Genomic DNA, 57,671 nt, shown 5'->3' on the forward strand with positions numbered 1-57,671 from the left:
CCATTTGAATCTTCACCAAGAGGCTCCTTGGTTAAATCCTTACACACCGTCCCGATGAGCGCATGTGCAACAACTAACGGTGGTGAAGCTAAATAATTCGCTTGCACATCAGGGGAAACACGCCCTTCAAAATTACGATTTCCTGAAAGAACCGCAGATGCAATTATACCATTGTCATTAATCGTTTTGGAAATAGCTGGATGCAAAGGACCAGAATTCCCAATACATGTTGTGCACCCAAATCCTACTAAGTTAAATCCCAGTGCATCTAAATCTTTTTGCAGACCCGAATTTTGAAGGTAAGCTTCAACGACTTGTGAACCAGGTGCAAGAGAAGTTTTTACCCATGGTTTACTCTTGAGCCCCTTTGCCACAGCATTTCGTGCCAAAAGACCCGCTGCAATAAGAACACTTGGATTCGATGTATTCGTACACGACGTAATCGCAGCGATCACCACATCACCGTGACCAAGCGTATATTCTTCACCCTCGACCTGATAACGCTTATCTTGTCCAGAAGTCTTCTTATAGTCTTCGACCAATGCCTTCTCAAAACCCTGCCCAACGTTTTCCAATGCAATACGTCCTTCAGGACGTTTAGGACCAGCCATAGAAGAGACAACAGTTCCCATATCTAATTCAATTGTATCACTAAAAATGGGATGAGCTACCATTTCATCATGCCACATCCCTTGTGCTTTGGTGTAAGCCTCCACTAAGGCAATCCGATTTTCATCACGCCCTGTCATATTGAGATAACGCACTGTCTCCTTATCAATTGGGAAAAAACCACACGTTGCTCCATATTCAGGTGCCATATTTCCAATCGTTGCCCGATCAGCAAGTGTCATATGCTCCAAACCAGGACCAAAAAACTCAACAAATTTACCGACAACACCCTTCCGACGTAGCATTTGAGTCACCGTCAATACGAGATCGGTGGCTGTTACACCTTCCTTAAGTTTACCTGTTAGACGAAAACCAATCACTTCAGGTAACAACATAGAAACAGGTTGGCCTAACATTGCTGCTTCTGCTTCAATACCACCAACACCCCAACCTAAAACCCCTAAACCATTTACCATAGTCGTATGCGAATCAGTTCCCACACAGGTGTCAGGATAAATCGTCTCACACCCCTCTTCATTCTTCATCCATACACATTGTGCTAAATATTCTAGGTTAACCTGATGACAAATCCCTGTTCCTGGAGGAACAACACGAAAATTTTGAAAGGCTTGCTGCCCCCATTTAAGGAAACGATAGCGTTCACCATTGCGTTCATATTCATGCTCGACGTTTTCCTTAAAAGCCATGGAAGTGCCAAAAGCATCAACAATAACTGAGTGATCAATGATGAGATCAACGGGAATGAGAGGATTGATTTTTTCAGCGCTACCACCAAGTTTAACCATAGCATCACGCATTGCAGAAAGATCAACAACTGCTGGAACACCTGTAAAATCCTGCATAAGAACACGCGCAGGACGGTAAGCAATTTCTGCCCCGGCACTCCCTTTGTCGTTTAACCACTTAGCAACATTGAGGATATCCTCTTTTTTAACTGTGCGACCATCTTCAAATCGCAATAAATTTTCGAGAATAACTTTCATCGAAAACGGTAAACGAGAAACACCTTCAAGTCCGTTCTTCTCCGCTTCGATCAAACTATAATAAATATATTCTTTGCCACCAACATTTAATACTCTGCGACAATTAAAGCTATCAATTTGAGTCATGACTGTCCACCCTCAATACTATAACCACCCAATTTCCAGGAATGAACAACACAAACTACGAGTCAAGGTCGCAGCTTGAGCGCAGACGCAATTACCTCCGCTATCCATTTCCCCTCCACCCTCTCATAGGCAAATGCGGAAATCAGCGCCAGAAACCATTTTACACCAGATATTGATGTAAGGTATCCTTTATAGAACTATTTCTAGAACTATTCTAGGTACAATTGCATAAAAAATGTGTTTTTTATTCTATAATACAATAAAGAATATGAAAATAAAAACAAAATAGGCAATCACATGGTGTTATCAGGCAAAGATTTAGCCGCTTACAGAAACGAAGAAATTCTGTTTAAAGGTCTTTCTTTTTGTTTATTTTCACAGCAACTTATGACAATCACCGGTCCTAATGGTATCGGAAAGTCTACATTACTCCGAATCATTGTCGGTCTTCTTGAAGCTGCTGAAGGTCATATAATACTTAAAGACCATGATCAAATATACCCTGTTGCAACTGCCTGTCATTATCTTGGTCCTCAAAATGCTATGAAACCTCTTTTATCTGTCATTGATAATTTGCAATTTTGGGCAGATTTTTACGGTCAACATTTACGTTTTGCGCATGAAGCTCTTGCCGATATTGGTCTTTCTAACCTTGAACATTTACCCTTTAACGCTCTGTCAACTGGACAACAAAGACGCGTAGCTATTGCTCGCCTTTTGCTCTCCTATCGTCCTCTTTGGATTTTAGATGAACCAATATCTGGGCTTGATAACCATGCTCAAAAACTCCTTGCTCGTATTTTCCAGCGTCATCTCAATCAAGGTGGTATGATTATCGCTGCAACTCATAATTCCATAGGCATTCCAGAAAACCATAAAATCGCTCTGGAAAAATTTTTACCTCTCTAGGAGAGAATAAAATGAAAGCACTGTTCTGGCGTGATCTTAAACTATTATTAGTGCTACAAGCCTCTTCACTAACAGGATTATTGTTTTTTATCGCTGTTGTTGTCATAACCCCCTTTGCCATTGGGCCAGACCCCAAAATTCTTGCACAAATAGGACCAGGTATATTGTGGTTTGGAGCCCTTCTTGCAGGGCTTCTCAATCTGAACAAACTTTTCCAAATCGATCGCGATGATGGTAATCTCGACCAATTTATCCTTTCAGGACAAAGACAAAGTTTTACTCTAATTGTCTTTACCAAATGTTTTGCCCATTGGGTAGGAACGATGCTTCCTCTTATTTTTGCCACACCTATTTTAGCCCTCATGCTCCATTTAGATGTAACAATAACTTTTACAACAATACTCACCCTTTTATGCGGAACACCAGCTATTATTTTTATTGGTGCTATAGGCGCTGCACTCGCAACCTCATTGTTGCACAGTACTTTGCTTATTTTTATCATTATCTTGCCGTGGATCATTCCAATTATGATTTTTGGTGTTTCGGCTGCTACAGCCCCAATAAACCCAAATACCTCTTTTCTCACTTCCCTAGCTCTTCTCAGTGCTTTTTCACTTCTTTTGAGTCTCTTTAGCTCTTTTGTTGCTGCAATAACGCTTAAACTTTTATCAGAATAATAAAAGATGATTGCCGCATAGCAAAACTCTGCCTATTATGAATTTTATGAATGAACTATCTCGTACATATAAAATCAAGTCACTCCCTGCAAGTTTCACCCTTTTCATGAAAATAAGCAGTATCGTCTTACCTTGGTTGGCCAGCATAACATTGTGTTTCCTTATCTTAGGGCTTATGCTGGTGATGCATTCTCCTGATGACTATCAACAAGGCATTACTGTTAAGATTATGTACCTTCATGTTCCCTTTGCGTGGTTGTCTACATTCTGCTATGTAACGATGAGTGCAGCGGCATTAGGAAATCTGATTTGGAAATATCATCTTGCTGACGTGGCACTTAAATGTGGAGCGCCTATTGGGGCAATTTTTACCGCCTTGGCTCTCATGACAGGAGCGCTTTGGGGGCGACCTACATGGGGAACATGGTGGGTCTGGGATGCACGGTTAACATCAGTTTTAATTCTGCTTTTTATCTATCTCTCCATTATCCTGCTTGGGCGTGCTTTTGACAACCAAGTAAAAGCCGCTCGTGCGACTGCAATTCTTACACTTGTTGGATTTGTTAATATCCCTGTTATTAAATTTTCCGTTAATTGGTGGAATACATTGCATCAACCAGCATCATTATTACGTGCTGGAGGATCAACAATCGACAATGCTATGTTATGGCCCCTTATAACAATGCTCTTTTGTTTTATCTTTATGTTTATTGTGCTTTATTTGATGGCTATGCGAAATGAAATCAATAGTCATTATATCCGAATACTTCAGATTAAAAAATCCCGTCGTGCACAACAACAGGACGCTTCATCATGCTCGACCTAAATGGCATCCACAGCGGACTTTTAGGAAATCTATCTCAGAAAATTGATTTTTTCCTTAGCACCCTTAAACACGAGCAAATTGTTGTTTTAAGCTATGTGCTTTCTGCAATATCCCTCTTATGTCTTATTGGATATATTCTTTGCAAAGCTCTATACCAAAAAAAAATTCTCCAACAACTAAACAAAAAAGAGCTGTCACAAAAAGAAAAGTATAATGAAAAACATCCCTCCAAACTTAAAAAAAATATATCTTTGCCTGTTCTGCTTGTTTTTTTTGGACCATTTGTTCTTTTTCTTCTTCTCATGGTGTTTTTTTTCAACTTTATGGATAAAAAACACCTTCAAGATTCTTCTCTTCTCGCAAACGCATTGGCTGAAAAACCTGCTCCCAATATTCATCTTCCTCTTCTTGATAAAGAAAGTTATCTCAATTCAAAACAGTTTAAAGGACGTGTCACATTGGTCAATTTTTGGGGCTCTTGGTGTCTGCCCTGTCGCGAAGAACATCCTATTCTTATGCAAATTGCACAAGATAAACGTTTTGATCTGATTGGTATTAATTATAAAGATAATAAAACAAATGCCCTGCGTTTTTTAAACAGTTTTGGTAATCCTTTTAAATTTATTGGCTTTGATGTTTCAGGATATACAGCCATTGATTGGGGAATATATGGCCCCCCAGAAACCTTTCTCTTGAATAAAGAGAGCATCATTATTGCCAAACATGTTGGTCCCTTAACGTGGCAAATTTATCAAAAAAAAATTCTACCAAAAATTGAACAAGCGATTATGACAGAAGAAAAATAAAATAATGCAGGTTTGTAAAAACATAACGTTTTATCATGCTATGTATGCTATTTTATTTATACGGACCATCATTCTTCTTAGAAAAATTTTACAAGAGCATTACCATTGTTGATTCAAAAACATGTGTAAAGAAATATCTGTTTGGGAGCTTTATTTTTGATTACTTGGACAAAAACAATATTGCTGTAGAACCATCGTTAGATTAGTGACAGCAACCAACTATTATTTTCAAAGTCATATAGTATTTTGTCTTCGCATTTTTATCTAAAATGCACATTGTTATGAGGGAACTTCACCACTATTCTCATCTTTTTTATAAAATAACAAACCCGTTCCTTCGCAGCGTCATTGTTATATTTATTCCCATTATACTATCTGTTCGTAATAGACTCTATAAAGTCCATATTGAGTCTATACATTCTTATTCTATCGATAATTTCTCTTATGATTATAACTAATGAGCTTTTTTGACTCTTAATAAGATAAATTCGAGTAAGAAATAAACTTTTGAGATGTAAAAAGTATAAAAGAAGCTTTTTCGAGAGGAGAAAATATATTTTACAGAGAACTCTTTTTTAAGCACTCTATAACGTAATTACTGATCTCAACAGAAAAATCACTCGTATACATTAAAAAACTCTAAGACAAAAAATATTCTAGAAGTTCATATGAGCTTATGCGTAAACTTTTATAACGCAAATAAAATAGGCTTTTGTTGCAATCATCATTTTTTATGAAAAATATTTGATTATGTTTTTTCTTCTAAAAATTCTTGCGGTGTAAAACAATATGTTTTTGAGCAAAATTCACATGTGACTGAAATATATTTATTTTTAACCATTTTATTGCGTTCATCAATAGAAAAACCTTCTAGGATTCCTTTAATTTTTTCGTGTGAACAAGAACATTGATCGACAAGAGAAAAAGGATTAAAAACTCTAACACCTTGTTCATGAAAAAGGCGGAACAAGAGCTGTTTACTACCGACTTGGGGATCTGTTAATTCTGAACTTTCAATCGTTTCCATGAGTATTTTAGATTCCTGCCATTGGTTATCCAATTGGGTATGGGTTTTCGTTTCTTCTCGCTTTTGATGAGGGGCATCTATTTTATGATGAGACGATTCTTGGGGTAAAAGTTGGATCAAAATACCTCCAGCTCGCCAGCTTTTCTGCGGTTTTCCTTGTTGGTCACGATTAATTAATATAGCAACAGCCAGACGGATATCGGTAGGAATTTGTTCTGACTGATCAAAATAAATACGAGAAGCTTCTTGTAAATTTGATCCATCTAATGCAACTATCCCTTGATAGGGTTGCATATGGGGACCTTGATCAATGGTGAAGGCTAAAGTGCCTTTTCCTAAAAGTGTTTCTGAAGAAGTTTGACCATTGTCTATGGCTTGTTTTAGCTGTTCCTTATCAAAACGAGCGTATCCACGTAAACTGGAAGGAGGCGAAAAATCGCACACCAACATATTAACAGGTCCATCGGAATGGGTTTGTAGAATAAATTTTCCCGTAAGTTTTAGAGAAGTTCCAAGCAGAACCGTTAAAAGTAAAGCTTCTGCTAGAAGATAAGAAACCGGTTCAGGATATTGATGTCTGTTAAGAATAGAATTTAAAGTTTCCCCAAGTTGTACGGCACGTCCACGGATATCAAGTTCTTCAACTTGAAAGGGAATAACACTATCATCTTCACGCAAGAAGTTGTTGTTGAGAGAGGCTTCATCTTTAGCTTGTTCACTCATAGCTTTGCCTTTTTTATATAATTTGTTGTAGGGAGGCTATTGTGGAGAGAAAAACGCATCTTGTAAACACCAAGAAAGAATTGCTTTTTGAACATGAAGACGATTTTCAGCCTCATCGAAAACAACGGAGTGCGGTCCATCAATCACAGAATCAACAACTTCTTCACCGCGATGAGCAGGAAGACAATGCATAAAAAGAGCATCAGATTTTGCTAATTTCATGAGAGATTCATTGACTTGATAAGGCTGAAAAGTAGAACGACTGCGAGCACGAAATTCTTGTCCCATGGAGACCCATGTATCGGTCATAATACAATCAGCATCTTGAGCTGCTTTTTGGGGATTATGGGTTAGTGTAAGATGTGCTCCTCGTTCACGTGCCCAATGGATAAATTTTTCCTGTGGCTCACTGCCCTTTGGAGTAGCAATACGCAAATGAAAATCAAAAAGAGCTGCAGCTTCAATTAAGGAATGGAGTACATTATTACCATCCCCCATCCACGCAAATATTTTACCAGAAATAGGCCCCCGATGCTCCTCATAGGTTAATATATCTGCTAGAATTTGGCAAGGATGTGTATCATCTGTAAGGGCATTAATGACAGGAATTTGTGCATATTGTGCCAATTCGAGCATACGTTGATGTTTTGTTGTTCGTAATATCACGATATCCACAAAACGAGATAAAACACGAGCCGTATCAGCTATAGTTTCACTGTGACCAAGCTGCATCTCTGAACCCGTGAGCATGATTGTATCTCCGCCAAGCTGGCGCATACTGATATCGAATGAAATACGGGTTCGTGTGGATGGTTTTTCAAAAATCATCGCAAGTGTTTTACCTATAAAAGGTTTTGAACCTTTTCCTGCTTTAAAAGATGCTTTAAGGATCTTCGCATAATCGATCAGTGCGCGTGCTATTGCTGGCGTTAAAATGGATAAGTCCGTGAAATGACGAAGAGCATTTGTCATGTGTGTGATATTTGTCTTTCTTTGTTTACTTGCGAAAGATAAGCTATTGCTTTTTCAATACGATGCAAACTTTCATCTATTTCTTCTTCCCTAATGATAAGAGGAGGCAATAAGCGCACAACATTGTTGTTGGCAGCAACACTTAAGAGATGTTCATTTTCTAAAGCATTAACGACAAGATTTGAAGACACAACACATTGAATACCCAACATTAGCCCCATCCCCGGAACTGCGCGGATAATATCAGGATAGATATTGAGAATATGCAAAAGTCCACTTTTTAGTTTATCCCCCATGCGCTGAACATGGTTGAGAAAACTTGGCTCTAACAAAATATCAAGAACACTATTTCCTACAGCCATTCCAAGAAGATTTCCTCCAAAGGTTGAACCATGTGTCCCAAGTGTCATGCTTTTTGCAACTTTATCCGTTGCAAGGCAAGCGCCTAATGGAAATCCCCCTCCTAATCCTTTTGCGAGGGTAAGAATATCAGGTGTGACATCACTCCATTCATAAGCAAAAAGCTTTCCTGTTCGTCCTATACCCGTTTGGACTTCATCTAAAATCAATAATAGACCATTATCATCGCATATTTTGCGCAAAAATCTTAAATATTCATGAGGGACCGTTCGTATTCCTCCTTCTCCTTGAATAGGTTCAATAAGAATAGCGGCGGTATTTTTATTAATAGCATTACACAAAGCGATTTCATCACAAAAAGGTACTTGAATAAATCCACCAGCTTTAGGTCCAAAGCCTTCAAGATATTTTTCATGCCCAGTCGCAGCAAGTGCTGCAAGTGTACGTCCATGAAATGCCCCTTCAAAAGTAATTATTTCAATGCGTTCTGAATGACCAGCAGCATAGTAATAATGACGTGCCGTTTTGAATGCGCACTCCAATGCTTCAGTACCTGAATTGCAGAAAAAAACCTTATCCGCAAAACTATTTGCACAAAGCCGCGTGGCAAGAGATGCTTGTTCAGGAGATTGAAAAATATTAGAAACATGCCAAAGTTTTTCAGCTTGTATTTTGAGCGTATCAACCAATTTTGGATGTGAATACCCTAATGCATTAACAGCAATGCCAGATGTGAAATCAAGATAATGTTCTCCTTTATCGGAAATAAGCCATACACCATGCCCCTGTTCAAAATGCAAATTTCGTCGTGCGAAGCATTCATAAAGTGGTTGTATAGAGACAGCATCCATCATAATTCCCTTTATATTTTAACCTTTTCAATATATATACAAAGCAACACTACAAATAAAACAGCATGGTACATTTCGTTACGGTGCTTTCAACATTTCATTACGATTAGTGATTACACCTATAGAATAGATCATTACACCAATTGAAAAAAAGTCAATGAAGGTTCTACAAATAAGCATTTTGGGGAAAAGCCTTAAACAAAAGTGAAAGTTTAACCTATGATTGATTTGCAAGTTGGGGAAAACATTCTAAATAAACTCTTCAAGAGGTAAAGACTCTTGTCATAGAGTGAGTGCATATTGTAATTTACAATATAATAAGCAAGATGATGTGTTTTGATTTGTAAGTCCACAGGCTGGATGATTTTCTTATGCTCGTTTAGAGTGTAAAGTTCTTTCATTCAGCGTAATGAAAACATTATTTAAACATTTGAAGATGCAACGGGGGAGAGCATCTTAGTGACGTAATCGGAATGGAGTGCTGGTATGGGTTGGACATGTGAACGCGTTGAGCTTCTTAAAAAGCTTTGGAGTGAAGGGTTAAGTGCAAGTCAAATTGCTGCTCAATTAGGTGGGGTCAGCAGAAATGCAGTCATCGGCAAAGTACATCGATTAAAGTTACCAGGACGTGGTAAGACAGCTCAAGGAAGCACGCGTGCGCAAAAAACTCCCGTGGGAAGCAGCAGCCCATCATCTCCACGTGTGCGTCGCAACACATCCACGGTATCGCCAATAAACACATCATCTGTAAGTATTGAAGAAACAGCTTTAAAGACAGAATTTGTAGTGGAAGATGTAAAAGAAGTTGATATGTCCACAAAATCCAATGTAGTGGTGCCTATATCACGTCAACTTAATCTTCTACAATTGAGTGAAAATACATGTAGATGGCCGGTTGGCGATCCATTATCAGCAGATTTTCATTTTTGTGGTGCAGATTCTGATGAAAGTAGCCCCTATTGTGCCTTTCATGCTAAGCTAGCATTTCAACCAATATCTGAAAGACGTCGGATAAGAGTGTAATATCCTCAATTGAATCTCGTATTTTACGTCTTCTGCGCTTCGTTATTAAATTTTAATTATCGAATTATTATGAGAACGAAATTTGATGGAGCTTTTAATGAATGAAAAAATTTCTTCATGAAATTATTCAACGAAACTGTATCTTTTGATGCTACTGCGCAGCTATGTGTTGTAAAGTTATATTCTTGTTTATTTTCACGATTCTCTTTAATTTAGTTGTACTGCTGTTAACACTATCCATAGCAATGTCTTTTGAATAATACAGTTCTCAATTTCTCATGTTTTTATTCTTCGTGTATTTAATAGAGTAATGCTGTGGTTTATAAAAATAATTTATCGCTTTGCAACCTGAATGAGATCCATCTATATCTCTCTCATTTTAAGTCCTCTTATATTGAATCGATCAAAATCTTTCGTTTGGGCGTCACGCGCGAGATGAGAACTGCGGAGAGTAAAAACACTTACAGAAAAGCATGCCTCTGTATAAACGCTTTAAAATACCAAGGACTTAAAGGGTTGTTGCAACATTGGGAGATGGTAAAGTGTATGATGATGCCAGCTTACTCTTTTACTAAGCATAAAGATAGGGGGGGTGCTTCATGGATTTATCATTATACTCTTCACGGATACTGTCGCAAAATAAGCTTGAGAGCGTTGAAAGATGTTTCTTTAAAACAAGCCTGTGGATATATTCAATTCAATGTCGTTCTGTTTTGTGTGAGGGATGTGCCCCGTTAACGAATGCTATAAACAAAAGCGTGAAGCAATACGTAGAATGTAAAATAATATCTTTATAATTCTTTATAAAAAATTATAACGAAGGGAATATTGTATTCAAGGCTCTTACGAAATATACGAAAACAATAAATTATAAGTATAAATAAATATTAAACCTGAAACGACCATAATGACATCACATTCCTTCTCCCGACATAAAACGGCGCAACCAAACATAAAGCGCACCTTCTCCGCCATGCTGACGTGCTGCTTGCTCAAACGCGTGGACATAATATCGAAAAGCTGGTGTTGATAACCAATACGGAACAAATCTATACAAAGCTCCATCACTCCCAACGGATCGTCCTTTTCCTGTAATCACAAGGACATAACGCAATCCTCTCTGCTGAGAGGATTGTAGAAATTTTTTTAAGAAAAAATAAGCTTCTTCCTGCATATAACCATGAAGATCAAGACGCGCCTCAAGAGGATAACGACCTTGGGAAATTTTACGATATGCAACATGATCAAAGAAATGAATCTTTTGTGCTTGTATAACTGCCCTCTTTTCTCTTTTAATAATTGTCGAGGGTTGTTGATTTTCCTGAGACAATGAGGAGATTTGAGTTACAGGTTGATTTTTATCATTAATATTTGCAATAATTTCTGAAGTAGAAGAGAGCATCTTACCGTGAAGCGGTGTTATCGTACGACACACCATCTCCCATAAAAGGCGATCTTGTGAAGCCAATAAATCTCTTTTTTGTCTCCATTTACTTGAGGACATTTTAATTTCTCATAAATCATTGAATGCTTATGGAAGAAAAACAAAAAGTATTTTAATTTTCATTTTCTGTAGCAAAAAGCTTCCAGTTGGGATCTGACGATAAACTATTGCGAACAAAAGTCCAAATATCTCTGATTTCTACAATAGCGTCAGGATCACCGTCTATACGCTCGCCCTGTTCATTATAAGTAACAGAAATCATCTCACTGACAATACGTATCGTTAAAAGTTCATCCTTTTCTTGTATTGCCGCCGCAATAAATTCGATCTTATTAATTCCAACAAAAGTGAATTCTATTCTTTCTTTATTTTTTTCTCGTTGCTCAATAGCCGTACAAAAACTCTCAAAAACATCCTGACAAAGCAAGCTTTTAAGCTGATTGCGATCACCTTTGGCAAAAGCTGTTACAATCATTTCATAAGCAATTTGCGCACCTTTTATAAAAAGTTGAGGAGAAAAATGAGAATCAATTCTATGCAATTCCCGCAAATTTTTATTCAAAAGACTCCCCTCCGGTGAAATTTTATCAATTTCACTAAAGTCGTCTTTTTGTGAATTTTTCTGATGAGGGAACGAAACAATATTATCAGCCGTTTCTGCTTCAACCTGTTTTTTAGAACGACGTGAATAAGGATCAAAGGGTGGCTTTTCAAACCCAATTCGTTTCCCTAATACATTACGGAGTTGCACAAAAATAACAACCATAACAACAAGAGCTATGACAAGTATAACGTCAAATTCCATAGGCGCTGTCAATCTCCAAAGCTTAAGTCTCTAATAAACATTGCAGTCAATACCATTTATCAATAAATATGTAAAATAAGGAATCTTATCATTCAAATATTTTTATAGATTTTGTATTTAAACGGAGTGCTCTTAAGAATTTCTCCCCCTACTCATCCAGAAGGAAATTTTCATGTGATAAAACTTTATTCTATAAATCCTCGTTTTTTTGTTGTTATCTTTCTTTGCATTCTTTTAATCGAGATTGCTGGTTTTATCTTTGTTGGTCAAGAAATTGGTATTTTGGCAACTTTGAGTTTGGTTATTCTCACAACCATAGTTGGGGTTGTTTTATTGCGAATTCAAGGGATTAGCCTTTTAAAAAATATACAAACTGAACTTGTCCAAGGACGCACATTAGAGAATAATATTATTAATGATGCTTTCATCATCTTTAGTGCAATTTTACTTATTCTTCCCGGCTTTGTAAGTGATTTCTTGGGAATATTACTTCTTATTAAACCAATTCGCTCTGTTGCTTGGCATTTCTTTATATCATTAAAAAACAAAATTAATCCCAATACTAAAAGAAAAAATGACTCTGAAAAAATAATTGATCTTAAAGCAGAAGATTACACAATTCATGATACGACAGAATCTCCATGGCGCAAAAATGATGATAACCATTGAAATGCCTAAAAAATCTGCAACAAACTAAAAAAATATTCAAGATAAAGAGCGCATTTCTTGCAACCTTTTGCAAGGCGTGATAACCAATCTGGTCTTTAGATCTAAAATAAATTATACATATTATAATAAGAGAGGTTCGTCGTATGGCCGAAGGTGAAATGAATAACAGTGGTGGAGAGCCGGTTTTTGCTGTATTAACTCAATATTTAAAAGATTTATCATTCGAAAATCCAGGTGCTCCTCGTTCATTGCGTGCACGTGAAAAATCACCACAAATTGATATCAATATTAACGTCAATGCTAACCCAATTGGTGATGACAATTATGATGTCGTTTTGTCTCTCTCCGTCAAAGCCAATGATGAAACTGAAACCTTATTTCATGTAGAATTGATTTACGGTGGTGTTTTTCACCTTAAAAACATTCCACAAGAACATGTTATGCCTCTGGTCTTTATTGAATGTCCCCGTCTTTTATTTCCATTTGCTCGCCAAATTATATCTGATGCTACTCAAAACGGTGGCTTTCCACCTTTGTGGATTGATCCTATTGATTTTGCAGCACTCTTCCAAAAGCGTCTTTCTGAAGAACAAAAAGACAGTCAAATACAGCCTTCTTAAAAAGTTTATTCTTTTGTTATTAAAAAGCCCCTTGATATATTCTTGGTATAGTAGGGGCTTTTTTCCTTTAGACGACTTTTGCGGCATGATAAGCCGCAAGCATTGCAATATTGACAACATCTGTATCGCTTCCACTAAATGGTACAATTTGGACAGATTTTTCCAATCCAATTAAAATAGGACCAATGATGGTTGCTTCACCAAGTTCTTGTAACATTTTGCTTGCAATGGAAGACGCGTGATATCCAGGCATAACCAAAATGTTAGCGGGCTCCGTTAATCCCATAAATGGATATTGCTGCATCAATTTGGAATTGAGTGCCACATCAGCACTCATTTCTCCATCAAACTCAAAGTCAACTTTGCGTTCATGCAAAATATTAATCGCATCCTGAATTTGCTGCGTCGTCTGCCCTTTCATATAAGCAAATGTAGAAAATGCTAAAAATGCTACCCGTGGTTGATATCCAAATCCTCGCACAAATGAAGCTGCTTGTTCCGCTATATCCGCAAGTTCTTCAGCATTAGGATTTTCATAAACGGCTGTATCCGTAATAAACACAATTCGTCCACGGCAAATAGCCATTGAAATACCAATCAATCGTTCTTTTGGTTTTTCATCAATTGCACGACGTATATCGATTAACGCTGTTTCATAATTGCGTGTCACCCCTGTAACCATTGCATCAGCATCTCCTAGTGCCACCATACACGCAGCAAAATAATTGCGATCATTATTGATACGATGATGACAATCACGCAACAGCCAACCTTGACGCTGCATCTTTTTATAAAGATAATTCGCATAAGCATCTGTACGGCAAGAAAGCTTAGCATTCATAATAGAAATACCTTCACGCTCCAGATCAATTCCAGCGATAACAGCCGCTTCTCTTACTTGCTCTTCACGACCAACCAAAATCGCTTGTCCTAATTTTTGATGGACATAGGAAACGGCTGCCCGCATAACTTGCTCTTCTTCACCTTCTGCAAAGACAATTTGTTTTGGCGCTTGACGAACATGGTTATAAACCCCACGCATCATCGAGGAAGTAGGATCACGTCTCGCATTCAAATCGCGCTCATAGGCCTCTAAATCATCTATGTTCTTTTGCGCAACACCGCTTTCCATTGCTGCTTTTGCTACCGCTATTGAAACAACCGTAAATAAACGCGGATCAAAAGGAACAGGGATGATATAATTAGGACCAAATTTTAATCGCTTTCCATGATAAGCTTCTGCAACGCTGTCAGGCACTTCTTCATGCGCTAAATTAGCAAGAGCCTTTGCCGCAGCAATCTTCATGTCTTCATTAATAACTCTTGCACGCACATCAAGCGCACCACGAAATATATAAGGAAAACAGAGAACATTATTAATCTGATTTGGATAATCGGAACGTCCTGTTGCGACAATGGCATCATGACGCACTTGCATAACCTCTTCCGGCGTAATTTCTGGATCGGGATTAGCCATAGCAAAAATGATCGGCTGGGGTGCCATGGATCTTACCATTTCAGGAGTAAGAGCACCTTTAGCAGAAACCCCAAAAAATATATCTGCACCTTCCATTGCTTCCATAAGCGTACGTTTATCTGTTTGAATAGCATGCGCAGATTTCCACTGATTCATTCCCTCTTTGCGGCCTTCATAGACCACACCCTTTGTATCACATAATATGATATTTTCGGAACGAAAGCCCATCGCTTTAATCAGTTCAATACAAGCAATTCCTGCAGAACCAGCACCATTACAGACTAACCGCGTATTTTGCATATCGCGCCCTGTTAAAGTCAAAGCGTTGAGAACACCAGCAGCAACAATAATTGCTGTACCATGTTGATCGTCGTGAAAAACAGGTATATTCATTACCTCGCGTAGGCGGCTTTCAATCATAAAGCACTCTGGCGCCTTAATGTCTTCAAGATTAATTCCACCAAAAGAAGGTTCTAAATGGCGCACCAAATTGATAAAACTTTCTGTATCGTTTATATCAATTTCTAAATCAATGGAATCAATATCCGCAAAACGCTTAAACAGCACTGCTTTGCCTTCCATGACCGGCTTAGAAGCAAGTGCACCTAAATTGCCTAACCCTAAAATAGCTGTACCATTTGAAATAACAGCAACAAGATTGCCTTTTGCTGTATAATCATAAGCTAGCGCTGGATTTTGAGCAATTGCCTTAACTGGAACGGCAACACCTGGTGAATAAGCAAGTGCTAAATCATGCTGTGTTGCCATAGACTTTGTTGCAACAATCTCAAGCTTTCCTGGTCGACCACGACTATGAAAATCTAGAGCTTCTCTTTCGCTCGCACTGTAAACAGTTTGAGATATTTTCTGATCTTGCTCGCTCTTTTTCATCTCACTTTATTTTCTCCAAAAACAGTGTAAATTTTGCTTGATAATGCGTATAGTCATTAAATCTGATTCATATATTAGAAATCGCTATTCTTGCCTTAGCAAATCTGATGATGCGTTGCAATTTAGAGATAAATAGATATTGAAGTAAATAAAAAAGAGTAAAAACTTCACTTAAAGGAAACAGGCCTCGTACAAATGGATAAAAAAAACAATCATAAAAATAATTTAATTCCACAGCCTGCCTCCTCATCTGCTTCCTCTCAAGAACGTCTTACACCTATGATGGAGCAGTACATAGAAATCAAAGCCGTCCATCATGATTCCCTTCTCTTTTACCGAATGGGGGATTTTTATGAATTATTTTTTAATGATGCGATTGAAGCTGCTCAGGCTTTAGGAATCACACTCACAGCACGCGGAAAACATTTAGGACAAGATATTCCTATGTGCGGTGTTCCCGTTCATGCTGCTGATGATTATTTACAAAAACTGATTGCTTGTGGTTACCGAGTTGCTGTTTGTGAACAAATAGAAGATCCTGCTGAAGCAAAAAAACGTGGCTCAAAATCTGTTGTTCGGCGTGATGTTGTTCGCCTTGTAACACCTGGAACGATAACAGAAGAAAAACTCCTTGATCCAACACGCGCAAATTATTTGATGACACTTTCCCGTATAAAAACTAGCGATGGAGAGGAATTTGCTCTTTCTTGGATTGATATCTCAACAGGCATATTTCGTGTAACAGAAAGCCGCCAAGAAAAACTTTTAGCAGATATTATGCGTGTTGATCCACAAGAAATCATTGTTGCTGATTCATTTTTTCATGATAAATCTCACAAGTCACTTTTTAGTATTCTTGATCGTATCGTTTCACCTCAACCTGCTTGTCTCTTTGATGCACTCACCGCTGAACGCGATATTTGCAATTATTTTAAACTCTCAACTCTTGAAGGCGTTGCCGATTATTCACGTTCCGAACTCTCTGCAATTGTAGCTGCTATTCGTTATATCGAAAAAACACAAATCACGCATCGCCCTCCCCTCATGCAGCCTGAGCGCCAAAATGAAAGTGCGACTCTTTTTATTGATGCCGCAACCAGATTAAGCCTTGAACTTATTCGTACGACATCAGGTCAACGGGATGGAAGTTTATTAAAAGCTATTGATCGCACTGTAACAGGAGGAGGATCACGCCTTCTTATTGACCGCCTTATTGCTCCCCTCACCACTCCTTCGGCTATTGATACGCGTTTGGATTCTATCGATTTTTTTCTACGTAATCCTTCTCTTGCAGAAGCGATAAAGCTTATTTTAAAGGGGGGACCAGATATGCCCCGCGCCGTTTCACGTTTGGCTCTTGGACGAGGAGGTCCCCGTGATATGGCGACAATCCAGCGCGGCTTTGAAATCATTCGTGAATTGCATCAACTTCTTGATAATGAGCTTCTGCCTCAAGAAATAAGTGATGTACAACAGGTGTTCTCAAACTTACCCACAGCGTTATACTTTCATTTAGAACAGGCATTAGCTGATGATCTCCCACTCCTTAAACGTGATGGTGGTTTTATTCGTTCTAATTATCATAAAGAGCTCGATGAAATGCGTGCTTTACGTGATGAATCTCGCCGTGTCATTGCTGAACTTCAAGCGCAATATGCCCACGAAACAGATATTAAGACGCTTAAAATAAAGCATAATAATATTCTAGGTTATTTCATTGAAGTAACCAGCACACAAGCATCTTCCCTTACAAATAATCCACAAGCTAAAGCACGTTTTATTCATCGGCAAACAATGGCAAACGCTATGCGTTTTACGACAACAGAGCTCGCTGACCTTGAAAGCCGTATTGCCCATGCTGCCAATCACGCATTGACACTTGAACTAGAGATTTTTGATATTCTCGTTCAGGAAATTACCGAACAAGTTGATTTTATTCGTAAAGCCTCTGAAGCACTTGCTATTTTAGATGTCTCTGTCGCTTTAGCATATCTTGCTGAAGAACAAGGATATTGCCGCCCTAAAATTGATCTTTCACTTACCTTTCATATTACAGCAGGACGCCATCCTGTCGTCGAGCAAGCACTCCGCAAACAAGCAGCAGAACCTTTTATTGCCAATAATTGTGATCTCTCTGTGCAAGAAAATCAGCAATATGCAGCAATCTGGCTGTTGACAGGGCCTAATATGGGAGGAAAATCAACTTTTTTGCGGCAAAATGCTCTTATTGCTATTATGGCGCAAATGGGGTCCTTCGTTCCAGCAACTTCAGCACATATTGGTGTCGTTGATCGCCTATTTAGTCGCGTTGGGGCTTCCGATGATCTTGCACGGGGGCGCTCAACCTTTATGATGGAAATGGTTGAAACAGCAACGATTCTCAATCATGCTAGCCACCATTCCCTTGTTATTCTTGATGAAATAGGACGTGGAACATCAACCTTTGATGGACTTTCTATTGCTTGGGCTGCTGTTGAATATCTCCATGAAGTTAACCATTGTCGTGCTATTCTTGCTACCCATTTTCATGAAATGACTGCACTTACCGAAAAACTTGACAGACTGCATAACGTAACCATGAAAGTCAAAAATTGGGATGGTGATGTAGTTTTTCTTCATGAGGTCACACCAGGAGCCGCTGACCGTTCCTATGGTGTACAAGTCGCAAAGCTTGCTGGACTTCCCCCAGCCGTTATTACACGAGCAACAGATGTACTCCATCAATTAGAACAAGGCGAAATGGCTGGAAAAGGACATAAACTCATTGATGATTTACCACTCTTTTCTCTTAAAGCAACATCTCCAGTCAATGAAGCAAAAAACAAACATTGTATACTTCACGAAGCTTTAAAAAATATTCATCCCGATGAACTCTCTCCTAAACAAGCTTTAGAAGCAATTTACCACCTCAAACAACTTGAAAAGAGTAACCCTTTATAGAAAACAGATGTTATTTTTTATTAAAAAACCTTCTTAATAGGAGATAACGTAACCATTTTTGATATACCACAGCATAAACAGTTATTTATCGTATTCCCATCGCTTTTCTACATAATATATTTTGTAAGTATAATTGCCTATAGAAGCAAAACCATATGCATTATATTTCATATTCCCTTAGATTAATATTGGCTCTTATACAAAAAATTGGTCAAGATCGACTATTTTTACAAGATAGTCGTTTTTTGTAAAGATTGTCATGAAATCTCCTCCACCTTGCAAATACGCCATATTTAGTGAATTATGCTTTTTCACGATCGATATTATTGTTATCATAGCAACATTTCTAGTTTAAAGCTGTTGGTGTTGGGATACCATCCCATTTTGCATAATAAATTCATGGATAATGGGTCTCGTATTTTCTTCACATTTTAAGCTATAAAGAGCTCTTTTACTGTTTTCATATGGAACATATAATCAGATATATCACAGCAGCATTTTATTTTCCTAAATATCCTTAAACTCCTTCTTACATCTCAAAGGATAAAGATTTTCATTCGAATCAAGTCTGCAAACAATCCAGATTCTAAGGAATTTATCTTGATTTCCTAGTCATGTGATTCACTTAAACTAAAAGCTTTACAAACAAGTCTAAGAATATTCACCACGCACTAAGAAACACTTAATATTTAAGGAGGATGCCGTATATCACAGTCCTAAATGACAGTGTTTTACGGTACAACAAGATAATGCCACCAGTACAATAAATATCTTCCATAAATATGAGAACAGGAAATTGTAATTTCGTATAAGATTGGAATATGATATGAAAAGTAATGATACTGTATCTATCTTTATCTGTCTTACATAGCTGCTAAAATAAGCAATCCGCAGCTGCTTTTAGTTGTATTGATAGCTTTTTAATCATACTCATCCATGACTCGAAATATTCTGATAAGTTCATAAACTCATAAAATAATTAGCTCAGAATATCGTGCAAAAGATGCAAAAAATCAGAGTACTGTCTCTATTCAACTCATCAAATATTACGTACTGCACCTTTTGAAGCAGATGTAGTCATCGCTGCATAAGCTTTGAGAGCCTTTGAAACTTTACGCTGACGCTTCTCAATCGGTTGCCAAGCGCCTTTTCCTTTTGCTTCCATCTTAGCACGGCGCTGCTTCATCTCAACGTCATCCACCAACATATGAATTCTACGATTTGGAATATCAATTTCTATGATATCCCCTTCTTCCACTAACGCAATTTCTCCTCCTTCCGCAGCTTCTGGAGAAATATGTCCTATCGAAAGCCCTGAACTTCCTCCTGAAAAACGTCCATCCGTAACAAGTGCACAAACCTTGCCTAATCCTTTAGATTTGAGATAACTCGTTGGATAAAGCATTTCTTGCATTCCAGGTCCACCACGTGGACCTTCATAACGGATTAAAACAATTTCACCTGTTTTAATCTTATCAGTTAATATAGCTGAAACAGCTGAATCTTGGCTTTCAAAAATTCTTGCCGGACCTTTAAAAGTTAAAATTGATTGATCAACGCCTGCTGTTTTTACAATACAGCCATCTTTTGCAAGATTTCCATAAAGAACTGCCAATCCTCCATCTTGTGAATATGCATGTTCCCTATTGCGAATCACACCTTTTTCACGATCAAGATCAAGGGTCTCATAGCGACAAGATTGGCTAAAAGCTGTTTGTGTCGGAATACCACCTGGAGCAGCACGATAAAATGCACGAACTGTTGGCTCATTAGTTTGCTTTACATCCCAGCGGTAAAGAGCTTCTTTCATTGTTTTTGCATGAACCGTATAAGTTGATGTATCAATGAGTCCCGCCGCATCCAGTTCGCCTAAAAGCCCCATAATACCACCAGCGCGATGAACATCTTCCATATGTACATTTGCAACAGCAGGAGCAACCTTACATAAAACAGGAACACGACGTGAAAGATGATCAATATCCGTCATGGTAAAATCCACCTCACCTTCTTGCGCCGCGGCTAAAAGATGCAGTACTGTATTGGTTGATCCCCCCATGGCAATATCAACGGTCATTGCATTTTCAAAAGCCTTGCGTGAAGCAATAGAGCGTGGCAAAATTGTTTCATCATCATTTTCATAATAACGCTTAACCAATGCAACAATCTGTTTTCCAGCTTCTTCGAAAAGCATCCGCCGATCTGCATGTGTTGCTAACATTGATCCATTTCCAGGAAGAGAAAGCCCCAATGCTTCCGTTAAGCAATTCATGGAGTTGGCCGTAAACATTCCTGAACAAGAACCACATGTAGGACAAGCTGCACGCTCCATTTCAGCAACTTCTTCTTCTGAATTTTGTTCTGAAGCTGCTGCAACCATGGCATCGACCAAATCAACCCTTAGATCTTGATCCTTCCATTTAATCTTACCTGCTTCCATAGGACCGCCAGAAACAAAGATTGTCGGAATATTCAACCGTAAAGCAGCCATTAACATACCAGGCGTAATTTTGTCACAATTAGAAATACAGACAAGTGCATCCGCACAATGTGCATTAACCATATACTCTACAGAATCAGCAATGATTTCACGTGAGGGCAAAGAATAGAGCATTCCATCGTGCCCCATCGCAATTCCATCATCTACAGCAATGGTATTAAATTCTTTCGCAACACCACCGGCAACAGCTATCTGTTGTGCGACTAATTGCCCAAGATCTTTTAAATGGACATGCCCTGGTACAAATTGTGTAAAAGAATTCGCAATCGCAATAATGGGTTTACCAAAATCAGTATCTTTCATCCCTGTTGCACGCCAAAGTCCGCGGGCTCCTGCCATATTACGCCCGTGGGTTGATATTCTTGAACGGTAAGAAGGCATTATTTTTTTCCCCTCAAATAATTCCATTTTGCTTGTTGTGCTGTAACTTCATTATAAAAACAAGAGCTTTAATATTTAAAAGAGCAAAATACCTCGTACTGAGGCATTTGAAGCACAAAATTAAAAGCTCTGCATAAACTTTTTCATAAAGCCTTTGTTTTTTTCTTACCTGTTAATCAACATCTAATCCCTGTGCAAGTCCACGTTTGAGACAAATATCAAAACGCTTCAGTGTGGAACGAACTGTTCCAGATTTTTGTATGCCAGATTTGGTCAGTATATTGCATCTATCTGTTTGCGTAATTTCTGGAACAAGAAGACAGCCTCATTTGGAAAGAATATAAAGGCATCGTGGTAAAAATCTATCATCTCCTTACAATTCAGCTTTACACCTTTCAAACGCATTCATAGAAATATCTTTTAAATAATTATGACGCATTATCTCATGCTTTTGTTTTTACACTCTTCAATAGAGCTACTCCCCTCAGGAAGAACAAAACACACCAAACAAAATACACTTGTATAGCCTTTATGTACTCATTTTAAAGAGACATCTTTCAATGTAACTCGAGCCCATTTCACGATAGCGCCCATGAATGGTATAACAGCCCTCGTGAATAATATAAATCTATAAGGGACATCTTCACACTTATGAAGAAGAAAACTGACACCATCATACATTTTTTCATCCCCATATTGTGAATGTCTTTGGTAATTGAGACAATTAAAAAGAGATATTTTTATTCCTTTCTTCAAGTGTTTTTATCCACATGGCTCTCCCTGCTTATGACATCAAGCAAGTGACTTTGAATTGTTTCAATATAAGAAGATCTCAAATGAGAGAACCTTATGATATTCGGGACTCTCATTCCAGTTGTAAAAAATTAATTATGAATATAAATCAATACTTAATCTCATTATAACCCACATTACACCCTTTACGAAAAAACAGATAGAATTTATAAAAGAGTACAGCTTTTTCTCGTAAGGTAATCTAGTGCAGAGTTACAATTTGTAGTTCATGCTCATTGGCTCCAGCAAGAGCGATAGAACGCTCATCGGATAAAATGATAGGATAACCTGTTTCACCAAAGAGAGCCCATATCGTAATGCCTGGGGTCATCGGTGGAAGATCTGGAAAGTTTTTAGCCAGATCATCTGTACAAACTTTTTTTAAATAGGCAATCTGTCCCGCATCAGAGTAGGATGTGTTCTGAAACGACAAGTTTTGTTTATGTTCTCCCATTTCACTGTTCCTTTACGCCTTAACTTTTATGACTCACCACTACTGACTTTAATTGGAATCTGTTTTATTTCTTTTTTTAATTTTGGTTGATACAGATTAATTGATAAAAGACCATTTTTCAACTCCGCATTTGTAACATGCATCCCTTCCGCGAGAACAAAGGTTCGCTGGAATTGTCGCGCAGCTATACCGCGATATAAATATTGATGATTTTGGTTGTCTGTTTGTTTACCATGAATAACCAATTGATTATCATCAAGCAAAATATTAAGATGGTTAATCTTAAATCCAGCAACAGCCAAAGTTATCCGGATATGATTTGCATCATCATTTTTATGCAAACGTTCAATGTTATAGGCTGGGTAAGCCTCATCAGCTTTACCGATACGTTGCAATATTTTTTCTACGGTTTCAAACCCTAAAAGAAAGGGATTGGAGAAAGGCGTCACATGTGTCATTCATGAGTATCCTCTTTAAAACGGCTTTACTTGACCACACTCTATAAAAGTGTTCGCTGCATTTCTCTCATATGGCGAGCGTGAATGATAACTTCAAGAGAGAAGATTTAAGAGAGTTCAATGCCTCAACGTACCATAAAATTGTCAAAAGTGCGAAATTTATCTGGTATATTATATAATGAAAATGAAATTGCAGAAATATTTCGCCGTTTTTCTGTGCAACGCCCAGCGCCTAAGAGTGATCTTATCTATACAAATATTTTTACGCTTTTGGTTGCCGTTGTGCTTTCGGCTCAAGCGACAGATGTAAGCGTTAATAAAGCGACAAAAGAATTATTTCGCCTTGCTGATCAACCGGAAAAAATGGTTGCATTAGGAGAAGAAGAAATAGCACATCATATCCGTTCAATTGGTCTTTGGCGTGCAAAAGCACGTAATGTTTATGCGCTTTGCAACTATTTAATTGATTATTATGGCGGTCAAGTACCCGATACGCGTGAAGCACTCATGGCCCTTCCTGGAGTAGGGCGCAAAACGGCTAATGTGGTCTTGAATGTTGCTTTTGGTCAACCTACATTGGCAGTAGATACACATATTTTTCGCTTAAGCAATCGTCTTGGTTTAGCGCTTGGCAAAACACCAGAAATTGTTGAGAAAAAATTATTAAAGATTATACCGGTTCATTATATTCGCCATGCACATCATTGGCTGATTTTACATGGTCGCTATATTTGTCAAGCCCGTAAACCACAATGTACGCAATGCATTATTGCCGATTTATGTAAAGCAGCCATCAAAACAAATGCAATTCCAGCACCTTTAGTTGAGCTTCAAGGCAATGGAGCGCCGATTTTTTTGTAATACGGTCTTGCAATTTTGTGTATACTAGCTTATGAAAACGTCTTTAAGAGCCGCCCGGCAGGGCATGCCGTGGCTGTTTAAATGCTTGTTCAAGCGTTGGTCCGCTTGAGTGAATAAAATGTTTGATTGAATAAATTAATGTACGGAGTAGCAAAATGCCCAAGATGAAGACCAAATCATCCGCTAAAAAGCGGTTTAAAATCACTGCGTCAGGCAAAATTAAAGTAGCAGCTGCCGGTAAGCGCCACGGCATGATTAAGCGTTCGAATAAATTTATTCGCGATGCACGTGGAACAATGGTTTTGTGTGAACAAGATGCTAAAAAAGTCATTCAGCATTATTTGCCGAATGGTATTTAAACCTTACGCTTTTGATTTTGAGGAGATTATAATATGGCTCGTGTGAAAAGAGGTGTGACAGCACACGCTAAGCACAAAAAAGTTCTTAAACAGGCTGAAGGTTTTTACGGTCGTCGTAAAAATACCATTCGTGCAGCTAAAGCAGCGGTTGATCGTTCAAAGCAATACGCTTATCGTGATCGCAAAAATAGAAAACGTACTTTCCGTGCTTTGTGGATTCAGAGGATTAATGCGGCTGTTCGTGCAGAAGGTTTAACTTATGGACGTTTTATTGATGGCTTATCAAAAGCTGGTATTGAAGTTGATCGTAAAGTTCTTTCAGATATAGCAATCCACGAGGCGGAAGCATTTTCTGCTTTAGTAGCTTCGGCAAAAAAAGCTTTAGAATATTTAAAAGATACGACACCTAATGCTTTCGAAGGCGCTGTCAAATAAGCCAGTCGTGTTCTCTTAAAGCATTCATTTATTTGAGGTCCCGTGCTGGCTATTGCGAGTGCGGGTTTTTCTTTATTAAAAAATAGGCAAAAATATGAATGATATTGAGCGTCTGGAACAAGAAATTTGTTTAGCCTTAGAGGCCGCAGGTGATGAAAAAGCTCTTGAAGAAGTGCGTATTGCAGCATTGGGTAAAAAAGGTAGTATCTCTGAAAAATTAAAAGAATTAGGAAAAATGGATGCTGGCGAGCGTCATAAAGTTGGACCAGTTCTTAATGGATTAAAAAATCGTATTTTAGAATTATGGGCGCAAAAGCGTGATCTTCTGAAAAGACAGGCAATGGATGCCCGTCTTTCTCGTGAAACAGTTGATGTTACCTTGCCTATTCGCTCTTCACCTATAGAACGGGGACGCATTCATCCTATTTCACAAGTGATTGAGGAAATTATTGCCATTTATACGAAGTTGGGTTTTTCTCTTGCAGAGGGACCTGATATTGAAACAGACTATTATAATTTTACGGCATTGAATTTTCCTGAAGGGCATCCAGCACGCGAAATGCATGATACCTTCTTTTTTGATGTTGATAAAATGGGAGAACGAAAATTATTGCGGACCCATACATCACCTGTACAAATTCGCACACTAGAAAGACAAAAAGCACCGATACGGATCATTATTCCTGGAAAAACTTACCGCATGGATTCGGATGCAACACATTCTCCCATGTTCCATCAGGTAGAAGGTCTTGTCATCGATAAAACCTCCACCATTGCCCATATGATGTGGCTACATGAAACCTTTTGTAAAGAATTTTTTGAAGTTCCCTCTGTAAAAATGCGTTTTCGTCCCTCTTTTTTCCCTTTTACCGAGCCATCTATGGAAGTGGATATTCAATGTGATCGTTCTGGTTCAGACGTAAAGTTCGGAGAAGGGCAGGATTGGTTGGAAATTTTAGGATGCGGAATGGTGCACCCTCATGTGTTGAAAAATGTTGGCTTAGATCCCGATGAATATCAAGGCTTTGCATGGGGAATGGGCATTGATCGTATTGCCATGTTGAAATACGGTATGCCTGATTTGCGGGCTTTTTTTGATGCTGATCTGCGTTGGTTAGACCACTATGGCTTTCGTTTCTTTGATATGCCTGCTTTTTTTCCTAATAGATAATGTGTGATCTTAGTCATCGCTTTCATGTGAGGTTTTAAAATGAAATTTACATTGTCGTGGTTAAAAGATCACTTAGAGACAAATGCATCTTTGGATGAAATTTGTGAGAAACTAACAGCTATCGGTCTTGAAGTTGACTCCGTTGATGATCGATCTTCTTTAAAAGGTTTTGTGATTGCAAAAGTTTTAACAGCAATAAAGCATCCTGATGCAGATAAACTCCAGATTCTGTCCGTCGATACAGGGACTTCCACACCTGTTCAAGTTGTCTGTGGAGCACCAAATGCGCGTGCAGGTCTTATTGGTGTTCTGGCACTACCAGGTACTTATATTCCAGGACTTGATGTAACATTATCTGTAGGAAAAATCCGTGGTGTTGAAAGTTTTGGGATGATGTGTTCACAAGCAGAGCTTGAATTATCGAATGAGCACGATGGGATTATTGAACTTCCAGAAGATAGTCCTATTGGAGGTTCATTTGCAGCTTATGCTGGTTTAGATGATCCGGTCATTGATATTGGTTTGACCCCTAATCGTTCCGATTGCACAGGTGTTCGTGGTATTGCCCGTGATCTTGCCGCTACAGGAATCGGACAATTAAAAGAATTGTCTTTACCAAAATTTGAGCCTTCCTTTGAAACACCTCTCAATGTTTCATTAGATTTTTCGCAAGATTCATCATTATGTTTAGGTTTTGCTTGGCGTGAAGTACGCAATGTTCAAAATGGCGAATCACCACAGTGGATGCAACAGCGTTTGAATGCAATTGGTTTGAGACCGATTAATGCGCTTGTTGATATGACCAATTACATCAGTTTTGACCTTGGTCGTCCACTCCATGTTTTTGATGCAGATAAAATTAAAGGTAATTTGTGTGTACGTTGTGCGCGTGAGGGAGAACAGCTTCAAGCACTGAACGGAAAAATCTATCATTTGGGCGCTAAGAATTGTGTCATTGCAGATGACGAGGGAGTTGTTTCGATTGCCGGTATCATGGGCGGAGAAAGAACGAGTTGTGATGAAACAACACATCGCGTTATTATTGAATCGGCGCTTTGGGATGCGCAAAGCATTGCACAAACAGGAAGAGCATTAGGTCTTATCAGTGATGCACGTTATCGATTTGAACGAGGTGTTGATCCGGTTTTTATAGAAACAGGGCTTGAGATTGCAACAGAATTGGTCTTGCATCTTTGTGGTGGTGAAGTATCTAAGAAGAGGATCGTTGGCTATCAGCAACAAGAAATCAAACAGATCGCTTTTCCTTTTTCTGAAATTAAACGTTTAACAAATTTGGAAATAGAGCCTGAAAAAATCATCTCTATTTTAACAAAACTTGGATTTTTTGTTGAAGGAAAAGGAGATATCGTTACGGTAAAAGTACCATCATGGCGCCCTGATATTATGGGTAAAGCCGATTTGGTGGAAGAGATCATGAGAATTTATGGGTTAGATAAAATTAAACCTATTCCTTTGGAAAACTTCGTAGAAGAAAAAGATCAGATTGTAACATGCGCACAAATTCGTTCACGTGCTACACGTTTGGCTTTAGTGCAACGCGGTATGAAAGAAGCGGTAACATGGTCTTTTATTTCTGAAAATCAAGCTCTTGCTTTTGGAGGAGGTCAAGAAGAGCTTAAATTGGTTAATCCTATTGCTGCTGATATGTCAATGATGCGTCCTTCCCTTTTACCTGGTTTGATTATGGCGGCACAAAGAAATGCTGATCGTGGTTTTTCCGATCTTGCTTTGTTTGAAGTTTCCAGTATTTATGAGGGCGACACCCCTGATAAACAACACCGTGTTGTTAGTGGGATTCGTCGCGGAACAGAGCAATTTAAAGGTGCTGGGCGCTTTTGGAATGGAAATGCAACCGTCGTTGATGTTTTTGATGCCAAAGCAGATGCTTTAGCTATTTTAGAAGCATGTGATATGGATATTGGGAAAGTGCAGATTGAAGTTGGAGCACCAGATTGGTATCATCCTGGTCGTTCAGGTGTCATAAAACTTGGATCAAAGATTATTCTTGGTTTTTTTGGTGTTTTTCATCCTGCTACATTAGAAAAGTTAGATGTCAGTGGCCCTTTATGCGGCTTTGAAATTTTTCTAGACCGAATTCCAGAATCAAAGAAAAAAACGACCAAAAGCCGTCCTCCTTTGAAACTCTCACCTTTTCAAATGGTGCGGCGTGATTTTGCCTTTATAGCGGATAAAACTGTTGCCTCTTCTCTTATTATTCGTGCGGCAAGTGGAGCCGATAAAAAACTTATTCATTCAGTGCAAGTTTTTGATGTTTTTGAAGATTTAAGCTTTGGTGAAGATAAAAAATCTGTTGCAATTGAAGTAACTATTCAGCCCATAGAACGGACTCTAACGGATGAAGATTTAGAAAAGCTTGCCTCAAAGATCGTGGATAATGTTACCAAAATGACAGGTGCATATTTACGCTACTGAGTATTCTCATTTTTTATGAGATATTTTACATGAAGTGGGAGCATCTTTGAGTGCTCCTTTTTTGTTTGGCATTCAAGAGCTATAGAACTTCTTGAAAGGGGACCTCCTTACCAAAACAAGCTGCTTAAATCATCAATTTTTTCAATATGAAAAAACTGTTTTTAAACATTTTGAAAAGTTATTTTTCTCTTAATCCTTCATTGCAAATGTAAAAGATAACTGCTATTGCTAAATGATAATGCAAATTATTTGCAATAAAAAGAAGGCATATAAAGGAAAGAGAAAACCAATGAACGTAAGAACGTTTTTCACCATAGTTTTTGGAAGTGTTATTTTTTTTACACCCAATTTTGCTTTGTGTGCTGGTAAATTTAAAGCTGTTACGACATTCACTATCATTGCTGATATGGCACGCAATGTAGCAGGTGATGCCGCTGATGTTGAATCCATTACAAAACCAGGTGCGGAAATTCATGAATACCAACCCACCCCACGCGATCTTATGCGTGCTCAGGGAGCTAACCTTGTATTGTGGAATGGTTTAGAGTTAGAGCTTTGGTTTGAAAAGTTTTTTCAAAATATCAAGGATGTTCCAAGTGTTGTTGTTTCAAAAGGTATTGTACCCATTAAAATTGGTGAGGGCCCCTTTAGCGGTAAACCTAATCCTCATGCGTGGATGTCACCGACCTCTGCTTTGATTTACGTTGATAATATTCGCGATGCTTTTGTAAAATATGATCCTGAACATTCTGAAATTTATAAACAGAATGCTGAAATTTATAAACAGAAAATTCGTGCAACGATTGATCCAATTAGGGCTGAATTAGAAGCTGTACCGCAAGACAAACGTTGGCTTGTGACAAGTGAGGGGGCTTTTAGCTATTTGGCGCGTGATTTTGATCTAAAAGAACTTTATTTATGGCCCATCAATGCTGACCAACAAGGAACACCACAGCAGGTCAAGCATGTTATTGATATGGTTCGCAAATACAATATTCATGCAGTTTTTTCTGAAAGCACTATTTCCCCTGCGCCTGCTAAGCAGGTTGCCAGAGAAACAGGGGCTAAATACGGTGGTGTTCTTTATGTTGATTCTTTAAGTGAGAAAAATGGTGAGGTACCCACTTATATTGATTTATTACGTGTCACGAGTGGGCGTATTAGCAATGCTTTAGTAGAGGGAGTAAAAAGCCAATGACGGAATGTGGAATATTTGCCCAAGGAGTAACGGTAACATATCGTAATGGACATACAGCTTTACGCGAAGTGAATTTTGAAAGTCCAAAGGGTTCTATTACGGCATTGGTTGGTGTTAATGGATCCGGTAAGTCAACGTTATTTAAAGCGATTATGGGGTTTGTACGCCCCTCAAAGGGAAAAATTCGCATGTTTGATTTACCTGTTGATATAGCTTTGAAAAAAAACCTCATTGCTTATGTTCCTCAAAGTGAAGATGTTGATTGGAATTTTCCTGTCTTGGTCGAAGATGTTGTATTGATGGGGCGGTATGGTCATATGAATTTCTTTCGCTATGCCCGTACACAAGATTATGAAGCCGTTCGTATTGCCTTAGAACGCGTTGATATGTTGGCTTTTGCCAAGCGCCAAATTGGAGAACTTTCTGGTGGACAGAAAAAGCGTGTTTTCCTAGCGCGCGCTCTTGCACAGAAAGCAAAAGCTATTTTATTAGATGAGCCGTTTACAGGGGTTGATGTTACAACAGAAGATAAAATCATTGCTTTGTTACAAGATCTTCGTAAAGAAGGAGCAGTGATCTTGGTTTCAACTCACAATTTGGGTTCTGTTCGCGAATTTTGTGATCATACAGTTTTAATAAAAGGGACCGTTTTAGCTTCTGGGTTAACAGAAAAAATCTTTACAAAGGAAAATCTGGAGAAAACTTTTGGAGGGTCTTTGCACCACCATATTTTTGATCTTCAAACCACAAAAAAAAATGATGTTTTCATGGGAAGAAAGCAGTCTGCTGTTTGTGAAGATATTGAAAGAGTGGAGCACGTTGCATGATTTCTTGGTTGCTTGAGCCACTGAGCTATCAATATATGGTGAATGCAATGTGGGTTTCTGGGTTAGTTGGGTGTGTTTGTGCCTTTCTTTCGGCTTTTTTGATGTTAAAAGGTTGGTCATTGATTGGTGATGCACTTTCCCATTCGATTGTTCCTGGTGTAGCAGGAGCTTATCTTTTAGGGTTACCTTTTTCACTTGGCGCTTTTTTTTCTGGTGGTCTTGCAGCAGCAGCAATGCTCTTTTTTAACCACCGGACAAAGCTTAAAGAAGATACCATTATTGGGCTCATTTTTTCTTCCTTTTTTGCCTTTGGGTTGTTTCTCAAATCATTAAAACCAATGGCTGTTAATATTGATACGATTGTTTTGGGAAATATTTTAGCAGTTAGTTCAACAGATATTCTACAATTGGCTTTTATCGGCTTTGTTTCGTTGCTTATATTGCTTTTGAAATGGAAAGATCTTCTTGTTTCGTTATTTGATGAGACGCATGCGCATGCCATTGGATTAAACGTAAAATTTTTAAAGATTCTCTTTTTCACATTGCTTGCCGCTTGTACCGTTGCTGCGATGCAAACCGTTGGAGCGTTCTTAGTCATTTGTCTTGTTGTGACACCTGGGGCAACGGCCTATCTTTTAAGTGATCGTTTCGTGAACATCTTGGTTATTGCAGTTGTAATTGGAACCTTCACAAGTATCTTGGGTGTTTATGTGAGTTATTTTTTGAATGCACAAACGGGGGGGGTTGTTGTGCTTTTTCAAGCATCTTTATTTGTTTTAGCTTTTATTTTTGCTCCTAAACATGGGTTTATTGCCGCGCGCTTACGCATAAATGCAGCAAAAAAGGGTGTAATATTATCATGATTGATCAATTACTGCTTCCGTTTCAGTTTTCTTTTATGCTTAAGGGTATGCTTATTGTCATGATTCTTTCTATTCCCATGGCGATGCTTTCCTGTTTTCTTATTTTGAAAGGATGGGCGCTGTTAGGCGATGCCATTTCTCATGCAGTTTTTCCAGGTGTTGTTGTTGGTTATATGACAACACCATGGGTAATCGCATTTTTAACTTCTTTGCCATTTGCTTGGTTTCAGCATATGCGTCCAGAGAATATTACAATGACTTTGATTACTTGCGGTGCTTTTGTTGCAGGAATGGTGTGTGCACTATTAACGGGTTTTTTAGGGAGCAATAGCCGTATCAAACAGGATACGGTGATGGGCGTGGTCTTTTCTTCAATGTTTGGTTTAGGGCTTGTTTTAGCCACGTCTATTTATAGTAGCTTAGATTTGAATCATATTCTATTTGGTAATCTCTTGGGTGTTAACTGGCTTGATATAACGCAGACGGCAATCATTTCTGCTGTTGTCACTTTTATTTTAGCAGCAAAATGGCGCGACTTTATGCTGTATATTTTTGACACAGTTCAAGGACGTGCAATGGGGTTACCAATATCTCTACTCCACTATACCCTTCTAACGATGATTTCTCTTACAATTGTTGCAGCTTTGAAAGCTGTCGGTATCGTGCTCGTTATTTCTTTACTGATAGCACCAGGAGCAATTGCCTATCTTGTCACAAAGCGGTTTTCTTTTATGTTAATGATCGCGATACTTGTTGCAGCTTTTTCTGGTTTTTTAGGGATTTATCTCAGCTTATTTATCGGCTCTGATTCTGCTTCCACAATTGTGTTGATCTTGACGTTGATTTTTATGGCTATTTTCATGATGATTTTCTTTCGTCGAAACACAGTTCAAGAAACTTGAAAGTGTTAAAATTCATGCATATCAGCCATGCATTTTTATATATTGTTTCTCATTTTTATTTTAATTAGAGTCTGGGGTGCTAGGTTGTTTTTCCTCCTAATATCTAGCAGATGAGTGCAGTACATTTTCTCCCCCCCCAACACTGCATTCTTAATTAAGAGGCTGCATTGATTTCTTCTGCAGCCTTTTTATTTTTTTGTTTTTCTAAAATCTCTCCTCTTTTCTTGAAATCATTTAAAATGATTATCATATTGTGTAAGCTATTCGGTATTTTCAAGGAACTTATAACAGCAAAGACACTTACGCATGAAGGGGTAGAGCGTAATTGTGCACTCAGACATGTAAACAGAAAAAAACAGATACAATGTTTTTGTATAGGGTTTTGCGTAGAGGAAAATAGTACGAGAGAATGAAAAAAGATTCGAAGATATCGCACCCTTTACGTATCTGCTATTATATAGCAGGGTGGGCGATGGTTATATTAGGTATTATCGGTGTCGTATTACCTATTATGCCAACGGTGCCTTTTTTATTGGTTGCCTCATGGTGTTTTACGCGTTCTTCTCCACGTTTTCATCAATGGTTGAATAATCATCGTATTTTTGGTCCCCCTATTAAGCGATGGGAAGAAAAAAAAGCAATCTCTCCATTCGTTAAAGTTTTTGCAATGATGAGTATGACAGGAGGATTTTTATCCTTTTTCGTAATGCTACACCCTCCTTTATGGATTTCCTTACTTGTTGCGGTTATATTATTGCTGATTGCCATTTATATTGTAACACGTCCATCTTCTTAATGATAAAAAAGGCTTTATGAGATACTCTTTTTAGCTTCGACTTATTTGTAAAAACTATGAGGACTTTTAAGTTTTGAATATAAGCTCTCCATATCCAAAATACATATGAAATAGCAAGCTTTTTGAGCGCAATTAATTAATAATATGTTTGTGAAATAATTTTTATGAACAAAGAAGATTGTTTACGAATACTCAAAATGTTCTCACTTGGTAAACAATGATAAATCACATTCATGGAAGAGAGTCATTATTTTTGTAAAGCATGTTTGTATGAATCTCTATATATACATCATTGAAAAGTCATTGATATGATAGACATTTCGTTTGTTTTCATATCTCTTAATGAGGATATAATACAAAGCTTACTAAATACCCTCATTTTTATACTTATACAGTTAAGAAGCCGGTCTATTATATCAATCTTTAAGGTTACATCTGTTCTTAACTTAAGAATAATTCATAAGAAACAACAGAATTTTTCAAATGGTTTATACATACACGCATTCTTATTATAATATGCGAATAAATAATTTCTCTGTCTTGATATAAAGCTTATTCGAAATAAAAATATTATTGCATTCTCTGTTTTTTAATGAAGTCATGCCCCTCACGTAAAACAAAAGGTCTCCCAAATCATGTTATTTACACATTTATTTTAATGAAACATTTCTCAACGCTTTACTCATTTCATAATAGCAGACCATACATGGATAAAGTAAAATCTCCTGTAAAGTGTATAAAATCTATTTGAGCACCATCATCCTTGCCTTGCAAAATGCATACCGATAGTCACCATGCTATTTATCATCCTCCAATGTTGCCTTAGTAATTTCTAATGTTGCAATTATAGCTTGTCATCTGGTTTTGTATATTTTGACACTAGATTTTGTACCAATTTATTTTTTTCAAAGAGTTTTAAAGGTGTTCTCAAAGAGTTTTGAAAGCCTTTTCTCATTTTTACTATGGAAACGCACTTTTTTCTGATTTTCGGTAATTTTAGGTGTCAAAATCTATTTTGATAAAACGCGCATTTAATGGTAGAAATTGTACATAAAACAACAAATTACCACGTATTCCTACTTAATCCCGCCTCTTTCCACTTAGTATAAAACCTACTGTCAAACTACAACAATAACTCTTAAAACTTGAAAACCTTCATATATGCAAGGGGATTAGTGTGCTTGATTTAACAGGATTGAAATGAGAAAAACTTATGATACTCGCGCACGCTCATTCAACATGCAAAATGATAGTATCTTGTTATGCTGTATAACACTGTTATTTATGACAAATGATATAAGGAAGCCTCCTTGGCTAAACTTCCCTAGCGCGTTAAGTATTTTTTTAATGCGTAGTGAATATTTTTAAGTCTTATCTATCGCGCCTTATGTAAGTGAAGCGTATGCGTTGATAGACTAAGTAGAATCTGCTCAAAAAACAGCCGAACTATTTTAGACCAGCAAAGGTTAAGAATCCTCATCCTTAGGGCAGAACAAAAATCAATCTTATAAACAATATGTTGAGGCAATATACTTGTTTTAAAGAGCCGAAAACTACGTCTTTATAGGTCTAGCAATTCGCTTTGTATTACCAAAAAAATTGATATAACGTTGTACTTCTTTTGAATCACCGATCGTTTTTTCAGGATTATCTGAAAGTTTCACGGCTGGTCGACCATTGGCATAGGTCACCTTACAAACAAGGGAAAGAGCATCAAGAGTTTCGATTTCCTGAGGTGCACAGCCTGTAAAGTCATTGGTAAGATCCGTGCCCCATCCAAAACTCATGCGCACTCTACCATGGAAATGATGATAGGTTTTTTCAATTGTATTGACATCAAGAGCATCAGAAAAAATTAGAAGTTTTTTGCATGGATCTTTTCCTTTTTCTTTCCACCATTGAATAATACGTTCGCCACCTTCAATAGGGGGCGCACTATCGGGTCTGAAACCCGTCCAATCAGCTACCCAATCTGGTGCATTGCGTAAAAATGCTTCTGTACCAAAGGTATCAGGTAAAACAATGAGAAGATTTCCACCATAATAACGGTTCCAATCCTGCAAGACTTGATACGGAGCTCTGCGTAATTCATCATCGTTGTTGCTGAGAGCCGCAATAACCATGGGCAATTCGTGTGCATTGGTTCCAAGAGCTTCTAAATCCGTATCCATGGCAAGAAGAACATTAGAAGTTCCAGTAAAAGAATTACCAATCCCTTCTTTTAATGCTTCCACACACCAGCGCTGCCATAAAAAAGAATGGCGGCGCCTTGTCCCAAAGTCAGATATTTTAATATCAGGCAATTTTTTGAGACGTTCAACTTTACTCCACATTTTTGCTTTAGCACGCGCATAAAGTACATCAAGAGCAAAACGATCTAGTTTTTTGAGAGCAGCACGTGAACGTAATTCACTTATAATAGCAAGGGCTGGAATTTCCCACATAGAGCTATGAGCCCACGAACCATAAAAATGAAGAATATACTGGCCATCTTTACGGGTTAGTTCATATTCTGGGAGTTGAAAATTCTCAAGCCACTGAAGAAAATCCGGTTCAAAAATTTGTTTGCGTCCATAAAATGTATTACCAGCAAGCCAAATCATTTCTTTTTTTGTAAAGTGCAAACTAAGAGCATGATCAAGTTGAGCACGTAATTCACTCTCATCAATATCATCGGCAAGACGTATTGTTTTAGAGCGATTTATGAGGGAAAAAGTAACATCAACATTAGGATATAACCCCCAAATCATCTGCACCATAAGAAGCTTATAAAAATCCGTATCGAGAAGTGAACGAATAATGGGATCAAGTTTCCAAGTATGATTGTAAACACGTCTAGCAATATCCGGATGATTCATAACCTTTTTCTTTCAGTTTCATAAAATCTAAAATATTATGCACCAACACGGCTAATATAGGCGGTGCAATATAACAACTCTACAGTTTTGGGCAAGAATAAAAAAGTCTGCTCTCTTTTTTCATCTTTCATCTTTAATATTTGACAATACGTATAATTTCATGCTGACCTGTTTTTTGTAACTTTATCCCTGTATGAAATTCGGTATATTCTTTGCTATTAACATAGAGCATATTTTTAGGTCCCCATTTTACTTTAATTCTATAAACGGCATCATAAAACTTCATTGTTGCTTCATATTTTGGCCAAATAGAGGGTAAATGTGGCTGCAAAAACAAGAGGTCTCCCTGACGCTGTATTCCAAGAATAGCTTGTGTTGCGGCGCGATAAAACCAACCGGCTGAACCTGTATACCAAGTCCAACCGCCTTGACCACATCGTGGTTCAACAGCATAAATATCTGCGGCCATCACATAAGGTTCAACACGATAAATTTCAGGATCTTGTCCGTGGGTAATTGGGTTTATCATAGAAAATAAAGCATAAGCTTTATCGTTTTGTTCCATTTCAGCCAACGCAAAAATACTCCAAATGGCACCATGCGTGTATTGACCACCATTTTCTCGAATTCCTGGAGGATAACCTTTTATGTAACCAGGCTCGAGCGTACTTTTATCAAAAGGCGGCCAAAAAAGGCGAATGAGTCCACCTTTTTTATCATAGAGATGTTCCAGCATTGATGTCATTGCTTGTTTTTGGCGTTCAAGCGATGCCATTTGAGAAATGACAGCCCAAGATTGAGCAATGGTATCAATTTGACATTCATCATTGACTTTAGAGCCCAGAGGCGTTCCATCATCAAAATAACCACGTCGATACCAAGCACCATCCCAACCATTTTTCTCTAGGGATTTTGTTAAATGTTCAAGGTACGTACTCCATATTTGCATATGGCTATTGTCACCACGTTTTTTGGCTAAAGAGATAAATGCTTGTAATGTGTGCCCAAGAAACCATCCTAACCAAATGCTTTCGCCTTTTCCTTCCACACCGACCAAATTCATGCCATCATTCCAATCCCCACCTAAAATAAGAGGGAGACCATGTGGTCCGCAGCGTTTAATGGCAAGGTCTAAAGCTAAAGCACAATGTTCATAAACTGTTGCAACCTTTGAGGATTGGGTGGGTTGAAAATAAGCATCCTGTTGCCCACTTTTGAGAACATCACCTTCAATAAAAGGAATGAGCGTATCAAGAAAGGCATTATCGCCAGTGGTATTGACATAAAGAGCTGTTGCATATGCAAGCCAAACGATATCATCAGAAATGTATGTACGAACACCAGCATTTGTGTCAGGCAACCACCAATGTTGCACATCACCTTCAAGAAATTGGTGCGCTGCTGCATTTAACAATTGTTCACGTGCTAATTGTGGTTCCAGCAATAACAAAGACAGGCTATCTTGTAACTGGTCACGAAAACCAAATGCACCACTAGCTTGGTAAAAGCCTGCGCGTGCCATGATGCGGCATGAGTAGATTTGATAAGGAAGCCAATGGTTGACCATAAGATTAAAAGAAGCGTCAGGTGTTTTGACTTGGAAAGGAGAAACAAAATCACTCCATTGCTGTTTTTGTTTTGTGAGCTGAATTTCAAAATCACTTGCACGTACTTGATTAAGTAATTTTTCAGCTTCTTGCCTATTTTCAGCACTGCCAAGATAGAAGATGATTTCTTTTGTTTGCCCTGGTTGAAGATCAATATCATAGGCGAATGCTGAACAAGGATCACATCCTGCTTCAATGGTATTCGAAAGAGCACCGGCTTTACGGATCGCATTTGGACGTGTTACGGTTCCCGTTGCACCAATAAATTCAGCGCGATTGGTTGTAGTGCTGGTTGGCATTTCGGATGCTGATAAAAATGTAACTTGTTGAGATTTCTCGATGTGATAGGGATTTTGAATAAAATGTGCACCCCATCTGGCCTCATAAGAGGAAACAATAAAGGGGGCATATTTTGTACGGACATTTCCCAAAACCCATTCAACATAATTATAAAGGCGTAAACTGCGTAGTTTTTTCCCTTCATTCGTAAGGATAAGACGTGAAAAGCGAATAGGTTTTTCGGGATCAAGTGTATGAGTCAGTTCTAATGCGATTTCTGAATGTGTTGATTTAAAAGTTGAGAATCCAAACCCATGACAAGCCTCATAGACAATATTTTCGTCACATTCAACAGTAGAAACGGGTGAGAAACGTTTTAAAGACTGGCGATCAACCAGATAAAGAGCTTCTCCTGGCCGGTTAGACGTTGGATCATTCGCCCAAGGAGTTAGTTGATAATCGCGGCTATTGTTAGCCCAAGTAAAAATTGCACCTTCAGCAGAGACATGAAAACCAAATCTGTGATTAGCAATGACATTAATCCACGGATGTGGTGTGGTGGTACGTCCATGAAGACGTATTACATAATGATTGTGCTGATTAAAACCACCGTAACCATTCCAATATCTTAGATCTTCTCCATTTGGGAGAAAAGAGGATGGTTTTTGTTGGCTAATAAGACCAATGGAAGAAAAAAGATTTTGTTCAGTTTGTGTTGTAAATTGCTGTCCTTCGTTATATCTTGGCAAGTCTAATTGATCATAAGATTCTTGATAATTTTTACGAATTGTGAGATTAAAATCATTCTCATCAAGTCGTTTAAGTTGTTCAGATAAAGAGCCATTTTGGGCATCAAGAACGATGCGTGCTGATGCAAGAAGCGTTTTAAAACTCTGTTCACTCATTTGATCGCGTCGAAGCATGAAAATATGTTGGCGTTCATCTGCTTTTTGCGTGTGGTGATAATAAGATTCACAGACCCACTCGAGAGCGCGTTGTGTACTTTGTATATAAGAAAATGTTTGTTCATTAAGAATGACCAAATCAACAATGAGTCCGCGCATACACCAATATTCGTGTGCTTTAAGGAGCTCGCGCAGTACGGTTATATTTCCCTCGTTATTTAATCTAAGAAGACAGAGTGGATTGTCTCCTGAGATAGACATGGGCCAAAGATCAGACTGTTTTCCTAGCGTTTTTGCTAATATTTCAGAAGGAAGACGCCACGTTCTTTCTGGATAGATAAGCGGTGTTGCATATTTTTGATAGATAATAGCTTCTTTAAGCTGGGTTCCGCTCTGATACAGTGCGACTTGTGAGCGCGTCCATGCCATTGAAAGTTCTTTTTGAAACATATCAGGTTGTCGATAATGTTTAATATGATTATTTAGCGCTTCTTTTGTATGAGCAGCAAAGGTCCAAAAAATAAGTTCTGCTTTTTCATGGGCTGAAATTTTTATACGGCATCGCAATGACATAACAGGATCAAGAACACAACCTTGACTGTTACTGAAACGAGCATTTTGGTCAAATGCAGCGGGCCGATGAATGGATCGCCCCCGACCAATAAACAGAGAGCGATCTGTTTCAGCTTCTGTCTCTTGGAGAATATCTGTTGTACTAGAAACAAAATGGGCAACATAGACTTCAGGATCACTAGGCGAGCGTTTGCGCCTTTTGGCAAAAATTGTTTTACCTTCTTCAGCAATTTCTGTCTCTATAAACATACGGGAAAAAACAGGATGAACTTGGTCTGTATCCATCGTGGCAAGCGCTAATTCACCATAAGAAGTCACTTCAATGAATCGGTCTTTATTTGTCGTATTCATCAATTGAATACGTCTCCCTTCGCCACATCCTTCAGATGTAATAAGACATTCAAGTGTTGATTTAATACCATCAACCATTTTTGTATATTCAGCCTTTTCATCTGTAAAAATGCTGACAGCTTCTTCTTCAATAACACGTGTTGGCTCACCAGTAACAGACCACCACCGTCCACTATGCGTGTCACGCAAGAAGAATAAAGTACCTTGTTGATCTTCTGTTGCATCAGGAATAAAGCGCGTAATCGCATAATCGTGCCAACGGCTGTAACCAGAACCATTCGCTGTTAACATGGTAGAATAAAAGCCATTAGACAAAAGTAAAGTCGCTCGTGGTTTGAGTAACGGGTTTGTAATAATGCGCAAAGGGGCTGCATCAAATGCTTGAGACTTATTGCGCATACGATTAACAGCTTTGGTATGAATAATAGGAATGAGATGAGGCGCTCTTTCCTGTAAGAGCAATTGTGTTGCCTCAATAAAGGGATCACGGTGAAAACGATCACGCATTCGCCCTTGAAAAATAACATTGTTAAGAGCAAGGATAGACATGCCATGATGGTGCGCATAATAATTGCGTACAACGGCGTATTTTTCCCCTGTTTTCACGCGTGAAGGGGTAAAATCAACAGAGTCATAATAACCATATGTTCCTAAAGCTCCAAGATCACGAAGTCGTTTTAAATTAGCGACAGCGCAAGCAGGAGCATATTGTGCCGCTAGAAGGCTGGCATAGGGAGCAATGACAGCATTGCGTGAAAGACCACGTTGGAGTCCGAGGTTTGGAACACCAAAATGAGCGTATTGGTAATTCATTAAATGATCGCGAGCATTAAATGCGGCTTCTGAAATACCCCATGGCAATTCCCGTTTATGGGCATATTGTATTTGACAACGAATAATCAATCGATTTGTTTGATCTAGGAGAGACCCTAAAGGTTCATGCATTATGAGAGATGGCATAAGATATTCGAACATTGATCCAGACCATGATAGGAGTGCACCTTTCCCACCTATGGGTACGAGAAGTCGACCAAGACGAAACCAATGTTTAAGTTTTATATCTCCTTTTGCGATGGCAAAAAAGCTTGCAAGACGTGCTTCTGAAGCAAGCAGGTCATAACAATTTTCATCGAGTTTGTTTTCTTGAACACGATATCCAATGGATAAGAGATGCCGTTTAGGCTGTTCTAAAAAGTCAAATTTCATATCAAAGGCTATTTGCCGTGCCACTATAGCCAGCCTGTTTAGTTTTTTACGTAATTTTTCAGTATCACAATGAGCAGTCGCATCATGATGATAAGCGTTACAGGTATCGATAAGGCATTTAGCCCAAGAAAGTGCACGAGCAGATTCTATCGTTTGAATTTTGTGGTCAAGTTCATCGACTAAGTGCACAATATCGTGGGCTGCAAGTGAAAGATTTATGACGTGAGAAGGGATCGTATTTTCTTGTTCTATAAAAGTGAAGACAGAATCATGAAAACGAGTGATGTTTTCTTCGATTTTTTGGCGTAAAGAGCGTAAACTGGGTTTATGATCTGGAATTTCTCTGACAGTTTCTTCAAGAATAGCAAGAACATCCGATAAGCCTTCTCGATCACTTTGAAAAAAAAGAGGCGGTTTTTCAGCCCATTCACTTAAAGCAGAAGAGAGTGTTACCAAATGACCGGCAAGATTTCCCGAATCAACGGTTGATACATAAGTAGGCAAAAGAGGCCTGAGTGTATCCGTTTCATACCAATTATAGAGATGACCACGGAACTTTTCCATTTTTGTAAGAGAGCGTAATGTACATTCAATACGGGTGATGGTCTCTTCAAAACCAATCCAGCCAAAATCACGTGCTGCAATAATAGAAAGGAGATAAACGCCAATATTCGTAGGCGATGTACGTTGAGCAACAAGAGGTTCAGGATCTTCTTGAAAATTATCGGGAGGCAAATAGTTGTTTTGTTCGTTGACAAAGGTTGCATAATAAAGCCATGTCCGCCGTGCAATAGAGCGGAGTTTTTTTTCATCTTTTGAAGAAAGATAAAGGCTATCTTGAAAGGTTGAAGGTTGACTCACAATCCAAGCAATGAAGGGTGAAAAAAACCATGCTATCCCAAAAGGTAAAGCAACCAAACTTGCAAAACTATCAGAAAAAAGAGGGAGTGCTATAGTAAGAACACCGATAAGCGATGCTGGTGCCATTGTAAAAACATAGAAACGCAAACTATTGGGCATTGATTTTGTTGCGGCAGAAGTTTTCCATTCAAGAAGATGCTGTTTTGAAATCGTCATACGATAGAGTGTACGAATAATCGCATCGGTCATAAAATACGCCGAATGAGCAAGAAACGTCGTTTTAAGAAATATATCAGCGCTTGTAAGAGCAATTTTGTTCCCAATTAATTGAAAATGTCCACGCAAAGAATGATCTATATTAGATGAGACAAGCGTTTTTAATACACATAGAATGGGTGAAATGAAGGAGCTAAACAACAAGAATATTTGCCAGACGATTGCACTCTTTAAAGACAAAAAAGCCCATCCTGCAAATGCTGCGATTAACCACATAAGTGGAGTGAGAGAACGACGTAAATTATCCTGCATTTTCCAACGCGTCACGAAACTTATTTGACGGTGGGAAAAAAGATAAGGCAAAAGCTGCCAATCACCGCGGACCCAACGATGATAACGCATAACATCAATATTGTAAGCGGTTGGATAGTCTTCAATGACTTCTATGCTACTTACCAGAGCAGTACGAGCATAACCTCCCTCTAAGAGATCATGGCTAAGAATAGTATTTTCTTTAATTTTGCCATTAAGCGCTTGTTCAAATGCATCAATATTATAAAGACCTTTACCGATAAAGGTGCCTTCTCCTAAAAGATCTTGATAAGTATCAGAAACAGCAAAAACATAAGGATCAATGCCACGGTTGATAGAAAAAACCCGTTGGAGAATTGATGTTTTTTTTCCTGTTGTAAGAGAAGGAATAATGCGTGGTTGTAAAATGCTATAGCCCTTTACAACCTTTCCACTTTGTGGATCAAAAACGGGATGATTGAGTGGATGGTTAAGCTTTCCAACAAGTTTCGCGACGCTCTCTGGAGTAAGACGTGTATCACAATCCAGCGTCATAACAAAACGGCAATCCATAGGAAGATGTGGATTGGGAGGATAAAAGCTTGTATTTTTATCGCCTCTTAAGAGCCGATTAAGTTCATGAAGTTTTCCTCGCTTTCGTTCCCATCCCATCCAACATTTTTCGCTTGTATTATAAAGGCGTCGGCGATGTAAAAGGAAAAAAAGCGGAAGTTCATCACGATGATAACGACTATTGAGTTTATCAATACTCTTTTGCGCATAGTGCAATAAATCAAGATCATCTTGCGTTTCTCTCAATGGAGCATCCACCCAATCTGTAATGAGCGCAAAATGAATGGCACCTTTAGGATTGGAAAGATAGTGCACTTCAAGATTGCGCACTTGTTCATCAACATTAGCGCGTGATGTCATCAAAGTAGGTACAACAACCATTGTCCGTGCATGTTTTGGAATACCTTCTTTATATTCATAACCAATGAGTTGTTTTGATGGGACAAACCACGAAACAACAGTGTTAAATAAAGCAAAAGAAGCATCAATAGCAGGAAAAAGCGCCAATACAGTAAAGCAAAAAGACATCCATTGTGTCATGCCAGATATTTGTAAAAGGGCGTAAATTACCAGCAAAAGAGCAAGCGTCAAAAAAGAGACAGGAAGGGCGATGACTCTCAATTTTGAGCAACAAGAAGCGCGTGTCCATTTTATGAGAAAGTGCGGAATATATCCACAAGCCTTTTCAAATATGCCACGACCATCATCAACAAGGTACCACCCCACACAAGAATGATGAGGCATATCTTTAGAAGTGGAATTTGCCATTTCTACAACTTTATGTGCAACTTCCAGTTCACTAAGAGGCGAAAAGCGTGAAACTTTTTCAATGACTTGTCGATAAATATTGCGTGAGTGAGCATCAATTTCAGAAAAATCACTATTTTTACGCAAAATAGAATCGACACAACTCACTGTTTCAAACCATGCTATCCAATCAACATCATCTATAGCTTTAAGAGCACGGATAATATTTCCCATGGTCACACCATCTGCTGCTTGTCGGGTATGTTCATCAGCTGTTGCAATCTCTAAGCTACTGCCTTGGCTTTTCAATTGCTTTTCAAGCCAAGTTAATGCTACGGTTGAATCGACAGATGCACTGCGCAGGCGATAGAATAAATGTGCTGAAAAAGTTGGATCAACAGTAAATGGTTTATACTGCGTAAAAAGAGAGTGTAGATTTGTTTTATTTTCTACAAGAGAGATTTTATCAGCTACTTGACTAGCAAGACGGCGCATATGTCGCGCTTTTTCGATACGGACTGAAAGACGACGGATATTTTCAATGAGCAGCATTTGCATAACAGAAGGAAGAGCCCACAATTCACCAATTGTGAGCGCACAAACTTCTTGAAATCCGTTGGTCATAGCAGTGAGTGTTTCTTGTGAAAAGCTGCTATCGGTATGCGCAATATAAAGCCAAGTTAAAGCAAAAATTCGTGGTATTCCCGCTTTGTGTGTAGAAAGAGGAAGTTGCTTTATGAAGGACTTGGGTAGATTACGACGTAGCTTTTGTATGGTTTTATCAATGGTGTAATGATTATCAATGAGCCATTGAGCAGAAGGTGCGATGGTTTCATCATTTCGGGCAGCAAAATCACTGGTGTGAAAGGCATGAAGAATAAGTTTAGCATTTTCATTCAATCTCTTGCGAAAATCTTCTACTCCTTCATATTCAGGGAGTAAAATTTCTTTACCAGAAGCTATATCATGCCCTAAGTTATAAAGATCTTCCTGTACCTTATAAATTGCACGAAGAGGAAAATCCGTATTAATAAAATGGTCTTTTTTCTCTTTTTGAGAAAAAAAGCACTTTATGAAAGGTCTTATGCACGTCATAATGTCCCATTGTTATTCAATTACATCGTTTTTTATTTAAATTTTAAGCATTTTATCTGAATAGTGAACCGTTGTTAGACAAAAAACAAACTTTTTGTTTTTATTTGCAAGCATTTATAATTTTTGTTTCAATAATTTAAAAATAAGCAGACAATTTCTTTAGAAAATAAAAAGGTCACTCCTAAAATGAGTGACCTTAATAATAACACTAACTTTAATGATTGATGATTAATCTTGTTCTTGTTTTTTCAAAGCTGCACCAAGAATATCACCAAGAGAAGCACCTGAATCTGTAGAACCATATTGTGCAACAGCTTCTTTTTCCTCTGCAATCTCTAAAGCTTTAATCGATACTGAAATTTTACGTGTTTTTTTATCAAATGCTGTGATGCGAGCATCAACCTTTTGCCCAATTGCGAAACGCTCAGGACGTTGCTCATCACGATCACGCGCGAGATCAGCACGCCGAATGGTTGTCTCAAGGTTGTGATCAATCAATTTCACACCAATGTCATTGTCGTTAACAGCAATCACTTCGCATGTTACAACAGCACCTTTTCGCAATTCGCCAGAAGCAGCTGCTTCTCCAACTTTATCGCTGGAAAGCTGCTTAATTCCAAGAGAAATGCGCTCTTTTTCAATGTCAACATCAAGGACCACAGCCTTAACGATATCGCCTTTATTATAAGTATCAATAACTTGTTCACCAGGACGGTTCCAATCAAGATCAGACAAATGAACCATACCGTCAACATCGCCTTCAAGCCCAATAAACAGACCAAATTCTGTTTTATTTTTAACCTCTCCTTCAATTTGCGAATTGACAGGAAATTTATTGGCAAAAGCTTCCCATGGATTTTCAAATGTTTGCTTTAAGCCAAGAGAAATACGCCGTTTAGAAGGATCAATCTCAAGAACAACCACTTCTACTTCTTGTGATGTAGACAGAATTTTTCCAGGATGAACATTTTTCTTTGTCCAGCTCATTTCAGAAACATGGATCAGCCCTTCGATTCCTGGTTCAATTTCAACAAAACCACCGTAATCAGTAATGTTGGTAACAGCACCCGTAATTTTTTTACCAATCGGATACCGGACACTGATGCTTTCCCAAGGATCACTTTCAAGCTGTTTCATTCCAAGAGAAATACGGTGCGTGTCTTGATTAATGCGAATAATCTGAACTTTAATCGTTTGGCCAATTGTGAGCACCTCAGATGGGTGATTAACACGCCGCCATGCCATATCTGTAACGTGCAAGAGACCATCAATCCCACCAAGATCAACAAAGGCACCATAATCTGTAATATTTTTCACCACACCTTCAACGATTTGGTTTTCTTCAAGATTTTGTACGATTTCTGAACGTTGCTCAGCGCGACTTTCTTCTAAGACAGTGCGACGTGAAACCACAATATTGCCACGACGACGATCCATCTTCAAAATTTCAAAGGACTGTGAATTATGCATGAGGGGTGAAACATCACGAATGGGACGAATATCAACTTGGCTGCGAGGCAAGAAAGCAACGGCACCATCAAGATCGACTGTAAAACCACCTTTTACTTGGCTAAAGATCACTCCATCAACGCGTGCACCAGCATTGAATTTTTCCTCCAAACGGACCCAACTTTCTTCGCGCCGTGCTTTTTCACGCGATAAAACAGCTTCACCCATCGCATTTTCAATGCGTTCAATGTAAACCTCAACTTCATCGCCAACTTGCAAAGAACCATCTTTTGCTTTAGCTCCAAATTCTTTGAGAGGAATACGTCCTTCGACTTTAAGACCAGCATCAATAATGGCCATGTCTTTTTCGATTGCAATAACACGACCTTTAACAACAGATCCTTCATTAAGATCATTAGTTTGAAAAGATTCTGTTAAAAGGGCTTCAAAATCCGCTGTTGTGGGATTGTATTGTGACATAAGAACTCCTAATATATACCTTGTATTATAAGGTATGAGCGCTGGGTTAGTGTTAACATAAGCAACTTCTTAGCCTTTTTCCTTGAATAAAGGAAAAAAAGTTAGCGCTAGGCTGGAAGTTACCTTAACGAATTTATCCAATTATATGCATTTTTATGATTGGATCAATAAAACTGCATGCAACTTCAAATGTTGCTTCTATACTCAATTCTGACGTATCAAGCAAGTGGGCGTTTTTTGCTGGTTTTAATGGACTTTGTTTGCGCGTTATATCGCGACTGTCGCGCTGTTCAAGTTGAGCTAGGATTTCATGATAATTTGCTTGAACACCTTTTTTTAAAATCTCTTGGTAGCGACGTTTGGCGCGTGTTTGGACATTGGCTAGAATATAAAACTTGATATCGGCATCAGGACAAACAATAGTTCCGATATCACGCCCATCAAGCACACAGCCGGGCAAAACTTTAGCAAAGTTGCGTTGTTTTTCGACAAGAATTTTGCGTACAGCAGGATTAATTGCTATTTTTGAAGCCGCTTCACCAAGTTCATGAGAAGAAAGAAGAGAAGGATTTAAGGTATTAAAATCAAGTTCTTTAGCATAAATAATAGCATTTTTTTCATCATTAAGAGCTAAATTTTGTTGTAAAAGCGTATGAGCAACACTACGATAAGTAAGACCAGTATCGAGATGCCGAAGGCGATAATGTGCAGCAATTTTGCGTGCTAAGGTTCCTTTGCCTGAGGCTGCAGGTCCATCAATGGCGATAACAAAAGGCTTCAAGCGATTTTTCCCCCAAGTTGTTTTATAAAAGGAATAAATTCTGGAAAGCTCGTAGCGATCATTCGTTTATCATCAATGGTAACAGGTTTTTCTGATACAAGCCCAAAAATGAGAAAACACATAGCAATTCGATGATCAAGATGTGTGGAGACATGTCCACCACCCAAACCTTTGGCAGAACCTTTTCCATAAACAATAAGAAAATCTTGACCTTCTTCACAGTCTACGCAATTAATTTCGAGTCCTTGAGCAACAGCAGACAGTCGATCTGATTCTTTTACACGCAACTCTTCAATTCCTAGCATTACTGTTTTGCCTTCTGCAAAGGCTGCTGCTACTGCCAAAGCAGGATATTCATCAATCATCGATGGAGCACGTTCTTTGGGCACCGTAACGCCTCTAAGGACCGATGATTTTATTCGTAGATCAGCAACATCCTCTCCACCTGTTTGACGTCGGTTCAAAAATTCAATTTGAGCACCCATTTCCCACAATGTTTCGATAAGTCCTATTCGAGAGTTATTTATCAAAACATTTTCAATGGTGATATCAGAGTCTTCTACAAGAAGGGCTGCGATAATTGGAAAAGCAGCAGAAGAAGGATCCCCCGGAATATGAATCGTTTGCCCAGTAAGATGGGGTTGACCATTAAGGTGAATCAAACGCGCACCTTCGTTATCTTTTTCTATTTCAAGTTGCGCACCGAATGCTTTTAACATTTTTTCCGTATGATCTCGTGTCAGAACTGGTTCAATAACAGTTGTAATGCCGGCGGTATTGAGTCCAGCAAGCAGGATTGCTGATTTAATTTGGGAGGAAGCTATTGGAACACGGTAACGAATCGGATTAGCCATTTTCGGACCATAAAGCGTTAAAGGAAGATGATCGTCGCGCGTTGCCTCAATTTCAACCCCCATGAGACGCAGTGGATCAAGGATACGTCCCATTGGACGTTTAGAGAGAGAAGCATCACCAATAAAGGTTGTTTTCATATGATACGGACCAACCATTCCCATAACCAAACGAGCACCTGTTCCAGCGTTTCCAAAGTCTAAAGGTTTTTGTGCAGCTAAAAGGCAACCATTCCCTGTTCCTCGTATGATCCAGAAGTCATCTTTTTTAATAATACAGGCACCCATAGCTTGCATAGCAGCAGCTGTATTGAGTACATCAGCGCTTTCAAGTAATCCATGAATATATGTCTCACCACTTGCTAATCCTCCCAATATAAGAGAGCGGTGAGAGATTGATTTATCTCCTGGTATTTGAATTTTTCCAGAGAGACTACTCGATTTATAGGTGGTTATAGGGATTGCTTTTTGCATGGAAATTCTATTTAATTCTATCTAACTTTTATGAAATTGTGCATCCTTTAGCACATGCTTTAAAAGACGTCATGAAAAAATCACTGTGGAACAGTGTATTTATCTTTGACAAAGGTATTATTTTTCGATTAAGCACCATAAAATTTATCTTTTAATGGAATAATAGTTAATCAAAGAGGCACGGTTTATGGCAAAACAAGAACTTGGAACTAAACGTGTTGATCCAGAAACAGGAAAAAAATTTTACGATCTAAATCGCGATCCTATTGTGTCGCCCTATACAGGAATTTCTTATCCGCGTTCTTACTTTGAAGTTGCAGCAGCTGAAGCAAACAATGAGGAAGAAGTTGATACTGAAGAGCTTGATACAGCACTTGAAAAATCTGCTTTTATGCTTCTTGAAGAGGATGATGAGGATTCTAAAGATGACGATCTTCCTGATTTAGAAGATAGTGATGTAGATCTTGGTGATGATGATGATACATTTTTATCTCATGATGGTGACGATGAAGATGATGACGTTACTAATATTCTCGGAGGCGGTGTTTCTAATGATGACGATGCTTAAGAGAAATAAAAAAGAACATCTTTTCCATTGAATGTAAATTCTTCTTGATCTTCAACTTTGATCGTTCTAGAAAAGTTAGAATTGTATACTGTCCTTTTGGAAAAATTTGTTTTTATAGGGGCTATAGCTCAGCTGGGAGAGCGCTTGCATGGCATGCAAGAGGTCAGCGGTTCGATCCCGCTTAGCTCCACCAAAAGGACAAACTGTTCTATCAAGGGAATCAATTATAATAAAGGATGTGTACATCAATTTAAAAGGTTTATGTGCTATTTAATCATAATTCCAATAGCGCCTGTTCCTTGCATTTAATGATATTATAATACATTTTTAATCATTTGTTGGATTATAAAATTTTACTGTCGTAACCGTGAAAGTAGATAATTCTTTTATGCTTTGCACAGAAATAGAAAATGAGCTGTTTAACCTACGCCTTGTCTTAAAGGACAAAATTTGAATTTCCTTTACCACAATATTTCCACAAATATCATAATATGTTGGCTACCGATATCTTTTTAAAAGGTATGAAGTGCTTAAACAAAGAGTAGAGAATAAAATATTAAAATATACTTCTCAATTATTGAAAATTAGAGCTTTTTTTGAGTATTTTTAATCTGATCAGATGTCCTGCCAAAAAAATTACTCACTTTGATTAGCATCTACCTGCTCAATACTAAGGTATATTAACGCTTAAATAATATATTGAATCAATTGTTTTTTTCCTTGTGCATCACAAGAAAGGTTGAGGTGTGAGAGCAAAGTAGCGCCATCATTATTGTGCTAATTCCCAATGTTGGCGATAATTCTTACATTTTAGAATGTTCATAAAAAACATTTTTAGTCTTTTCTTTCACAGTTTTTATCCACATGCCAATTGCGCTTGTTATGTGCAAACCAATGGTTTTATTGATTCAACCTCAAGAGATCTGAAACGATAAAACCCTACGTCATTCGAAATTCTTACTTTAATATGAATAACGATATATTATCTTTATAAATCAATATGCTTAAACAATTTAAGAAAAAGAATAAAAATGCTTCTCATAAATATTCTCAAATGCAAAAGCTATCACAACATTGGAGACTGACTTGTTACTTCATAGGCGCTACAAATCTTTCTCTGAATACTCCCTACCCTGAATATTCATTGTGTGTAAAGTTGCATATACCTTATCATCCTATAAACGATAGTGTTTTTACAATACAATAAGATAACGTCTTTCAATTAAAATGGACTGGATGGACGAGTATGTTTTATTTCATACAATACTAAATATACTTAGTTCTTTTGAGGACTGTAGCGCCCTCTTTATACAAAACAACGTTTTTTCGTTTAATGCATTTCTCGTTTTTTTATATTGAATATTTTACCCTTTTTATGATGCCCGAATTGCATTTGTTTTAATTGCTATTTTATACGCTTAACAAAGAAAATATTCATATAATAATCAGCCAGTAATACGCATAATGAAAATAAAAAATGATATTATATTTTAAAATTTTTCTTCAATAACCTCTAGTACTTAGCCCAATGCGAAATACCAGCGCTAAATAGAAAATAGTTTCCATTGTAAATTTTTTAAACAAAGGAGGTAAAAATGTCGAGAGTATCTTAAAATATATTGTGTATTGCAAAAGCTTTCTGTCGCTTGAGTTTATTCTAAAAATAACAATTTATTTCATTGAACGATCAGAAAAACGAGACAGCCTTGTCGTATCATAAAAAATTTTTCCCTCAAATGATTTTACCACATCAATTCCCTGATTGAGATTTTCAAAAATCTTCCCTAATGCCATCCACATCTTTTTAATTGCTGTTCATAGAGCCTCGATATCCTTGCCATGCGCTGTGCTGCCTGTGAGAGTGCCGTAGTGGCATGCCCGCCACTACGCGCATAAGCACCATGTCCCATATGATAATTTAAATAAAGGCTATATGCATCATCAAATCTCACCCCATTGCGTTGAACACTTTGGCGATGATACCAAGCAACAAAATCAGCAGCATCTGCGAAATTCGTACGCCATGCAAAAGACTTTCCTGTCGAGCGAAGATACATTGCCCATGTACTGTCAAGCGCTTGAGCATAACCATAAGCTGTCGACCGACGCTTCCATGGGATAAAACCAAGTAGTTTTTTGCGTGGAGGACGTGCATTGTGACGAAAGCTCGATTCCATCTTAATGGTTGCAAGAATGATAGGCATAGGAATTCCATAGCGCATTTCCGCTCTTTGAGACACTTTACCCCAATTGTCAAAAAAACCATTTTTTTGTGCCAAAATAGCACAAGCATTATTTGTGTGGATGGGAGTGGTTGTTGCACATCCCTCTAGCAAAAACACCAGTGCCCCTAAAAACAAAAGGTGTCGCATATTCCTATTCCTCTCGTTTAAGAAATAAAACAAGATAGAGATACTAAAAAATGATTACCAATCAATAAAGAACATGATCTAACTTGTGATATTTAAGAAGCTTGCTTTGCTTTATTCCTCATCAGCAAAACGCAATGTTTGCGACTGAGCTAATGTTGTCATTTTTGTTGGTTCAGAGTAATTTTCTTTTAATTCAACAGTTTCAATGCGATTTGCCCGTTTCATAATTTTGGAGGACGATATCAAAATTCCCTCTATATCTTCACCTGCTTTGTGAAAGTGCTTCTGTAATGCGCGAACACGCATATCCATTCGTCCAAAATCTTCCATCAATTTTGCTACTTCTGATTGAATTAAATGCGCTTGTTCACGCATCCGCGCATCTTTCATAATGGTTTGTACCACTTGGACAGAGAGCATCAACAAAGATGGTGAAACAATAATCACATGAGCTCTATTGGATTTTTGTACCAATGCCTCAAAGTCCTCATAAATTGTTGCAAAAATCGATTCAGATGGCACGAAAAGGAAAGCAGTGTCATGAGTTTCTCCAGGAATCAAATATTTTTGTGCAATATCACGAATATGGACTTCCATATTGGTACGAAATTGGCGTTCTGCCTCTTGACGCTCTTGCGCTGATTCTGCCTTACGCATAGCATTCCAAGCCTCCAGAGGGAATTTAGCATCAACAACAAGAGAAGGGGCTTTATTGGGCATATGAATGAGACAATCTGGGCGCTTTCCATTAGAAAGAACGGCCTGAAAAGCATAAGCGTTTGTTGGTAAGGCATCGGCAATAATTGCTTCCATCCGCCCCTGACCGAAAGTACCACGTGTCTGCTTATTGCTTAAAATAGACTGTAACTGAACAACTTGTCCCGTAAGCGATTGAATATTATTTTGTGCCGCATCAATCACTGCTAAACGCTCTTGCAAACGATTCAAATTTTCATAAGTGGATTTAGTCTGTACCTGAAGTGTTTGGCCTAAGCTTGTTGTCATCCCATTGAGTTGCTCACTGAGTGATTTATTCAATTCAGCCTGCCGTTGACCAAAAATTTCCGCCATCGTTTGCATTCGCCCTTGCATTTCAGCTTGTGTTTTCAGCAAGGTAGCCATCTGCATTTGTGCCTCACGTGCGCGTTCAGCAATTTCATTTTCCAAAAATGCTTTTTTTCGATGAGAATGTATCAACATAAAAAATGCAAAACAGACAAGTATAAATAAAAGCAAAAGCACTAGTTTAGAAAAAAAATCACCAGCGAGTATGGAAAAAAACGAATCAAACATAAATCGTAATATAACGCTCTTATTGTAAAAAAACGCAAGAATCCGTTATTCAATATTGACCAATAACAAACCATTGATTAATCTCTACTTATGCCTATGCCAATGAGATCTTTAATTACTTTACCTGATCCGATTTTACGGGAAGTGTCCAAACCTGTTGAGCAGGTCGATTCATCTCTCCAAAAACTTGCAGATGACATGTTGGAAACCATGTATAATGCTAAGGGCGTTGGTCTTGCTGCTATTCAAATTGGTATACCGCTACGTATGTTGGTTATAGATGTCTCTGGAAATTCTGAAGATGAGCAGAAAAAACCACTTGTTATTATCAACCCTGAAATTTTATGGCTTTCAGATGAGCGTAATATTTACAAAGAAGGTTGTCTTTCTATTCCTGATTATTTTGCAGAGGTTGAACGTCCTAAACGCCTTCGTGTTCGCTATCAGAACCGTGAAGGAAAACAAACAGAAATTGAAGCAGACGATCTCTTAGCAACTTGCTTGCAGCATGAAATTGATCATTTAGATGGGCGCCTTTTTATTGATTACATTTCAAAGATCAAACGCGATATGGTGATACGAAAATTTAAAAAACGCGCAAAAGAAAAAAACATGCAGGAAGCAGTTTTGTAATGGCTTTACGATTAAGTTTTATGGGAACACCAGATTTTTCTGTTCCTATTTTACATGCTTTACTGGATGCAGGTCATGATGTTGTTGCTGTTTATAGTCAACCCCCTCGCCCAGCAGGACGTCGAGGGCTTAAATTAATCCCCTCCGCTGTTCACACCGTAGCAAAAGAGAAATCTATACCCATCTTTACACCTCAAACACTTAAAACAATCGAACAACAGGAGCAATTTGCAGCACTTTCTGTTGATGCTGCTATTGTGGTGGCTTATGGACTCCTTTTACCCAAAGCTATTCTCGAAACGCCGCGTTTTGGTTGTTTTAATGCCCACGCTTCACTCTTACCACGTTGGCGTGGTTCTGCACCTATTCAACGAGCAATTATGGCTGGTGATAAAGAAACAGGTATCATGATCATGAAAATGGATGAAGGACTTGATACGGGGCCTATCGCTCTTTCTCGCTCCATCCCCATTACGGATAACACCACCACTGCTGAGCTTTCAAACAGACTTTCACATATTGGCGCAGAACTTATGGTAGAGACTTTATCCACTCTTGAAAAAGGACGACTTAAACTGACCCCACAATCAGAAGAAGGCATCACCTATGCCGCCAAAATTAGAAAAGAAGAGACCCGCATTGATTGGACAAAACCTGCAGAGTTTATTCATAGGCATATTCGCGCGCTCTCTCCCTCTCCTAGTTGCTGGTGCAATATGAATATCGGTGGACGAGAAGAACGTGTAAAAATTCTTGATAGTCGCTTAACAACAGGTCCTTCTCTTGAAATTGGACGGATAGAACCAGATTCTTTGATTATCCATTGTGGGCAAGGACGGATAGAAATAACCTCTCTCCAAAGATCTGGCGGTAAAATTCTTGATAGCGCAACCTTTTTGCGAGGTGCTCATATTTCTGCTGTTTTTTAAGATGCCACGTTTTAAACTCACTCTTGAATATGATGGTTCAAATTATGCTGGTTGGCAGCGTCAAGCAAAACTTCACACGATACAAGGAGCTCTTGAACAAGCGATTTTTTGCTTTAGTGGACAACAATTGACCATAACAACAGCAGGACGAACGGATGCGGGCGTACACGCTACCGGACAAGTTGCGCATGTTGATTTTGAAAAAAACTGGCTCTCCCATACTGTACGAGATGCGCTCAATGCTCTTTTACGTAAACAGGGAGAGGCGATTTCAATCTTAAATGTAGAAAATGTCCCTGATGACTTTGATGCACGATTTTCCGCAACCAAACGCCATTATCTTTTCAAAATCCTCAATCGTCGCTCTCCACCAGCTTTAAATGCCAAACGCGTGTGGTGGTTGCCAAAGCCTCTTAATGCTGACGCCATGCATGAAGCTGCGCAAAAGCTTGTAGGACAACATGATTTTACAACTTTCCGTTCAGCACATTGCCAAGCCAAAAGCCCTATTCGCACCCTTGAACGCCTCGATATTCAAAGAGAAGGTGAAGAAATTTTTCTTTATGCACAAGCTCGTTCTTTTCTTCATCATCAAATCCGTTCATTCGCAGGAAGCCTCATGGAAGTGGGTATTGGACGTTGGTCAGCTCAAGATCTCGAAGCAGCTCTTCATGCTAAAGATCGTAAACGTTGTGGTGTTGTTGCCCCCCCCTCAGGACTTTATTTAACCAAAGTAGAGTATTAATGATCCTTCAAGAGTGAGCGTCTCAAAAGTCGTTAAGGCAGTTTATAAAAAGAACGAATTTCTTCAAAAGCTTCTGCTGCTGTATTAACAAATTTCACAAAATTAACATCAGTAGGAGAGATTGTACCTTGTGCAGACAGATACTCAAAATTGATAGTATTGCTCCAAAATTCTTTGCCAAACAATAAAATTGGTACCTGTTTCATACGCCCTGTCTGTACTAAAGTTAACGTCTCAAACAGTTCATCCAGAGTCCCAAATCCGCCAGGGAAAATGGCTAGGGCTTTCGCTCGTACTAAAAAATGCATTTTGCGCATCCCCAAATAATGAAAATTGAAACACAAATGCGGCGACACATACGAATTAGGCTCTTGCTCATGTGGTAAAATAATATTCAAGCCAATCGTTGGGGCACCAACATCACAAGCACCACGATTTCCCGCCTCCATGATTCCTGGTCCGCCCCCCGTAACAACCACAAATTCACGATATTCTGTCGTAGCAGAATAAAGTGAGCACAAACGCGCAAACTCTCTTGCTTCATCGTAATAATGTGACATAGCATGCAAATTTTTCTTTTGTATTTCATTTTTTGCAGCCCACGCTGCTTGCCCAGGTTCAGGAATACGCGCACCACCAAACAAAACAACTGTTGATTGAATATCATATTCTTTAAGGGTTATTTCCGGCTTTAAAAATTCAAGACTAATACGTTGTGAGCGCAGCTCTGGACGCATCATAAAATCTTGATCGATATAGGCTAAACGATAAGTAGACGAACGCATTTGTGCTGAATTAGAGATTTTATGGATCTGTTGTAGAGCATCCTTCGTATGGAGAAGTGGTGTCCAGTTTTCTTGCTCTGCTTTTCTTTTTTCTTTACAGCTTTTTTTCATACACCTGTCCTACTTCCTCATCGTTTTATTGACTGAACACATTTCTTCGCGTAGTTCATAGAGAATAAATCTTGAAGCTTTCAACTTGTTTAACGGAACTCTCGTCATGACCCATATCACACAACTTGAAATTATTATCGAACAAGCTTTTGACGATCGCGATTCTATCGATACTACCACAAAAGGCGAAATACGTGAGAGTGTTGAACATGCATTGAACCTTCTTGATAAAGGTGAAATCCGTGTTGCAGAACGACACAAAAATGGACAATGGCATGTTCATCAATGGTTGAAAAAAGCGGTTTTACTCTCTTTTCGGCTTAATCCTATGCAAATTATTACTGGTGGAATCAATGGGACACATTGGTGGGATAAAGTTCCTTCAAAATTCTCTGGTTGGCAAGAGGAAGATTTTAAAAGTGCTGATTTCCGTTCCGTTCCTGGAGCCATTGTACGTCATTCTGCTTACATTGCACCCAATGTTATATTGATGCCATCCTTTGTCAATCTTGGTGCTTTTATCGATGAGGGCACAATGGTTGATACATGGACCACCGTTGGTTCTTGTGCACAAATTGGTAAACATGTCCATCTTTCTGGCGGTGTTGGTATTGGAGGTGTTTTGGAACCACTGCAAGCAAATCCAACAATCATTGAAGATCATTGCTTTATCGGTGCTCGCTCTGAAATTGTTGAAGGCTGTATTATCCGTGAAGGTGCTGTTTTGGGAATGGGAGTCTTTATTGGAAAATCAACAAAGATTATTGATCGTACAACAGGTGAAATTTTTATTGGTGAAGTACCAGCCTATTCAGTGGTTGTACCAGGTTCTCTCCCTGGAAAACCTTTACCAAATGGTGAAGCAGGACCTAGCCTTTATTGTGCTGTTATTGTAAAACGTGTTGATCAAAAAACGCGAGAAAAAACATCCATTAATGATCTTTTACGTTCTTAGACACAAGATTAATGCATAATAATATTTCATCGTTTTTTAACTTGAATAATAACCTCGAATACAAGGATTCTCTCATTTCAAATCCTTTCATAGTGAATCAATCACTATCATTTCCTGCTCGTCTCATAAACACTGTTGGTGTATGGGTAAGAAGCACTTTAAGAAAAGAATAAAAATGTCTTTAATGAGTTTTCTCAAGCACCATGTGTCTTTATGACAATAAATATGGTTATGAGTTTTATGTCATTCACGGAAGCTTTACCGTTATACTTTCTACGCACGCTATCGTGAAATGAGGTCGAGTGTATTGAGAGATATTTATTTAAAATACGTACACAAATATGCAACACAAACGCATTTTGTTTAAAGCATTCTGTTTTACGTGAGAAAGTGACACCATTACGCAATACACAAAAACATGAAGCACGGCGCAATTCTATTTAAAAGTGTCCTTTAAACACCTGAACCAATCGACA

At 38.3% G+C, this 57,671-nt stretch carries 42 protein-coding genes and 1 tRNA gene (1 of these 43 only partly in view); 24 read left to right on the forward strand and 19 right to left on the reverse strand.

The window, feature by feature from the left end:
• Nucleotides 1-1,739 carry the 5' portion of an aconitate hydratase AcnA gene (gene acnA, locus ACFIK3_RS00205; RefSeq protein WP_375676061.1) on the reverse strand. 949 nt of this gene lie to the left of the window's left edge, so the window shows 1,739 of its 2,688 coding nt (coding positions 1-1,739); the start codon lies at nt 1,737-1,739; its stop codon lies off the left edge, out of view.
• A gap of 297 nt (nt 1,740-2,036) precedes the next feature.
• Between acnA and ccmA the strand changes: the two genes are divergently transcribed.
• From ccmA to ACFIK3_RS00225, 4 genes are all read left to right on the forward strand, one after another.
• On the forward strand, nt 2,037-2,648 hold the full coding sequence (gene ccmA / locus ACFIK3_RS00210; RefSeq protein WP_273790270.1) for a heme ABC exporter ATP-binding protein CcmA: 612 nt from the start codon (nt 2,037-2,039) through the stop codon (nt 2,646-2,648).
• An 11-nt stretch (nt 2,649-2,659) separates the two neighbouring features.
• Nucleotides 2,660-3,325 carry a heme exporter protein CcmB gene (ccmB, locus tag ACFIK3_RS00215; RefSeq protein ID WP_375630511.1) on the forward strand — a complete coding sequence of 222 codons (666 nt, stop codon included), beginning with the start codon at nt 2,660-2,662 and terminating at the stop codon, nt 3,323-3,325.
• 46 nt (nt 3,326-3,371) lie between these two features.
• Nucleotides 3,372-4,151, forward strand: a complete 780-nt coding sequence (locus ACFIK3_RS00220) for a heme ABC transporter permease (RefSeq protein ID WP_375657962.1) — start codon at nt 3,372-3,374, stop codon at nt 4,149-4,151.
• Between the two features lie 191 nt (nt 4,152-4,342).
• Complete coding sequence (locus ACFIK3_RS00225) at nt 4,343-4,957, forward strand: DsbE family thiol:disulfide interchange protein (protein WP_375637349.1); 615 nt, start codon at nt 4,343-4,345, stop codon at nt 4,955-4,957.
• Nucleotides 4,958-5,705: 748 nt separating this feature from the next.
• Here ACFIK3_RS00225 and ACFIK3_RS00230 read toward each other — a convergent pair.
• Genes ACFIK3_RS00230 through ACFIK3_RS00240 form a run of 3 tightly spaced genes read right to left on the reverse strand, consistent with a single transcriptional unit; the run spans nt 5,706 to nt 8,890 of the window.
• Nucleotides 5,706-6,707, reverse strand: coding sequence for an Hsp33 family molecular chaperone (locus ACFIK3_RS00230; RefSeq protein WP_375630515.1), 1,002 nt, complete (start codon nt 6,705-6,707; stop codon nt 5,706-5,708).
• A 36-nt stretch (nt 6,708-6,743) separates the two neighbouring features.
• The gene (gene argF, locus ACFIK3_RS00235; protein ID WP_375630517.1) at nt 6,744-7,679 is read right to left on the reverse strand and encodes an ornithine carbamoyltransferase; all 936 of its coding nucleotides are present in this window, start codon (nt 7,677-7,679) and stop codon (nt 6,744-6,746) included.
• Nucleotides 7,676-8,890 (reverse strand): aspartate aminotransferase family protein, encoded by a 1,215-nt coding sequence (locus tag ACFIK3_RS00240; RefSeq protein ID WP_273790265.1) that lies wholly within the window; start codon nt 8,888-8,890, stop codon nt 7,676-7,678. Before ACFIK3_RS00240 ends, argF begins: the two co-directional genes overlap by 4 nt.
• A gap of 486 nt (nt 8,891-9,376) precedes the next feature.
• Here ACFIK3_RS00240 and ACFIK3_RS00245 point away from each other — a divergent pair, with 486 nt between their 5' ends.
• The gene (locus tag ACFIK3_RS00245) at nt 9,377-9,913 is read left to right on the forward strand and encodes a GcrA family cell cycle regulator (protein WP_273790264.1); all 537 of its coding nucleotides are present in this window, start codon (nt 9,377-9,379) and stop codon (nt 9,911-9,913) included.
• A gap of 913 nt (nt 9,914-10,826) precedes the next feature.
• On the opposite strand, the gene ACFIK3_RS00250 is transcribed toward ACFIK3_RS00245, so the two are convergent.
• Together ACFIK3_RS00250 and ACFIK3_RS00255 are read right to left on the reverse strand one after the other, a co-directional pair.
• The gene (locus tag ACFIK3_RS00250; protein ID WP_273790263.1) at nt 10,827-11,417 is read right to left on the reverse strand and encodes a Smr/MutS family protein; all 591 of its coding nucleotides are present in this window, start codon (nt 11,415-11,417) and stop codon (nt 10,827-10,829) included.
• A gap of 52 nt (nt 11,418-11,469) precedes the next feature.
• Nucleotides 11,470-12,162: a Tim44/TimA family putative adaptor protein gene (locus ACFIK3_RS00255; protein ID WP_273790262.1), complete on the reverse strand. Its 693-nt coding sequence runs from the start codon at nt 12,160-12,162 to the stop codon at nt 11,470-11,472.
• Nucleotides 12,163-12,336: 174 nt separating this feature from the next.
• Between ACFIK3_RS00255 and ACFIK3_RS00260 the strand changes: the two genes are divergently transcribed.
• Both ACFIK3_RS00260 and secB read left to right on the forward strand, forming a co-directional pair.
• Entirely contained in the window at nt 12,337-12,831 is a 495-nt protein-coding gene (locus ACFIK3_RS00260) for an FxsA family protein (protein ID WP_375662942.1), read from the forward strand.
• A 143-nt stretch (nt 12,832-12,974) separates the two neighbouring features.
• Nucleotides 12,975-13,451 (forward strand): protein-export chaperone SecB, encoded by a 477-nt coding sequence (gene secB / locus ACFIK3_RS00265; protein ID WP_375630527.1) that lies wholly within the window; start codon nt 12,975-12,977, stop codon nt 13,449-13,451.
• A gap of 67 nt (nt 13,452-13,518) precedes the next feature.
• Here the strand turns inward: secB and ACFIK3_RS00270 are convergent, their stop codons facing one another.
• Entirely contained in the window at nt 13,519-15,819 is a 2,301-nt protein-coding gene (locus tag ACFIK3_RS00270; protein ID WP_375637207.1) for an NADP-dependent malic enzyme, read from the reverse strand.
• Nucleotides 15,820-16,014: 195 nt separating this feature from the next.
• Between ACFIK3_RS00270 and mutS the strand changes: the two genes are divergently transcribed.
• Nucleotides 16,015-18,759: a DNA mismatch repair protein MutS gene (gene mutS / locus ACFIK3_RS00275; protein WP_375671034.1), complete on the forward strand. Its 2,745-nt coding sequence runs from the start codon at nt 16,015-16,017 to the stop codon at nt 18,757-18,759.
• A gap of 1,039 nt (nt 18,760-19,798) precedes the next feature.
• Here the strand turns inward: mutS and ilvD are convergent.
• The 3 genes from ilvD to ACFIK3_RS00290 all read right to left on the reverse strand — a co-directional run bounded on the left by ilvD (nt 19,799) and on the right by ACFIK3_RS00290 (nt 23,341).
• The gene (gene ilvD, locus ACFIK3_RS00280) at nt 19,799-21,637 is read right to left on the reverse strand and encodes a dihydroxy-acid dehydratase (protein WP_375630533.1); all 1,839 of its coding nucleotides are present in this window, start codon (nt 21,635-21,637) and stop codon (nt 19,799-19,801) included.
• 994 nt (nt 21,638-22,631) lie between these two features.
• Entirely contained in the window at nt 22,632-22,883 is a 252-nt protein-coding gene (locus ACFIK3_RS00285) for a DUF1150 domain-containing protein (RefSeq protein ID WP_012754519.1), read from the reverse strand.
• A 26-nt stretch (nt 22,884-22,909) separates the two neighbouring features.
• Nucleotides 22,910-23,341: an Hsp20 family protein gene (locus ACFIK3_RS00290; RefSeq protein WP_012754518.1), complete on the reverse strand. Its 432-nt coding sequence runs from the start codon at nt 23,339-23,341 to the stop codon at nt 22,910-22,912.
• 120 nt (nt 23,342-23,461) lie between these two features.
• On the opposite strand from ACFIK3_RS00290, the gene nth reads away from it, so the two are divergent.
• From nth to ACFIK3_RS00340, 10 genes are all read left to right on the forward strand, one after another.
• Nucleotides 23,462-24,202 carry an endonuclease III gene (gene nth / locus ACFIK3_RS00295; protein WP_375642992.1) on the forward strand — a complete coding sequence of 247 codons (741 nt, stop codon included), beginning with the start codon at nt 23,462-23,464 and terminating at the stop codon, nt 24,200-24,202.
• A 155-nt stretch (nt 24,203-24,357) separates the two neighbouring features.
• Complete coding sequence (gene rpmI / locus ACFIK3_RS00300) at nt 24,358-24,561, forward strand: 50S ribosomal protein L35 (RefSeq protein ID WP_183193590.1); 204 nt, start codon at nt 24,358-24,360, stop codon at nt 24,559-24,561.
• Between the two features lie 33 nt (nt 24,562-24,594).
• Nucleotides 24,595-24,996, forward strand: a complete 402-nt coding sequence (gene rplT / locus ACFIK3_RS00305; RefSeq protein ID WP_012754515.1) for a 50S ribosomal protein L20 — start codon at nt 24,595-24,597, stop codon at nt 24,994-24,996.
• Nucleotides 24,997-25,090: 94 nt separating this feature from the next.
• Nucleotides 25,091-26,167, forward strand: coding sequence for a phenylalanine--tRNA ligase subunit alpha (gene pheS / locus ACFIK3_RS00310; RefSeq protein WP_375630537.1), 1,077 nt, complete (start codon nt 25,091-25,093; stop codon nt 26,165-26,167).
• 39 nt (nt 26,168-26,206) lie between these two features.
• Nucleotides 26,207-28,621 carry a phenylalanine--tRNA ligase subunit beta gene (gene pheT, locus ACFIK3_RS00315; RefSeq protein ID WP_375676068.1) on the forward strand — a complete coding sequence of 805 codons (2,415 nt, stop codon included), beginning with the start codon at nt 26,207-26,209 and terminating at the stop codon, nt 28,619-28,621.
• A gap of 289 nt (nt 28,622-28,910) precedes the next feature.
• A complete protein-coding gene (locus tag ACFIK3_RS00320; RefSeq protein ID WP_375630541.1) occupies nt 28,911-29,819 on the forward strand; it encodes a metal ABC transporter substrate-binding protein in 909 nt (302 codons plus the stop codon).
• Entirely contained in the window at nt 29,816-30,646 is an 831-nt protein-coding gene (locus ACFIK3_RS00325) for a manganese/iron ABC transporter ATP-binding protein (RefSeq protein WP_273790252.1), read from the forward strand. Before ACFIK3_RS00320 ends, ACFIK3_RS00325 begins: the two co-directional genes overlap by 4 nt.
• Entirely contained in the window at nt 30,643-31,509 is an 867-nt protein-coding gene (locus ACFIK3_RS00330; protein ID WP_273790251.1) for a metal ABC transporter permease, read from the forward strand. The genes ACFIK3_RS00325 and ACFIK3_RS00330 overlap by 4 nt, the downstream gene beginning before the upstream one ends.
• Nucleotides 31,506-32,411, forward strand: a complete 906-nt coding sequence (locus ACFIK3_RS00335) for a metal ABC transporter permease (RefSeq protein ID WP_273790250.1) — start codon at nt 31,506-31,508, stop codon at nt 32,409-32,411. Before ACFIK3_RS00330 ends, ACFIK3_RS00335 begins: the two co-directional genes overlap by 4 nt.
• A gap of 409 nt (nt 32,412-32,820) precedes the next feature.
• On the forward strand, nt 32,821-33,207 hold the full coding sequence (locus ACFIK3_RS00340; protein ID WP_273790249.1) for a YbaN family protein: 387 nt from the start codon (nt 32,821-32,823) through the stop codon (nt 33,205-33,207).
• 1,553 nt (nt 33,208-34,760) lie between these two features.
• On the opposite strand, the gene pncB is transcribed toward ACFIK3_RS00340, so the two are convergent.
• The 5 genes from pncB to aroA all read right to left on the reverse strand — a co-directional run bounded on the left by pncB (nt 34,761) and on the right by aroA (nt 48,804).
• Nucleotides 34,761-36,065 carry a nicotinate phosphoribosyltransferase gene (gene pncB / locus ACFIK3_RS00345; protein WP_375662938.1) on the reverse strand — a complete coding sequence of 435 codons (1,305 nt, stop codon included), beginning with the start codon at nt 36,063-36,065 and terminating at the stop codon, nt 34,761-34,763.
• 133 nt (nt 36,066-36,198) lie between these two features.
• On the reverse strand, nt 36,199-44,769 hold the full coding sequence (locus ACFIK3_RS00350) for a GH36-type glycosyl hydrolase domain-containing protein (RefSeq protein ID WP_375676070.1): 8,571 nt from the start codon (nt 44,767-44,769) through the stop codon (nt 36,199-36,201).
• Between the two features lie 228 nt (nt 44,770-44,997).
• The gene (gene rpsA / locus ACFIK3_RS00355) at nt 44,998-46,698 is read right to left on the reverse strand and encodes a 30S ribosomal protein S1 (RefSeq protein ID WP_026500132.1); all 1,701 of its coding nucleotides are present in this window, start codon (nt 46,696-46,698) and stop codon (nt 44,998-45,000) included.
• 133 nt (nt 46,699-46,831) lie between these two features.
• Nucleotides 46,832-47,479 (reverse strand): (d)CMP kinase, encoded by a 648-nt coding sequence (gene cmk, locus ACFIK3_RS00360; protein WP_375617510.1) that lies wholly within the window; start codon nt 47,477-47,479, stop codon nt 46,832-46,834.
• Nucleotides 47,476-48,804 (reverse strand): 3-phosphoshikimate 1-carboxyvinyltransferase, encoded by a 1,329-nt coding sequence (gene aroA, locus ACFIK3_RS00365; RefSeq protein WP_273790245.1) that lies wholly within the window; start codon nt 48,802-48,804, stop codon nt 47,476-47,478. Before aroA ends, cmk begins: the two co-directional genes overlap by 4 nt.
• 187 nt (nt 48,805-48,991) lie before the next feature.
• Here aroA and ACFIK3_RS00370 point away from each other — a divergent pair, with 187 nt between their 5' ends.
• Together ACFIK3_RS00370 and ACFIK3_RS00375 are read left to right on the forward strand one after the other, a co-directional pair.
• Complete coding sequence (locus ACFIK3_RS00370; protein ID WP_273790244.1) at nt 48,992-49,372, forward strand: TIGR02300 family protein; 381 nt, start codon at nt 48,992-48,994, stop codon at nt 49,370-49,372.
• A 117-nt stretch (nt 49,373-49,489) separates the two neighbouring features.
• Nucleotides 49,490-49,565 (forward strand) — tRNA-Ala (locus tag ACFIK3_RS00375).
• A 1,478-nt stretch (nt 49,566-51,043) separates the two neighbouring features.
• Here the strand turns inward: ACFIK3_RS00375 and ACFIK3_RS00380 are convergent.
• The 3 genes from ACFIK3_RS00380 to ACFIK3_RS00390 form a co-directional block, all read right to left on the reverse strand.
• Nucleotides 51,044-51,166, reverse strand: a complete 123-nt coding sequence (locus ACFIK3_RS00380) for a hypothetical protein (protein WP_375659784.1) — start codon at nt 51,164-51,166, stop codon at nt 51,044-51,046.
• Nucleotides 51,157-51,744, reverse strand: a complete 588-nt coding sequence (locus ACFIK3_RS00385) for a hypothetical protein (RefSeq protein WP_273790243.1) — start codon at nt 51,742-51,744, stop codon at nt 51,157-51,159. The genes ACFIK3_RS00380 and ACFIK3_RS00385 overlap by 10 nt, the downstream gene beginning before the upstream one ends.
• 111 nt (nt 51,745-51,855) lie before the next feature.
• Complete coding sequence (locus tag ACFIK3_RS00390; protein ID WP_375676073.1) at nt 51,856-53,037, reverse strand: DNA recombination protein RmuC; 1,182 nt, start codon at nt 53,035-53,037, stop codon at nt 51,856-51,858.
• A gap of 96 nt (nt 53,038-53,133) precedes the next feature.
• Here ACFIK3_RS00390 and def point away from each other — a divergent pair, with 96 nt between their 5' ends.
• The 3 genes from def to truA are packed head-to-tail and all read left to right on the forward strand — an operon-like array spanning nt 53,134 to nt 55,344.
• A complete protein-coding gene (gene def, locus ACFIK3_RS00395) occupies nt 53,134-53,670 on the forward strand; it encodes a peptide deformylase (protein ID WP_273790310.1) in 537 nt (178 codons plus the stop codon).
• Nucleotides 53,670-54,599, forward strand: a complete 930-nt coding sequence (fmt, locus tag ACFIK3_RS00400; protein ID WP_375676075.1) for a methionyl-tRNA formyltransferase — start codon at nt 53,670-53,672, stop codon at nt 54,597-54,599. The genes def and fmt overlap by 1 nt, the downstream gene beginning before the upstream one ends.
• Before the next feature lies 1 nt (nt 54,600).
• Nucleotides 54,601-55,344, forward strand: coding sequence for a tRNA pseudouridine(38-40) synthase TruA (gene truA, locus ACFIK3_RS00405; RefSeq protein WP_375676077.1), 744 nt, complete (start codon nt 54,601-54,603; stop codon nt 55,342-55,344).
• 32 nt (nt 55,345-55,376) lie between these two features.
• Here truA and ACFIK3_RS00410 read toward each other — a convergent pair whose 3' ends face one another.
• On the reverse strand, nt 55,377-56,240 hold the full coding sequence (locus ACFIK3_RS00410) for an LOG family protein (RefSeq protein WP_375676079.1): 864 nt from the start codon (nt 56,238-56,240) through the stop codon (nt 55,377-55,379).
• A gap of 106 nt (nt 56,241-56,346) precedes the next feature.
• Between ACFIK3_RS00410 and dapD the strand changes: the two genes are divergently transcribed.
• The gene (gene dapD / locus ACFIK3_RS00415; RefSeq protein WP_375676081.1) at nt 56,347-57,195 is read left to right on the forward strand and encodes a 2,3,4,5-tetrahydropyridine-2,6-dicarboxylate N-succinyltransferase; all 849 of its coding nucleotides are present in this window, start codon (nt 56,347-56,349) and stop codon (nt 57,193-57,195) included.
• The last annotated feature ends 476 nt before the right edge of the window (nt 57,196-57,671 follow it).

The sequence above is a fragment of the Bartonella sp. CB10SXKL genome (genome assembly GCF_042195515.1).
Lineage (GTDB): Bacteria > Pseudomonadota > Alphaproteobacteria > Rhizobiales > Rhizobiaceae > Bartonella.

Bases quoted from the DNA above. Each gene is read 5' to 3' on its own strand.
- ccmA (WP_273790270.1), top strand. From the start codon at position 2,037: ATGGTGTTATCAGGCAAAGATTTAGCCGCTTACAGAAACGAAGAAATT.
- ccmB (WP_375630511.1), top strand. From the start codon at position 2,660: ATGAAAGCACTGTTCTGGCGTGATCTTAAACTATTATTAGTGCTACAA.
- ACFIK3_RS00220 (WP_375657962.1), top strand. From the start codon at position 3,372: ATGAATGAACTATCTCGTACATATAAAATCAAGTCACTCCCTGCAAGT.
- ACFIK3_RS00230 (WP_375630515.1), bottom strand. From the start codon at position 6,707: ATGAGTGAACAAGCTAAAGATGAAGCCTCTCTCAACAACAACTTCTTG.
- argF (WP_375630517.1), bottom strand. From the start codon at position 7,679: ATGACAAATGCTCTTCGTCATTTCACGGACTTATCCATTTTAACGCCA.
- ACFIK3_RS00240 (WP_273790265.1), bottom strand. From the start codon at position 8,890: ATGGATGCTGTCTCTATACAACCACTTTATGAATGCTTCGCACGACGA.
- ACFIK3_RS00245 (WP_273790264.1), top strand. From the start codon at position 9,377: ATGGGTTGGACATGTGAACGCGTTGAGCTTCTTAAAAAGCTTTGGAGT.
- ACFIK3_RS00250 (WP_273790263.1), bottom strand. From the start codon at position 11,417: ATGTCCTCAAGTAAATGGAGACAAAAAAGAGATTTATTGGCTTCACAA.
- ACFIK3_RS00255 (WP_273790262.1), bottom strand. From the start codon at position 12,162: ATGGAATTTGACGTTATACTTGTCATAGCTCTTGTTGTTATGGTTGTT.
- secB (WP_375630527.1), top strand. From the start codon at position 12,975: ATGGCCGAAGGTGAAATGAATAACAGTGGTGGAGAGCCGGTTTTTGCT.
- ACFIK3_RS00270 (WP_375637207.1), bottom strand. From the start codon at position 15,819: ATGAAAAAGAGCGAGCAAGATCAGAAAATATCTCAAACTGTTTACAGT.
- mutS (WP_375671034.1), top strand. From the start codon at position 16,015: ATGGATAAAAAAAACAATCATAAAAATAATTTAATTCCACAGCCTGCC.
- ilvD (WP_375630533.1), bottom strand. From the start codon at position 21,637: ATGCCTTCTTACCGTTCAAGAATATCAACCCACGGGCGTAATATGGCA.
- ACFIK3_RS00285 (WP_012754519.1), bottom strand. From the start codon at position 22,883: ATGGGAGAACATAAACAAAACTTGTCGTTTCAGAACACATCCTACTCT.
- ACFIK3_RS00290 (WP_012754518.1), bottom strand. From the start codon at position 23,341: ATGACACATGTGACGCCTTTCTCCAATCCCTTTCTTTTAGGGTTTGAA.
- nth (WP_375642992.1), top strand. From the start codon at position 23,462: ATGCCTCAACGTACCATAAAATTGTCAAAAGTGCGAAATTTATCTGGT.
- rpmI (WP_183193590.1), top strand. From the start codon at position 24,358: ATGCCCAAGATGAAGACCAAATCATCCGCTAAAAAGCGGTTTAAAATC.
- rplT (WP_012754515.1), top strand. From the start codon at position 24,595: ATGGCTCGTGTGAAAAGAGGTGTGACAGCACACGCTAAGCACAAAAAA.
- pheS (WP_375630537.1), top strand. From the start codon at position 25,091: ATGAATGATATTGAGCGTCTGGAACAAGAAATTTGTTTAGCCTTAGAG.
- pheT (WP_375676068.1), top strand. From the start codon at position 26,207: ATGAAATTTACATTGTCGTGGTTAAAAGATCACTTAGAGACAAATGCA.
- ACFIK3_RS00320 (WP_375630541.1), top strand. From the start codon at position 28,911: ATGAACGTAAGAACGTTTTTCACCATAGTTTTTGGAAGTGTTATTTTT.
- ACFIK3_RS00325 (WP_273790252.1), top strand. From the start codon at position 29,816: ATGACGGAATGTGGAATATTTGCCCAAGGAGTAACGGTAACATATCGT.
- ACFIK3_RS00330 (WP_273790251.1), top strand. From the start codon at position 30,643: ATGATTTCTTGGTTGCTTGAGCCACTGAGCTATCAATATATGGTGAAT.
- ACFIK3_RS00335 (WP_273790250.1), top strand. From the start codon at position 31,506: ATGATTGATCAATTACTGCTTCCGTTTCAGTTTTCTTTTATGCTTAAG.
- ACFIK3_RS00340 (WP_273790249.1), top strand. From the start codon at position 32,821: ATGAAAAAAGATTCGAAGATATCGCACCCTTTACGTATCTGCTATTAT.
- pncB (WP_375662938.1), bottom strand. From the start codon at position 36,065: ATGAATCATCCGGATATTGCTAGACGTGTTTACAATCATACTTGGAAA.
- ACFIK3_RS00350 (WP_375676070.1), bottom strand. From the start codon at position 44,769: ATGACGTGCATAAGACCTTTCATAAAGTGCTTTTTTTCTCAAAAAGAG.
- rpsA (WP_026500132.1), bottom strand. From the start codon at position 46,698: ATGTCACAATACAATCCCACAACAGCGGATTTTGAAGCCCTTTTAACA.
- aroA (WP_273790245.1), bottom strand. From the start codon at position 48,804: ATGCAAAAAGCAATCCCTATAACCACCTATAAATCGAGTAGTCTCTCT.
- ACFIK3_RS00370 (WP_273790244.1), top strand. From the start codon at position 48,992: ATGGCAAAACAAGAACTTGGAACTAAACGTGTTGATCCAGAAACAGGA.
- ACFIK3_RS00380 (WP_375659784.1), bottom strand. From the start codon at position 51,166: ATGGCATTAGGGAAGATTTTTGAAAATCTCAATCAGGGAATTGATGTG.
- ACFIK3_RS00385 (WP_273790243.1), bottom strand. From the start codon at position 51,744: ATGCGACACCTTTTGTTTTTAGGGGCACTGGTGTTTTTGCTAGAGGGA.
- ACFIK3_RS00390 (WP_375676073.1), bottom strand. From the start codon at position 53,037: ATGTTTGATTCGTTTTTTTCCATACTCGCTGGTGATTTTTTTTCTAAA.
- def (WP_273790310.1), top strand. From the start codon at position 53,134: ATGCCAATGAGATCTTTAATTACTTTACCTGATCCGATTTTACGGGAA.
- fmt (WP_375676075.1), top strand. From the start codon at position 53,670: ATGGCTTTACGATTAAGTTTTATGGGAACACCAGATTTTTCTGTTCCT.
- truA (WP_375676077.1), top strand. From the start codon at position 54,601: ATGCCACGTTTTAAACTCACTCTTGAATATGATGGTTCAAATTATGCT.
- ACFIK3_RS00410 (WP_375676079.1), bottom strand. From the start codon at position 56,240: ATGAAAAAAAGCTGTAAAGAAAAAAGAAAAGCAGAGCAAGAAAACTGG.
- dapD (WP_375676081.1), top strand. From the start codon at position 56,347: ATGACCCATATCACACAACTTGAAATTATTATCGAACAAGCTTTTGAC.